The following is a 57,671-nucleotide window of genomic DNA, read 5'->3' as shown; positions in this document are numbered from 1 at the left end:
GACTCCAGGTTTACGGGTATGAAGAAACGCCCCGCGCAGGATAGTCTGCCGACGGAAGTGTTTCCATGCCGTTCAACCTTGGATGTCTCTCTGTACTTCCTTAAAGGATGATCAAGCTGCCTTATTTTTTGATGTAGATGTACTGACGGATTCAAACATTGACCGGTTGCCGTAGGAATCTTCTTTGCCCGGAAGCACGGAATGCAGCACCATGCCGATTACTGTAGCAAGCGCCATGCTCGAAATTTCAAAGTACTCCCCAACTTCAATAAACGCTCCTCCAATACCGGTTACCAGGATCACGGAGCTGATGATCAGGTTTCGCTTAATGCCAAGGTCGATGTTATTATCAATCAGCATCCGGAGTCCGTTCGAGGCGATGATGCCAAACAGCAGAATCGAAACCCCGCCCATTACAGCTCCCGGGATGCTTGCAATAAAGGCTTCCACCTTTCCGATAAACCCAAAGCTGATAGCAAGCACTGCCGCTCCGCCAATCACATACACGCTGAACACGCGAGTGATAGCCAGCACGCCGATGTTTTCCCCGTACGTCGTGTTCGGCGGCCCCCCGAGGACCGCAGCAAACATTGTTGCCACCCCGTCTCCCATGATGGAACGGTGCAGCCCCGGGGACTTCAGAAAGTTTTTTTCCGCTACTTTGCTTAATACGAGCTGGTCACCGATATGTTCGGCAATCGTCACAAGCGCAATCGGTGCCATGATCGCGATAACGCTCCAGCTCCAATCCGGGCTGTACGTAGCAAACGGGACGGAGAAGTCCGGCACCTGAATCCAGGCAGCCTCTCCGATGGCACCTGTATTTACCATACCGGCAGCAAGCGCCGTCAGGTAGCCGCCGATGATGCCAAACAGGACGGGAATGATGCGGAAAAAGCCGCGGAAAAACACAGACGCGACAATGACTATGGCAAGTGTAACGGCGGCTACGCTCATATGGCGCATTGGTTCATTATAGTTCCCGGTGTCTGCGTTGTAGTTCATCGACATTTCGATTGCCGTTGTCGCAAGGCCGAGGCCGATAACCATAATAACCGGACCGACTACGACCGGCGGGAGAATATTCATCAGCCAGCCTACACCGGCTTTACGGATAATCAGTGCCGTAATGCCGTAAACAAGCCCCGCTGCGAGCGAACCGAGCATGACGCCTCCCGGCCCCCCGATGGATAAAGCGGCAATGATTGGGAAAATAAAAGCGAATGACGAGCCGAGATAAGCCGGTATCTGTCCTTTGGTGATTGCCAGATAGGCAAGTGTTCCAAGGCCGCTGGAAACAAGGGCTACGGCCGGGCTGAGTCCTGTAAGCGCCGGCACGAGTATTGTCGATCCGAACATGGCGAACAAATGCTGCAGGCTCAGAATCAGCCACGTAGCCGGGGCTGGTCGGGTCTGGATATGGATATCTTCATTATTTTTCATGATAAACCTCCACTAATATTGGCATGGAGGGAAGAAACGCTTTCGTCTCATCCCTTTTTGAACTCACTGGTTCAAATTAAAGAGAAATCCTGTTATGCAGAATGGATACTCACCTGGTCTTCGCCGTCTTCTTCTGCCATGTTGACAGCGATAATTTCTTCCCGGGAGGTCGGTACGTTTTTGCCGATGTAGTCCGGCCGAACGGGAAGCTCCCGGTGACCACGGTCCACGAGCACGGCCAGCTGGATCTGTGCCGGCCGGCCGCTGTCCATCATGGCGTCCATGGCTGCCCGCACGGTCCGTCCGGTATATAACACATCGTCCACCAGAATCACTGTCTTTCCGGTAATCTCTCCAGGAAGCACAGCCCCGCGCAGCTCCGGCTCCTGGCTGTTATTGTTGTGGGATAAATCATCACGGTACATCGTAATGTCCACTTCGCCAATCGGAATCGCGTTTCCTTCAATCCGTTCGATACTTTCCGCGAGCCGGTTGGCAATGTAAATGCCCCGCGTTTTGATTCCGACCAGGATACAGTCTTCCACGCCTTTGTTTCGTTCAATAATTTCGTGCGATACCCTCGTCAGAGCTCTCCGGATTGCCTGTTCATCCAAAAGCACCCGTTCCATCTGCACCATCCTCCTTTACTTCATAAAAAAAGCCCCCATCCCGTAAGGATGAGAGCTTGCGGATCCGGGCACATTCATCCGCAGGCCGGATATTACACATACGCCGCCCTGAGTACTTCTGCGCTCAGTCACCACCTCTTCTCAGCCTCACGGGACTGTGTTAAAAAGGCATTCGTTTTTTTCGTTATTACGTAGTATGACAGTCTTTTTTTGTGCGGTCAACTAGTTTTGTTAAGTTCATCAATAGCAGCCTGCATCTCTTCCGGCAGTTCGGCCTCCACTTCAACCCAATTTCTGCTTACAGGATGCTCAAAGCGGAGACGGTACGCATGCAGCGCCTGGCCCGGAAGAGAAAGAGTCTTCCGGCGCCCGTACTTCGGATCAGCGGCCACCGGATGGCCGATCTCGGCAAAATGCACACGGATCTGATGCATCCGGCCGGTTTCAAGCTCACACTCCACAAACGTATATTTGTGCCACCACTGCAGCACCTGAAAGTGAGTCACTGCCGGCTTCGAGTTTTCACGCACCGCCGCCATTTTCTGACGGTCATGGGGATCACGGCCGATCGGCATATCAATTTTCCCTGTCTCGTGCGGTACCTCTCCGTGCACAATTGCTTTATATTTCCGCTCAATTTTCCGCTCCTTCATCTGGGCGGATAACTGCTCGTAAGCCTCAGGATGCTTAGCCGTTATAAGGAGGCCGGATGTATCCTTATCCAGGCGGTGAATCAGCCCTGCCCGGGCTTCGGGATGGTCCTGCCATGCCGGATAGCGGTGCAGAAGCCCGTTCATCAATGTTCCGCGGGTGTGACCCGGTGCCGGATGCACAACCATGCCTCTTGGTTTGTAGATCACTACCACATCGTCATCCTCATAGCGTATGTCAAGATCCATTTCTTCCGGCGTCATTTCTTCATGATTGTCCTCAGGAACAGTAACGTCAATGCGGTCACCGGCCTGAAGCTTGTAATTATTTTTCACACGACCGCCGTTGACTGTGACCCAGCCCTCTTTCACCCATTGCTGAACGACCGAACGCGATTCTCCCAATTCTTCTGTCATCAGACGGTCAATTCTTGTGCCCTGCTCTTCGTCGTCAATAATTCGTGGATTCATGTGCTTCTTCCTTCTTTCGTGATCTTTCATCTAAAAACATACCGATAATCAACCAGATTACACCTACTGTCAGGGCAGCATCTGCGACATTGAAAATCGGATAATTATAGGCGAACAGGTAAACATCAACAAAGTCTACAACTTCGCCAAAAAGCATACGGTCAATGAAATTTCCAACAGCTCCTCCAAGAACGAGGGCCAATGGAATACCAAAAGTAAACGAGAGCGTACCGTACTGCTGCATGTAATACACTACTACCGCTATTACGACGATCGTAATAATTAAGAAAAACCAGCGCTGGCCCTGTAATATACCAAAGGCCGCTCCTGCATTCCGGTGAGAGGTCAGATATAAAAAAGACGGGACCACTTCAATGCTTTCTCCAATACGCATGGAGGCAGCTACTATGTATTTGGTTACCTGATCGAAAATAATAATCAGCGCAGCCAGCAGGTAATGCCACTTAATAATTTTCATACGGCCTCTTTCATCCTCTCTTGCGGTGTGCGTTCCATCCTTAGCATTTTAGCATATATTCGCCGGTGCGAACAGCGCCCGGGCGCGACCCTTCCGCCCCTTACTTTCCGTATAAAAAAGGAGCCCCCCCTGCTGGAAAGGGACTCCTCACATGCTATGATTGACTGACGTTTTCTTTTTGATGCATGACCGAGGCACAGCGGCTGCAGAGATCCGGATACGCCGGGTCTTCTCCCACTGTTTCGGTCACTTCCCAGCAGCGTTCGCAGCGTTCACCTTCCGCTGCTCCTACCACAACGCTTACTTCGTCAAGCTTCGCTGCTTCCGCCGGGGCCTCTGACGCTGAGCCGGCAATTTCTGCCTTCGACACAATAAATAGCGTTTTTAAACGGGTTACGCTCTGCAGCATATCCTTTACTTCCCCGTCTGCGTAAATATCTACCGAGGCTTCAAGCGACTTGCCAATCACTTTTTCTCCTCTCGCTGTTTCGAGAGCCTTTAATACATCGTCCCGCACATCCATGAGACGATCCCACTTCCGGCGGAGCTCTTCATCCTCCGTCGAACGGTCCGCCTGCGGCATATCCGTCAGCTGTACGCTGTCAGCTTCTGTCTGAGGGATGAATTCCCATACCTCTTCGGCCGTATGCGGAATGATCGGTGCGATCATCTGCACAAGAGCTGTTAACGTGTCATACAGTACCGTCTGCACAGCCCGGCGGCGGACATCGTCTTCATGCTCGACGTAGAGCGTGTCCTTGGCGATATCAAGATAAAACGAGCTCAGATCTACGGTGCAGAAGTTGTGGAACGTTTGATAAACATTAACAAACTGGTATTCTTCATAGCCGGCACGGATTTTTGCAATCAAATCCTGCAGGCGCAGATGCATATATTGATCAAGCTCGCTCCAGTCCGCCGGCTCAACCCGGTGCTTAACCGGATCAAAATCGCTCAGGTTTCCGAGCATAAACCGGAACGTGTTACGGATCTTGCGGTACGCTTCAGCGATCTGCTTTAAAATGTTGTCCGAGAGCCGGTGGTCCGCCTGATAGTCGACACTCGACACCCAGAGTCTTAGAATATCTGCGCCGAGCTGCTTTGTGATGTCGTTTGGAGAAATTGTATTACCGAGCGATTTGCTCATTTTTTTGCCTTCTCCGTCCATCGTAAAGCCGTGGCTCAGTACGGAACGGTACGGCGCTTTTCCGGTAACCGCAACACTTGTTGTAAGAGAGGAGTTAAACCAGCCGCGGTACTGATCGGAGCCTTCAAGATACATATCAGCCGGACGCTGCAGAAGCGGAGATGCCTCAAGCACTGACTGATGGGACGACCCGCTGTCGAACCACACGTCCATAATATCCATTTCTCTTGTAAAGATGCCGTTTGGACTGTGCTCCGACGTAAACCCTTCCGGCAGCAGATCGGCTGTTTCCCATTCAAACCATACGTTGGAGCCATGGCTGCGGAACAGCTCGGATACGTGCTGGATGGTTTCATCGTTAATAAGCGCTTCGCCGTCCTCTGCATAAAAGACCGGAATTGGCACACCCCAGGCACGCTGTCTCGAAATACACCAGTCGCCCCGGTCACGCACCATATTGTACAGCCTTGTTTCTCCCCATGCCGGGGTCCATGTCACCTGGCTAATTTCGTCTAAAAGCTCGCCCCGGATGTTTTCGATCGAAGCAAACCACTGGTCAGTCGCCCGGTAAATCACCGGCTTTTTCGTTCTCCAGTCATGCGGATACGAGTGGCTGAAGAAATTCAGCTGCAATAGCGCCCCGAGCTGATCGAGGTTGTCCGTGATCGCTTTATTCGCCTTATCGTAAAACAGTCCTTCAAAGCCCGGGGCTTCGTCAGTAAACACTCCTTTATCGTCGACGGGACAAAGTGTTTCCAGACCGTACTGCTGTCCTACCACAAAGTCTTCCTCCCCGTGGCCCGGCGCTGTGTGTACACAGCCGGTACCGGCATCGAGCGTTACGTGATCGCCGAGAATGACGAGGGAGTCCCGGCCGTAAATAGGGTGCTCAGCCATCACGTATTCCAGGTCGCTGCCCTTCATGCGCTTTGTAATCTCATAGCCGTCCCACTCAAGCTTTTGTTCAAGCTCCTCGAGCAGCCCCTCGGCTACGACATACTTTTCTCCATTCGCCTTCACGACGACGTAGTCAAGCTCTGGATGAACAGTGATCGCCAGGTTTGCCGGGATCGTCCACGGGGTCGTCGTCCAGATGATAAACTTTTCATCGCCCTCGAGAACGTCCTTGCCGTCTTTAACCGCAAACGATACGTAAATCGACGGAGAGCGCATATCGTGGTATTCGATCTCTGCTTCTGCCAGGGCCGACTCTGAGGATGGCGACCAGTAGACCGGTTTTTTGCCTTTATAAATATGACCGCGCTTGGCCATTTCGCCGAATACCTGGATCTGCTGGGCTTCGTACTCATGATGCATCGTCACATATGGGTTCTCCCAATCACCTCTTACTCCGAGACGTTTAAACTGCTCCCGCTGCCGGTCAATTTGTTTTTCCGCATATTCTTCACACGCAGCACGGAACTCAGCTGTCGTCATTTTTTTCCGGTCGACTTTCTTGTTTTTCGAAAGCGCCGTTTCAATCGGAAGCCCGTGAACGTCCCAGCCCGGCACGTACGGCGCATGGTAGCCTGTCATTGATTTATAGCGGACGATAAAGTCCTTGAGTACTTTATTCAGAGCGTGCCCCATGTGAATGTCGCCGTTGGCATAGGGTGGCCCGTCGTGCAGCACAAACAGCGGACGGCCTTCGGTGCGGGCCTGCACCTGCTCATAGATGTCCTGCTCATTCCAAGTTTTCTGGCGTTCCGGTTCTTTATTTGGCAGATTGCCGCGCATTGGAAATTTGGTTTTTGGCATTAACAGTGATTCTTTATAACTCATTTCCGCATCCTCCTTTTTTCTTACAACAAAAAGAGCCATTCGGAGCCCCTGTGCATAGGGGCGAGAATGACTCGCGGTACCACCCTGATGAGCGCAGGAAGCCATACGGCTCCCTGCTTGTCTCTTCATTGGCAATAACGGCTTTTTCAAAGCCGCCTTAACTTACTGCTTTGTTCAGTTAAGGAACTCCGGGGTGATAACAAAAATGCCCTGGTTCTGCGCTTACACCAACCGCAGATCGCTGAGACCGGTACATTACTGCCTGCTCCCCTTCAACGTTTATCGAATATGATAATGCAAAAGTATAATCTAGTTGCCGGTGTTAGTCAAGACGTTCGCCGTCGCCTGCATAAACGTCCGCCTCCGCCGGTTCTTCCTCGGAAAGATTCAGCCATTCATCCGAATGAAGCATTTCCATCTGGGCTTCGAGCAGCATTTTAAATTTGGTCTGGTAAACAGAAGCCTGCTTTTTCAACTCTTCAATTTCAAGCTCAATCCGGCGGGATTTGTTCAGGGCATCGTTGACAATCCGATCCGCATTTTTCTCCGCTTCCTTCACCGTCAGCTGCCCTTCCTTCTCGGCATTTTTCCGCACTTCTTCTGCCGATTCCTGGGCTACATAAATCGATTTGTTCAGCGTTTCTTCAATGCTCGAGAAATGATTAATCCGGTCTTCAAGCTCTTTTGTACGGTCATACAGCTCGTCACGTTCACGAATCACATCTTCAAAATCCTTAATGAGCTGCTTTAAAAAATCGTTTACTTCATCTTCGTCGTATCCCCGGAAACCTCTTGTGAATTCCTTATTATGAATATCCAGTGGTGTTAAAGGCAAAGTCTTTCACCCTTTCTACAATTCAAGTATGTATACCGGCCCGAAAGCCTGCTGCCTTTTACTGCATTCGCGGCGAAAAAGGCAGTTCCTTCTTGCAACAGAAAAAAGGTTATTTTTTTCTTTTCTGCTCTTTAATTCCGTACACAATCCGCTGCTTATCTTTTTTCGTGCGTCCGAGCACCTCCATCAATTTGGAGCGGCCAAGCCCGCGCACCGAAACATAATCCCCAGGACGCAGCATATAGGAGGGGTGGTCGACCTTTTTCCAGTTCACGCGCACCTTCGCTTTTTCTATGAACGGAAGTGTTTTGCTTCTTGAAAGCCGGTATGCTTCTGCCATAAATGTATCAAGCCGAAGCGAAGAAACCGTCGTTTCGCGTTCCACCCACTGCTCTTCTATCGGCAGCATAGCGGAAAACGGTTTTTCCACCGGCGTTACGGAAACGTTGGCGATTTTGGGAAGATTCAGCTCGATATAGCTGCGGACTTCGGCAGCCGCCACGAATTGAAAACGCCCCTCCCCTTCCAGAATATCACCGAACTTCTCCCGTTTTAACCCGATGCCCATCAGGGCACCGAGAACATCCTTATGTTCAAGAGAAGCAAATTTCTGCGGATAGGATATTTCAAACAATATCAGTTGAAAATCCTCCTGCTCCGGCTGTTCGTAAAATGGATAAATCAGCGCCCGCTTTCGCTCAGCATCGTCGTTTCCCCCGGCAAAAGCATAATGGACAGTTTCATCTTTTCCGATAACTGACGCTAAAATATCCCGCTCCCGCGGATCGAGAAAATCGGTCAGCCGTCTTTCGAAATTTGTTTCGACTGCTTCTTTCCAGTCTGACGCCTGTTCCACCCAGGCTCTTTCTTCCGGCCTGAAGTGTTCGAGCATATTCATGTTGTATTCACCTCAATTAAAACAACGCCCCGGCATTGAAAAACAGCGCCCGGATGCCGGATTCTGCAAAAAAGAGTACGATGATTGCCACAATCGGCGAAATATCAAGCGGGCCGAGCGGTGGAATGAAACGGCGGAACGGCTCCAAATATGGTTCACAGATCGAACCGATAAACTGGCCGATCGTAGATTCTCTCGCGTTTGGGAACCAGGACATGAAAATATATACTATTAACACAATCCGGTAAATACTGATTAAACTAATCAGCAAAGAACCTATAAGCTGCATAATCCCTCTCCTTTCCTTCTAATAATGTTCGTCCCGTTCGGACATGATATCTGTAATAGCTCCCGAAATATCCACATTATCGGGTGCGCAGAAAAAGATCTGGCTGCCAACCTTCTGAATATCCCCGCCGATGGCATACACAGTACCGCTTAAAAAATCAACGATACGCCGTCCCTGCTCTCTCGGCACCCGCTGCAGATTAATGATCACTGCTTTCCGGCTGCACAGGTGATCGGCGATATCCTGCACTTCTTCGTAGCTGCGCGGCTCCAAAAGCATCACCTTCGAGGACTTCTGTACACTCTGCAGGCTCACCACATTGTTCGGCGCTGCCCCCTGCCTGTGTTCATACTGGGCATATTGTTCTTCTTCAGAAAGAGGAACCTCCTGTTCGACCACATCGTCGTCCATCTCAAAAAAACGCCGGAACTTCGAACGCAAACTCATCTTCTCCTCTCCTTTTTACACAGAGATACCAGCCGTTTTGTTACTCAACGCCGGATTCTTTTATTCACCTACAAGAGAAGTACCGAGACGAATATGAGTAGCACCTTCTTCAACAGCTACCATATAATCGTTGGACATTCCCATGGACAAATAACCGCAGGGAGCATGCGCCCAGTCTTTTTCCTGTATACGTCTGCGCATCTCATTCATCTGACGAAAAACCGGCCTGGTGTTTTCAGCGTCTTCTTCAAATGGAGCGAGTGTCATTAATCCTACGATCCGAAGGCCGGGAAGTTTCACCAGCGATTCGATAAACGGCTCCACTTCCTCTGGCGGAAGCCCTGCTTTGCTTTCTTCCCCCGAGACATTCACCTGCACAAAGCATTCGGTGACTGTTTCCCCGGAGCGTTTATTGATCTCCTCTGCCAGGCTCCAGCGGTCCAGCGAATGAATATATGCACACTTACCGATAATCTTTTTCGCTTTTTTTGACTGCAGGGTGCCAATAAAATGAATGTCCGCGCGACCGGAAACAGCTTCGTATTTTTCAAGCGCTCCTTCCACACGGTTTTCCCCCAGGTTGGTTATTCCGGCTTCTACCGCCTCCATCGCCCGCTCCGAAGACACGTACTTTGTAACAGCAATGCATGTTACCCCCTCCGGGTCCCGGCCGGATGCTTCACAGGCGAGGCTGATGTTACGCTTTATCACTTTCCAGTTGGATTCCACCGTGTTCAAAGTGCAGCATCCTCCCTGTCTATATAATATAGATATAACTCATCATTCGTCCAGTTTTCCCATTCTCACGACGGTGGGAGAAAAACAGTTTTTCCTCGGCATAAGTACAGTAACCGCTGACAGCAATACGTTCAGGCCGCAGGCCCGCCTTTTCAAGCAGCAGTTTATTGGCTGTTTTTAAATCAAGCGCGTACCTCCCGTTTGCCTTTTGGGCCCAAGGCTCCCCGCCGGAAAAATTCTGTTGATTCTTAAGCGCTGAGAGAACTGCTTCATCCACTTCATAATTAGCTCCGGATATAGCCGGCCCGATGGCCGCATATATTTGTTCAGGCGGAATTCCCTTATCTGCAAAAGCCCGGATCATTCCAGCTCCGATACCAGCTGCAGTTCCTTTCCACCCTGCGTGGGCGAGTCCTGCCACCGCGGCGTTTTCTGCGTAAAAGAACAGAGGAACGCAGTCAGCATAAAAACTGACAAGCGTAACTTCCTTCGACTGGGTAATAATACCGTCAGCTTCTGCCACAGAGGTTCCTCTCTGCTCACTTCCTTTACCGGCGTCACTGCGGCTGACTTCTACGATACGGCTGCCGTGCACCTGTTCCTCGGCAGTCCAGGTAGAAAGAGGCCTCCCGATATGTTCGGCAGTGATCATACGGTTATTTATCGTTATATTCCTGTCCTCCCCTACATGAAAAGCTGTGTTACGGCTCTCGTAGGGAGGCTCTCCCGAACCGTTTATTCTTGTGGTAAAGCCGGCGGCAGCTGCTTTGCTGTTCATTTCCAGCTCGAGAATGCCGTTTGTCAAAAGGTGAAACGGCTCAGGCTTCATGCCATCACGACCTTTCTGCTTATTGATCAATAATGCGGCTTCATATAGATTACGCCAGCCTTAGCGAAGAAAAGCGGGCCGTATCCGGCCCGCTTTTTTTCTATCGCCTGCCCGCGCTTAACGACGGCGCCGGTTGCGCAGAAATGTTGGAATATCGAGTCCTTCATCTTCTTCCTGTCCATCTCTGGACGATTCGTTTTCAGATACAGGCTCTTCCTTCCAATCCTGCTGAGGCGCAGGCTGCTGTGGCTGCTGCGGCGCCTGCTGTCTTGACGGCTGCTGCCGGGAAACAGTCTGGCGTCCTCCGCCTCGCGATCCATGCGCGCTCCGCTGATCTTCACTATCCTGAAACCCTGTAGCAATTACTGTAACTACGATTTCATCTTTCAGGTTCTCGTTAATAACCGAGCCAAAGATCATATTAACATCCGTATCTGACGCTTCAGATACAATCTCAGCTGCTTCGTGCACTTCAAACAGGCTCAGGTTGGAGCCGCCGGTAATGTTCATCAGCACGCCCTGAGCACCCTCTACGGACGTTTCAAGAAGCGGACTTGATATGGCTTTTTTCGCCGCTTCCACAGCACGGTTTTCTCCGGTGGATATACCAATACCCATCAACGCAGATCCTTTTTCGCTCATGATCGTTTTTACGTCGGCAAAGTCGAGGTTGATAAGTCCCGGTACCGCGATCAGGTCACTAATGCCCTGGACGCCCTGGCGAAGAACATTATCCGCTTCACGGAACGCTTCAAGCATCGGTGTGCTTTTATCCACAATTTCAAGCAGACGGTCGTTTGGAATAACAATCAGCGTATCCACTTTTTCCTTTAAAGAGGAAATACCGTTGGAGGACTGCACCGCACGCTTTTTACCTTCAAATGTGAACGGACGTGTAACGACGCCCACGGTCAGTGCCCCAATTTCTTTGGCTACTTCAGCAATAACGGGAGCAGCACCCGTGCCCGTGCCGCCGCCCATACCGGCTGTAATAAATACCATATCGGCGCCGGTCAGCGCTTCTTCGAGCTGCTCTTTGCTTTCTTCTGCAGCTTTTTTACCAATTTCGGGGTTCGCTCCAGCCCCCAGGCCTCTTGTCAGCTTTCCGCCTAATTGAAGCTTTGTTTCTGCTTCTGATAATTTCAGCGCCTGGGCGTCTGTGTTTACCGCAATAAATTCTACTCCCTGTAAACCGTTCTCAATCATACGGTTCACAGCGTTCGAACCGCCACCGCCGACACCGATGACTTTAATCTGGGCTAGCTGGTCCATATCCATTTCAAATTCCAACATATGTGGTCCTCCTATATAGTCGTTTTATCCTTCGTTACTTATTCAAAGAAAGATTTAAATACGCTTCGCATCCGCTCTTTAAATCCAGGCTCCTCCGGATCTTTTTCTTTCGTCCGGTTTTGCTGGCGCGTGCTTGAACCATTGCGGTAATTAGCTTCTCCTGCTGAAGCCGGGCGGTCTGATTCTGCATATTTCTCAGAGCGTCCCGCTGCTACAACGGACTCTTCTCCACTATGAACCTTCATGCTTTTATATGCAAATTCAATCAAGCCGATACTGGCTGTATACGTAGGTTCACGTACGCCGATGTAGTCCGGCATTGCAAGGCGGACATGCTGCTTCCAAATGTCCTGGGCAAGCTCGAGCGTCCCCGGCATCATGACCGCACCTCCGGTTAATACATACCCGCCCGGAAGATCATGATAACCCATGCGGTTGATTTCCTGCTGCACTAATGTAAGAATCTCTTCCATTCTTGGTTCAATAATTTCTGCCAGCTCGAGCTGCGTGAATTTTTTCTGATCATTATTTCCGAGCGTCTGAATGGAAAATGACAAATCATCAGAAGCATCATCAATAAAGGCATGACCATGCTCAAGCTTCAGGCGCTCTGCCTCTTCGGCGGTCGTTCTGATCCCGACGGAAATATCGTTTGATATATGGCTGCCGCCAATTGGAAGAAAAGACATTGTCTGCAGCTGGCCTTCCTGGAATACAGAGACCGTCGTCGAACCGCCGCCAATATCAATTAAGGCTACTCCAAGAGAACGCTCGTCCTTTGAAACCGCTACACTCCCTGAAGCCAACGGCTGAAGTACAATATCTGCAATTTCCAGTCCTGCTCGCTCCACACAGCGTAGTAGGTTATGTAAAGCGGTTTTAGCCCCTGTAATAATAGTGCCTTCCATCTCCAGACGGGTACCGAGCATGCCGCGCGGATCTTTAATTCCATCCATTCCGTCTACAATAAACTGGGCTGGAATAATATCAATAATTTCTCTGTCGGGCGGAATACTCATCACATGTGCCGCATCGATTACTCTCTCTACATCCTCATCCTGAATTTCACGGTCGGTGCTCGATACAGCCACTATTCCGTTACACGCCCGCATTTCCACCTGATTACCATTAATTCCTACAATGACCTGCTTTACTTCTAAATCAACCATTCGTTCCGCCTGGTCCACGGCCTCTTTGATCGCTTTAACCGTTTCATCGATATCGACGATCGCACCTTTTCTCATGCCGATAGACGGCGCCCGGCCGACTCCGATAATTTTTAAGGCGCCACCGCTCATATCTCCGATAATCGCTCGGACAGACGATGTGCCGACATCAAGACTGACATACAAATTTTCACTGTTCAAGGTTGGGCACCCCCTTATAGATCTATTTTCGTTTCGATTTTCTAACTATTGTATCTTTTATATGTCCATACGCACCAGAATTTTTCCGGTTGCGCTTCCATTAATAATATACGGCAGTATTTTCGCTTGGGTTAAGAAAAATACGCCTTCTTTTCAGTCTACAACAACTATCTTCAATGGAAAAGGCAATTTTCAAACAATATTCATTCTTTTATTGTCCAGCTCCATTGGCGTTATCGTTTTCTTCTGTGTCAGAGGTTCCGTTTTCTGCCCCTTCAGGAGCGTTATTTCCTTCAATGAAGCTTTCCTCCGGCACTTCCTGCGTTCCTTCATTTTCTTCCCCGGAGCCTTCTTCCGGCTCTGCTGCTTCAAAATACGGCGCCCTCATCATATAAAGCACCCCGTTTTGGCTGGCATCAATATTTCTTGCAATGGATGGATACGAGCTCATATACTCCGAGAATCCGGAAACAGAACTGCGGACCTCAAGACCGTCGTTCATGTAAAGAGTGATATTATCCTCTTCATTTTCAGAAGGATCGAAATATACTTCTGAAATCCGGTTGGTCACCCCTTCACCTAATTTACCAAGTTCCTCTGAGAACGCTTCAAGTCTTTCTTCTTTTTCAAAATTCTGCAGAAGCGGCGCATCTGCCGGAAGTTCGCTGCTTACGTTATCTGTAAGCTCATAGCCGTTTTCAAGCACCGGGGCATAAGCACCTTCAACCTGCGTATAAGCAACTTTTTCATACTCAGTAACCTCAATGTTTACCGTCGCCGGCCAGGATCTCGTCACTTCTGCTTCCTGAATTTCCGGCAGCTTCTCTACATTATTCTTAATCACGTTTCTGTCCATTTCCCAGATATTTGTTCCGATCTGGGCCCCGCTTTCTTCTTTAACAACCTGTTTTTCTGTGAATTGGGCTCCGCTCGTTTCAATACTGCGGATATGACTTAACGGAGATTGAAAATAAATAACCAGTCCGATTAATACAAAAAATACAGCCAGATAGATAAACAGCCGGCGCCGCGATTTTTGTCGGCGCTGCTCCTTTAAACTGGGGTGATGCTCTTCGAGTGAGACCAGTTTGCCATCATTTGGCTTTCTCACACCGCAGTCCTCCTCTGTTTCCCCGCTTATCAGCTGTCGGCTGATCTTTTGTTTACAATTTCCACTTCGGTCTCAAGCTCAATGCCGTAAGCTTCTTTCACGGAGGAACGGGCTTTTTCAATTAATGCCAGTACATCAGATGCTTTGGCTTCCCCTGTGTTAACAATAAAGTTTGCATGAAGCTCTGAGATCTGCGCACCGCCAATCACGTGACCTTTTAACCCGAGGTTTTCTATAAGCTCACCGGCATGGTCAGGCAGAGGATTCCGGAAGACACTGCCTGCGCAGGGATGAGCCCACGGCTGCGTCTCCCTTCTGTACTCTTTGTATTCCTGCATTTCTTTAAAGATGACGTCTTTTTCCCCCTGCTCAAGCCTGAGCCTGGCAGCAACACATATGCCTTTATCCGACTGGAGTCTGGAGATGCGGTAGGCAAATCCCATTTCTTCGTTAGGAATCCACTCCATTGTTCCATCCGGAAATAAAATTAACGCTTCTATCAATACCTTTGACATGTCAGAGCCGTGGGCGCCTGCATTCATAAATACTGCTCCGCCGACACTCCCCGGAATGCCCCCGGCAAACTCCATGCCCCCGTATCCGTCCCGGCTTAAAATCGTAGCGAGCCGGACTAATGGATAGCCCGCTTCCACTGTGACTATACCGTTATCGTTTTCCATATTGGCAAGCTTCGTGCCAAATTTTATTACTACGCCTTCAATCCCCTCATCATCCACCAGCAGATTTGATCCACGGCCGACGGCACGCCATGGAAGATTTTCTTCCTGAATCCATTTCATGACGTTTTCCAGCTCTTCCACGCTTGTCGGCTCAACCAGCCAGTCCGCCGGCCCGCCGATTTTCCAAGTCGTATGCTTCGCCAGTGGTTCATCCTTCAGCACTTTGCCAAAGTCTTCGAAATTCCATGCTGATTCCGCCTCTTGTCCCATACGATCCCCTCCTGTTTATTCATTTGTTTATTTCAGGCTCCTGGATTTCATTACATTTTTTGTTTGTTTTTGGGTAATTTCTTTTTAAAGAATGCATCATTCGATCCATTCCTGAAACCACCTTTTAAAGGTAGCTTCAGGAGTGGAGCAAAACTGCACCCCATATCATTTATACTTTTCTACATATTCCATAAACGTCCGGCCCCGTTCTTCAAATGTCCGGAACTGATCCCAGCTTGCACAGGCAGGAGAGAGCAGCAGCACATCCCCGCTTTCAGAAAGCTGAAAGCCTTTGTCTACAGCATCCGCCAAAAATTCTGTGCGGTGGATTTCATTCACTCCTGCTTCCTGAGCAGATGCCGCCAGTTTGTCCCGCGTCTCGCCGTAAGCAACGATGGCTTTAATTTTCCGAAAAGACTCGATCAAATCATCGAAGGTGTTACCGCGGTCAAGCCCTCCGGCCAAAAGCACCACCGGCTCTTCAAAGGCTTCGATCGCCTTTTGGGTGGAAAGCATGTTTGTCGCTTTTGAATCATTATAAATTTTGCGCCCGTTCACAATCCCGCTGAATTGAAGCCGGTGCTCGATGCCGTGGAAGCCGGATAATGCCAAATCGATGGCTTTGTTGGATGCACCAAGTACTTTAGCTGCAGCAATCGCTGCCAGCATATTTTCCTTGTTATGTGCTCCGGGAAGAGAGGCACGCTCGACAGCCATCACCGGCTCTGTTTTATAATAAAACATACCTTCCTTAATGTAGGCGCCGTTTTCGCAGACAGACTCTGTGGAAAATGGCACAAGTGCGGCGCCTGAGCCTTCAGCAATTTTTTTCACCTCTTTTTGATCATAATTGTAGACTGCAGTATCTTCTGCGGTCATGTTTTGAAAGAGCTTTGCTTTTGAGTGCTCGTAGTCGTTTCGCGATCCATGGTAATCCAGATGGGCATCGAAAAGGTTTAACAGCACCCCAACCTTCGGGCGGAACTGGCGTGTCCCTTTCAGCTGAAAGCTCGAAACCTCTGTAACCATGATCTGGTCTTTTTTAATCTGGGGAGCTACTTCACATGCCACATTTCCAATATTACCAGCCACAGCGGCTTCTCTGTGGTCATTTTTGAAAATGGACTGGATCAATGAGGTAGTGGTGGTTTTACCGTTCGAGCCGGTAATGGCCATCATCGTCCCTTCACACAGTTTTGCGGCAAGCTCAATTTCCGTAATAATATTAAATTGTTCTTCCAGGGCTTTTTTGATAAAAGGATGGTGGTAGGGAATACCCGGATTTTTAACAATGAGCGAAAACGGTTCTTCGAGCAGGGAGACCGGATGGCTTCCTGTAATCAGCCGAATGCCAAGATTCTCAAGCTCCTGAATCTTTGTATCTCCTTCTTCCGCTTCCGTTCCGTCATTCACGGTCACCTCCGCTCCAGAACGGTGCATCAGCTTCGCTGCCGCTAATCCACTTTTAGCCAAACCTACGATAAGCACTTTTTTCCCTTTATACTCTTCTAAGCGATCCATTATAAAAACACCTCTAATGCGACCCCGGACAGCCCGGCGGCGGCTCCTACCACCCAAAAAGCAGTAACGACCTGCCACTCCGACCAGCCTGACAGTTCAAAATGGTGATGAACCGGGCTCATTTTAAATACTTTTTTCCCTCTTAATTTGTAAGAAATCACCTGAATAATGACGCTCAGCGTCTCCAAAACAAATACCAGGCCGATCACAATCAGCGTCAGTTCAGTTTTCGTTAAAATAGCTACAGCAGCAATTGCGCCCCCGAGCGCCAGGGAGCCGGTATCTCCCATGAAAATCTTCGCCGGGTATTTATTGAAGATTAAAAAGCCGAGCAGGCTGCCCACCACTGCAAAGGCAAACAGCCCAACATCCATATACCCGAGCGAAAAAGCGACCAGGGCATAAGCGGCAAACGCCATCGTTCCCGTCCCGGCCAGCAGTCCATCCAGGCCGTCCGTCAAATTCACCGCGTTGGAAGCGCCGACAAGCATAACAATGATAAGAAAGAAGTACGCCCATCCGAATTCGAGTGACCATTCGGTTCCCGGCACGGCTACACTCGTGTCAAACGTGCCATTATACAACACAATAAAAAAGATAAATGCAATAACGATCTGGCCAATCAGCTTTTGGATACTCGTAAGGCCAAGATTTCGTTTCATGACAATTTTAATGAAATCGTCCAAAAACCCAAGTATTCCGAAGCCTACTGTTACAAGCAGGAGCAGCCATATTTCCGTTGTATAGCCGACAAAAAGCGGCAGTACGATGAGAGCAGTAATCAAAAGGCCGGCAATAATCATTACGCCTCCCATTGTTGGCGTACCGCCTTTTTTCTGATGCGATTCCGGCCCCGTTTCCCGGATACTCTGACCGAATTTCAGCCTCTTCAAGGCTGGAATAAGAACCGGTGCTGAAACCGCACATATAATAAATGAAACTATCGTTACTATTAAAGCTGCAAAACCCATCAAGGGAGCTCCTTTCAGTATGAAACACTAAGCCTGTTTATTATTTTTTTTCCTGACCGCCTCTTTTGCCACTTCGCGGTCATCGAATTCCAACGTTTGATCCCCTATTACCTGGTACGTCTCGTGGCCTTTGCCTGCAACAAGCACTGTGTCCCCGGCCTCTGCAAGGAATACGGCACGCTCAATCGCCTTCCGGCGGTCCTCAATAATTTCGTATTTTTCACCAGTAAATCCTGCTTCCATCTGCTCCAATATTTTGGCCGGGTCTTCCGAGCGCGGGTTGTCGGAGGTGAGAATCACCAGATCGCTGAACTTTTCTGCTGCAGCTGCCATTTTTGGCCTTTTTTCTTTGTCTCTGTCTCCGCCGCATCCTACCACAGTGTAGAGACGTCCTTCGGTCATATCAAAGGCTGTTTGAGCTACATTTTCCAACCCGCCCGGAGTATGGGCGTAATCAACGACAATGGTGCTTTTCTGCCCTGCTTCTACAGCTTCAAATCTACCGCTTACGACCGGAGCATTTTTCAGGCCGTCAACGATGCTAGTGACAGAAACGTTTTCTGCAATGCAGGCAGTAATGGCTGCGAGCGCATTGTATACATTGAATCTTCCAAGCAGCGGATACTCCACCTCCGTGCTTCCCCAAGGGGTATTCAGCGTAAATGAAGTTTTGCCGCCGGTGGTTTTTATGTTTTCGGCGTAGATATCGTTATGGTCACTGATCCCATAAGTGAGTACCGGGGCTGTCGTTACGGCCTGAAAGTAATCGCAGGCTTCGTCGTCTCCGTTTAAAACCGCAGTGCCCAGCTCTCCTGCAAAGCTGTTGCCCAGCTGGGAAAACAGGAGGCTTTTAGCGTTCCTGTAGCTTTCCATCGATCCGTGATAGTCCAGATGATCCTGTGACAGGTTCGTAAAGACTGCTGTACGGAACTGGACGCCTCTTACGCGCCCCATCTGCAGCGCGTGAGACGAAACCTCCATCACACAGCTTTTCACTTCTTTATCCCGCATATCTGCAAACAGCTGCTGCAGCTCCAGGGATTCGGGCGTGGTGTTATTGGTCTTTACGGATTCATTTCCGATTTTTGCATACATAGTGCCGATTAAGCCTGTCTTTGTCTGCTCCTCGTTCAGGATAGATTCAACTAAATGGCTGGTGGTGGTTTTACCATTTGTACCGGTAATACCGATTATGCGGACATCCTTTGTGGGATGCTCGTAGAAATGATCCGCTGCGTAGGCCATTACCTTCTGCGTATCCTTCACGATCCACACAGGAACTTCAACGTCCACGTGCCGTTCGGCTATCACAGCCGCCGCTCCGTTCCTTACTGCGTCGGCGGCAAAATCATGACCGTCTACCTGGGTTCCTTCAATACAAAAAAACAGACCATTTGGGGTCACCCCCCTGGAATCCATATGTAAGCTTTCTATTTCTTTGTCTTCGCGCTCAAGCCGCACCATTATACTTGGGATGATGTCTGTAATATATTTCATTTCCGTGCCTCTTTTCTATCCGGAGCAAGTGTTTACCACTAATTATAGAAAAAATGTGTTTCGTCCTTCCCGGCTGTCTTTTAATGAACATGCACGCAGAGAACTATGTTCATTCTCTGCGTACACCTCACTCATTCTAATGTGAACGATAAAACATGTCATGGGCCAATCGTCATTAATTTTCTACCGGTGCTTCACTTTCTTCTGGCTGCTCTTCGCCAGAGCTTTCCTGCGTTTCATTTTCCTGGGTTTCATTTTCCTGAGGTTCAGATTCCTCTGTTTCAGCCTCTTCCGGACGTGCTTCCCCATTTTCATTTTCCGTGCTATTTTCTTCCGTTTCCTCCTGCTCTGCCTGAGCTTCCTGCAATTCGTCCGGAGCCACCAGTTCGACTTCCATATTGCCGGCAGCACTAACGGCTGTGCCGGGGTCTACCGACTGGGAGCTGACATAGCCGGAGCCGCTGGTGTCTATATCGATTTCAAGCAGCGCCTCGAGCCGCTGGATTTCCCGCAGGGACCATCCGCTGACATCAGGAATACTTTTTTGTCCATTGGTAAGGAAGATCACTTTTTCACCTACGATCAGCCGTTCCGTGTTTGTAGGAATCTGACTTTCCACCTGATTGCCGCTGCCAATTATCACTGGCTCCAGCCCCGCATTCTTAGCGGCGTTTTCAGCTTTATTTACTGACTTCCCGGTATAGTCTTCAAACTCGATACCTGACTCTTCATAGGCTTCTGTATCCTCAACATCTGATGGGGTAAGATTCATGTATGAAAGGCTCTGCTGCATCACCGGATTAAAAATAGCGCTCACGGCATCAGAGCCTGTTTCTGTCGGCTCAAGCTCCGGCCGGTCCACGACTACGTAGACAATAATTTCCGGCTCATCCACCGGCGCCATACCGATGAAAGAAAAGATATTCTGGTTTTCCCCGCTCAGATAGCCTCCCCCCTCGGGGTCAGAGATCTGAGCCGTTCCTGTTTTCCCTGCCACTTCCACGCCGTCAATCTGATAAGGAGCACCTGTGCCGTTTTCTCCTTCAATAACGGTTTGCAGCTTTTCTCTTGTCTGACGGGCGGCTTTCTTACTAATCGGCGTGCCGGCCGACTTTGGCTCGGACTGGTACGTCGTTTCATTGTTATTCGGATTTTCAATACGGTCGATGACGTAAGGCTGCATCATTTTCCCGTCATTGGCAATCGCTGTAGCCCCCTGAATCATTTGAATAGGGGTGACCGTGGAAGCCTGGCCAAACGCAGTTATGCCTACGTTTAAAGGCGTTTCTTCTGCTAACGCTCCGTCCGCTTCATTCGGGAGGTCAATACCGGTTTCCTGACCGAATCCGAATTTCTCCAGGTAATCAAATAAAGCTCCCTCCGGCAGGATTTCCAGAGCTATTCTCATAAATGCTACGTTTGAGGAACGACGGAGGCCTTCGTTATACGTGATTTCTCCCCAGCCTTCTCCGTTGTTGTGATCCCGGATGGTTTCCCCGGAGACTTCATAGGTACCGGATTCATAAGTATCCTTACCTTCATATACTCCTTCGTCGATTGCAGCAGCCAGAGTAAACATTTTAATCGTCGACCCGGGTTCAAACTGGTCGGAAACCGCATAGTTGGTATAGTTTTCAATTTCTTCATATTCATTCGGATTGAAGCTCGGCCGGTTGCTCATTCCTAGAATTTCCCCGCTGTCTGCGTCAGCCACAATACCCATCATTTTGTTCGGGCTGTAGCTTTCTTCCACCTCAGACATCGACTGCTCGAGCACGCTTTGAATATTTCCGTCCAGGGTCAGATAAACGTCTTCCCCGTCCTTGGCCGTGTTCGTTGTAGTTTCCTCTTCATCAAGTAGAGCGTTTTCCTCAGACTCTGTTCTTGTCCCGTCTTCGCCGGTTAATTCTTCATTCAAGCCGGCTTCAAGTCCCATCTGTGCCTCTGACATATCCCGGTTCGTGTAGCCAAGCACATGGCTTGCAAACGTCTGATTCGGGTAATAGCGGCTCGGCTCCTCTCGAAAATGGATGCCTGCCAGATCAAGCTGTTCGATTTCTTCTCTTTCAGACAGTGTTAAATATTTGCTGCCGGAGCCAAGCTCCACCTGGTACTGGTCACGTTCGAGCATGTCCTCGAGTTCTGCCGCTTCCATTCCGATCAGCGGTCCAAGCTCTTTAGCTACCCTGCCCGGGTTTTTCACATGGTCATCGTAGGATTCATCAAGGACGGCATACACAGAATAGGAAGGCACCTGTTCTGCCAGCGGCTCCCCCTGCTTGTCGTAAATAGTGCCCCGTTTTGCCTCCACGGTCTCGGTCGACGTATACCTTGAGTCTGCCATACTTGCAAGGTCATTGCCCTCTACTGATTTCCCCACCTGGATATACACCATGCGGCCGGTGAAAGCGAGGAAAAAAACAGCTACAGCAATAACCAATAAAAGCGCCCGTACTTTCGTACTTTTCAATTTCTTCATGCTGAGAACGTTCACCACCTGAATTTTTACATGTAACGGGGCGTAGGTTAACTTGCAAGAAGGGAGCAGTACTACCGCGTTTCCACGGATTCCCCTCCCTTCTGCATCAGTTCTGTTCTGTTCCGTTTACGACTTGAATATTTTCATCCTTCATTTCCATACCCAGTTCATTTTTAGCGTAGTCCATGATACGCTCCGGTGAACTAAGTTCAGCCACCTGCAGCTCAAGGTTTTGATTCACCTGCTGCTGCTCCTGAATCTGCGTTGCAGTCTGGTCCATCTGCTGTTCCTGGGCGTGTATCGTAGCAAAGTTCGATACGATAAAAAAGGATGCGATTAAAACCCCTATTATGACGGCCGTCATAATCAGTTTTTCACCCTTTGTAATACCACCACGAACATGGTACTGGACTTTTTTATGTACTATTTGTTTGTCTTCCTGCTGGCGTTTAATCTGCTGTGCCAAATTCTCCATTATTGTTTCCCCTCCTCGCGTTTTTCGATGATTCGAAGCTTCGCGGAAGCCGCCCTTGGATTTTGCGTCAGTTCATCTTCTGATGGCAGGATCGGTTTCTTTGTCACCAGGTTAAAATCTGGTTCTGCTTCATCGGGCACGACCGGGAGTCCCTTCGGAAGCGGGGGTGGAGAACTTTTCTGTTTAAACAACTTTTTACAAATTCTGTCTTCTAACGAATGAAATGTTATTACGCACAATCTTCCGCCCGGCGCTAACATTGTCAGCGCATCGTCGAGCGCTTCTTTGAACACATCAAGTTCATTATTTACAGCAATTCGCAAAGCCTGAAAAGTCCGCTTCGCCGGATGACCGCCTTTTCTCCTGGCCGGTGCAGGTATTGCACTTTTGATGATTTCCACTAGTTCTTCGGTCGTTTCAATACGGTGATCTTCACGCGCTTTTTCGATTTTTCTGGCAATCTGCTTTGAAAAACGTTCTTCTCCGTATTCCGAAAGGATCTGCCAGATTTCCTGAAACGGTGCTTCATTGACGATGTGCGCTGCTGTACGATCCTGCCTGTGCCTGTCCATTCTCATATCAAGAGGAGCATTGTAGCGGTAGCTGAATCCTCTCTCCGGACGATCAAACTGCGGCGATGATACTCCAAGATCGAATAATATCCCGTTTACCTGCCCGGCTTGAAGCTCAAGCAGTTCTTCCTTTAAAAACTGGAAATTGCTATGTACGATCCTGAAGTTTTCCCCATGAGCACGAAGCCGCTGCTGGGCATGCTCAATCGCTTCCTCATCCTGGTCAAAGGCGATTAAAAAACCTTCAGCAGACAGCTGTTTCATAATTTCTTCACTGTGTCCGCCGCCGCCGAGGGTACAATCAACATACACACCGTGCGGCTGAATGTTTAGTCCCTGGACTGCTGCTTCCTTCAATACGGTTTCATGCTCAAATTGTGGCGGCACTTCTATTCCTCCGGCAAAAACGTGTTTGATGCTGCTTTAAAAATCCAAATCGGCCATGTTCTCTGCAATATCTGGAAATACTTCTTCTGATTCTGCGTAATATTCGTCCCATTTGTGTTTATCCCATATTTCTACTCGGCTGCTTACCCCGATGATCATACATTCTTTTTTTAATTCTGCATATTGGCGGAGGGTGGTAGGAATCATCGAACGTCCCTGCTTATCAAGTTCACATTCAGATGCTCCTGAAAAGAAAAAACGGGTGAATGCCCTTGCGTCTTTTTTTGTGAAAGGCAAAGCTTTTAATTTGGTTTCAATTCGTTCCCATTCGTCATATGGATAAACAAACAAGCATCCATCCAGACCACGGGTAACGACGAAAGAATCTCCCAGCTTCTCCCGAAAACGGGAAGGTATAATAATTCTTCCTTTATCGTCCATATTATGTTGATATTCTCCCATAAACATATGGACCCAACCTTTCACCACTCCATACATTTAAGTTACCACATTCCCCCACTTTGTACCACTTTTTCCGGAAAATTTTTTTGACAAAAAAAACTTCCCGCTATTTCGGGAAGCTTTCAGCCGGATATCGTATAAATCAGCACGAAGATGCTACAGTAATATAATATTCTGCCGGCCGCTTTTCCACTCTGTTCCAGCTAAAACCTGTGATGGAAGACAGCCGCCGAATTCATTCAGCATAAACAAAATGTTCACCTGCCGTTCCGCCGGCTCCCGGCGCGGGTAGAGCTGACCGATAATCAATTCGAGCCGCCGCAAATGAACCTGAACGGTACGCTCCTGTTCCGCATCCAGCCGGTCGCCTAGATAACGGACTTCTTTTTCAATCCTCCGCCAGTTCTCTTCTGCAAAACTTTCCTGTGAAGGAAACTGCCGAATCCATTCGTCGGCAAGAGCGGCATGCGCTTCTTTCATTTCTTCCATTACCTGTGCCGCTTTGGCTTTCCCGTCCACTTCAAGGGCAGCATGCTTCACCTCCTGAAGCTTTTGTTCGAGTACCGGTAAATTCAGCAGCTCCCTGAAGGGAATGTGTTCTTTTTCAGCGGCCTGCTGTACCTGCCGGGTGGCGTAATGTATTTCCATACGCTTTTGCACCACTGGCACCCGCAGGCCCAGTGCTTCAAACAACGGCTTCAAAAGAGACCAGTACTGCATTTCCCCCGGGCCTGCCACGAAATGAAGAACCGGAAGCATCTGCTCCTGCATCAGCGGCCGGGTCACTACATCAGTACTGAAACGAAAGGGGGCGTGTACTGCTTCTTCCAGTAACTCCCCCGTTTCCATTGTTTCTCCTGATCTCCGGCTCCGCCAGGCCCCGCCTTTATATTCAAGCAGGTGCCGCACATGATTTATATGATAAAACAGGTGGCCGCTGTCAAAATTAATGCCTTTGACATCCCCATAGCCCGCTGCCGCTCTTTCAGCTGAGCCCTGGTAAACAGCTTCATTTATTTTTTCCGGCACAGAGAGCAGGCTTTGAAACAATGGCGCTCCCAGTTCTCTCCATTCCGGCTGCTGCGGATCCATCATGATGAGATCCGTATCTTTAAACAGCCAGCGCATCATTTCCGCGAAAAACTGGGACCAGGATGCTGAACCATGCACCAGCACATTCACTTCGTTTCTTAATTCATTTGTAAGCGGAGTCTCCCGAAGCTTTGAAAAGGCTTCCTCCACAAATGCTTCCGCTTCCTCTGGATCAAACGGCTGTTCTGAAACAGGTACGTTCGGCAGAAAATTACCCTCAAATCTCGTTTTACCGAGATGTCCTTCGACCGGAAAATTGACATGGTTTACTTCCTCCCAGTCATGGTCCTCGCCCGCGATCCAAAACAAAGGAAGCACTGGGCGCTCCAGCCTCTTTTGTTCTTGCTCTGCCAGCTTAATTACCGATACAGCCTTCGATATAACCATAGACGGGCCGGTAAGCATACCGGCCTGCTGGCCGCCGGCTACAATGACGGCTTCTTCTTTTTCAAGTTTTTCGAGGGCTGCAACCGCCCTTTCCCCGTAGTGCAGGCTGTCATTATACTTCTGCAGAAGCTGCTTTAAACGCTGGCGTTCAAAAGACCGGCCGTCTAAATAACGAAGCCGGTCCTGCACCCCCTGTGTATCCCCAGCGTAATGAAAGAGCTGCCTGGCACTGGGTTCTCCCCTTTGATAGTCATGCAAAAAATGATTGTTATCTATTGGTTGATCGTACAGCACTTTCATATCAAACTACCATCCTTTATACCTTGCTCCGTTCTATGCCGTGAACTGCAGATACACCCAGTATCCGGCCAACAGGAGATACCCTGCCGTAAATATAAAAAAGCTGCATCTCCATATGCCCTTCAGCACCCGGAAAAATTCCAGCTCCTCCCGGGAATGATAATGAATGATGGATATCACCACGGCACTGGCCAGAATCACTAAATAAATAACCCACAGGTAGGATTCGTTCCACAGCTCACTTGACCATCTGTGCACCGAAGCGATGAATAACAATGTAGTGGAATCACAGGCAGCCCGGAAGGCGTATGTTTTTCTTTTCGTTAATTTTGCCGTGACCAGATAGGCTATGTACCAAAAAGCCGGCGGAAAGGCCAGAGCTGCTTCCATTAACCATCCATATATCTGCTGTAGCATATTTGTCACTTTCCCTCATCCAGTTTGCTCGCATTTTCTTAACTCTATCACATTAAACACCAAGGTTATTGATGAATTTTAGATGTCTCAAGCATTTTAGCATATCTCTGCTCTCCGGACTAGTAGCATTGAACGATCAGGAACACCGACTTTTCACTTTTCGATTTAAAACGTTTTCGTGTATAATGAAGTTGGAAGTTATTAGTGAAGGAGGCCAATCGCATGAGTGGAATAGAAGTTGTACCATTACTCATAAACTACAAGACATTAGAAGAATTTCAAAACTTTAAAGAAGTTGGCGCTCAGGAGCTTTCCATGCAGGAAGAGCTCGAAGAAAACATTATGGAAAACGACAGCCGTTCTCCATTTTACGGCATTTATTTTGGAGACCGGCTCGTTGCACGTATGTGTTTATATACAATTACCGGCAAATACGACCGCTTCTTTGATCCTCCCCAGGACTATCTTGAGCTTTGGAAACTCGAAGTACTCGAGCCTTACCGGGGACGCGGTTTTGGAGAGGAGCTTGTCAACTATGCAAAAAGCTTTGAACTGCCGGTGAAAACCAATGCACGCCAGCGTTCGGATGATTTCTGGCTGAAAATGGGCTTTGAACCCGCAGAATACAACCCGGTCAGAGACCGTGGTGAAAATCCATACGTGTGGTATCCAAAAGGGGTACAGCCGCAAAAAGCAGAAGAATTAACTGCCGAACCACCTCTTTCCGATACCGACTCGTAATATCCCATTCTCCAGTGCTTATATAAAAAAAGCAGGAAGCCGCCTCCGGCTCCCTGCTTTTTTATTACTTTTCTACAACTGTTTCGCCTTTGTAAGAACCGCAATTTCTGCACACGCGGTGAGATAGTTTCTGCTCTCCGCATTGTTCACATTCTACCATACCTGGTACTGCTACTTTATGATGAGCTCTGCGCATACGTTTACGGGTCTTAGAAGTACGTCTAAAAGGTACTGCCATGATTCCCACCTCCTTATAAGATAAAGATTATTTCAACCAGTGAATGATTTTGGATCAGCTGGAGCCTTTATCGAAATACTTCGATAAATCAGCCATTCTCGGATCAACTTTAGGAGCTTCCTGCTCCCGTTCCTTTATTAATTCATCCTCCGAGATTACCCGCCAGTCGTCTCCGCTCTGAGGAGCAAGCGGCTCACCGTCCCCCTCTTTCGCGAAGACTCTGAACGGCATTTCCAGGAAAATGTTTTCTTTAATATATGGGAGAAGATCAACAAAACCATCTTCTGGCTCGTGTTCATTAACGTTTTCTTCGTCCGCCGGCATTCCATCCAGCCGAAATGCTTCAAACATTTCCACATCAAACGGATGATGGACGTCCGCGAGCGTGCGCGCACATGGAAGTATCATCGTCCCTGTTAACCGCAGATGTACATGAAAGGTTTCTTCAACGATTGTCCCTTCGCCCTGCACATGCACAGCACTGATATCCCTTAACTCTTTATCGCGTTCAATCATTTCTGAAACATCTGCTTCATCTTCGATGCTAAACGCCTGTTCATGCTTCTTTGAAAGTAACTGCTGGATACCCCATTTCATCGGATCCACCTCCAGACAACAAGAGTAATTATATCCATCGTAACGTTCTTTGTCAACATTTTTTCTTTACAGTAAACCCTTTTGAACTCTCGAAAAACATCGTATCATGAATAAAGAAACGTGAAAAGCGATATCTCCCGAAATACCCTACTTGAAAGGCGGACTTATAATGAATGTTCTAGGAGTGGTTGTCGAATACAATCCTTTTCATAATGGACACCTGTATCACCTCGAACAGGCTGCGGTCCAGAGTAAGGCCGAGGTGACCGTATGTATTATGAGCGGCCCTTTTCTACAAAGGGGTGAACCTGCTCTCGTTCCTAAAAGGGAACGGGCGGAAATGGCGATCTCAAGTGGAGCTGACCTTGTTATCGAGCTTCCTTATATATTTGCCTGCCAGCATGCTGACATATTTGCTGCCGGGGCTGTTTCCATCTGCAGAGAGCTCGGTATTACCGATTTAAACTTCGGCAGCGAGCACGGAGAAGCCGCTCCATTTATAAAGCTTGTCGATTTTCTTTACGCGCACCGGGACCATTTTGATGAACGCGTCCGCTTTCATATTCAGGGAGGATGCAGCTATGCTAAAGCTAACGAACTGGCCTACAGGGACTTAGAGGCTCCGGGCTCCCTGCCGGACTTAAGCCAGCCAAACAATATTCTCGGCTTCCATTATACAAAAGCCGCAGCACAGGCTTACCCGGAGCTCCGGATCGACACCGTCAAACGAAAGGGCGCTTCCTATCACGATATTTCTCCACAGGATTCGTCTATCGCAAGTGCTACCAGCCTCCGGCAGATGCTCCATCGCGGGGAGGATATCAGTTCATTTATTCCCGAAGCCTCCAGGCGCATTCTTACCCGGCTCCCGCGCCTGCGGTTTTGGGAGGATTATTTTGCTGTTCTGCAGGCCAAGGTGGTAGCTGCCTCCGACACAGAGCTTGCCTCCCACTATGATATGTCAGAAGGCCTTCATAACCGCATGAAGCGGCTGATGAAGGAAGCAGCCGCTTTCGAACAATGGCTGCACCTCGTAAAAACAAAGCGTTATACTTTGACACGCCTTCAGCGCACCGCTGTGCATGTATTAACCGGCCTCACAAAAGATGAAGCCTCTGCCGCCTCTGACGGCCAAAATGTTGATCACATCCGGGTGCTGGGCATGAACGAGCAGGGAAGATTCTATTTAAACCAGGCAAAAAAACATATATCCGTTCCTCTTTATACGAAAATGAGCAGTAAAAAAACACCGCAGCTGGCCATCGGCGAACGGGCTGATAATGCTTATGCGCTTTTACTTCCGCCTGCTGAAAGGCAGAAAGAATGGCGGAAGGATTACGACCTCCCGCCCCTGCTGCTTTTCTAAGGTTTGCTTTCAGCTACTTTCAAATCGTTTTTTAGGTAGTTTAAGGCTTCGTCAAGTGTCTCCACTGGTACGATTTCCATATCTGACCCGATACTTTCCGCCGTCTGTCTGGCAATTTCATAATTGGAGGGAGACGCCATGTCTGACGCAGGCGCAAAAAAGACATCTATATCTTCTTTATCCGCCGCAACAATTTTTTTATCTATTCCGCCAATCGGGCCGACACCCCCCTGCTCATCAATAGTGCCGGTACCGGCAATTTTTTCGCCGCCTGTAAGATCTTCTTCTGTGAGCTGATTGTATACTTCAAGCGCAAACATCAGACCCGCAGAAGGCCCTCCAATAGAACCTGCGTCGATCGTAACCCCGGGATCAAGCGAAACGGTCCTTTCCGTATAGGGGTACAATATTCCAAGACCGGAGTTTTCCTCCTCCCCGGTCGAAGCCGGAAACGATTCCACTGCAACCTCTGCCTCCATCTGCCTGTTATTACGCTGAAAAGTGATGGTTGCTTTATCACCTGTTTCCACATTTGCAATCTCACTGTTTAATTCCTCAAGCGTCTGGATATCCGTGCCATTGACCGCCTGGATCAGGTCGCCCTCCTCCAGCTTTTCTGCCGCGTCCATTCCTTCGATAAAGTCCGAAGCCCTTACTCCTCGGTATTCTACATTGACAGTCTTCCCGGCCGCTTCATACGCTGCTATTTCTGCAGACTCCTGGGAGCTCTCCATTACCTGACGCTGGCGTTCAAAAAATTCCTCATCACTTTCATCTTCGAATTGATAGGAATTCTTTGGAGAAAGCTCGCGGTAAGGAGAAAATACTGACCATAAAGCAAGTGCCGGTGTAGCACCCTGTTGAAAAACAGTCGTTAAATACATTTCACCGGATTCCTCTGCCCCCTGCTCCACTTCGACTACCGGGGAGAGGCTGGCTGCCGAACCTGGCTGTATATAATAGTACGGGAGAGGCACCTGGGTTAATATAAGCACCACAGCTGCTATGACAGCTGCAGTAATAATCCTCCGCATTTTCCTGCTTCCGGTGCGATACATGTTCTTCATCCTTTATAAACAATTATTATTCATCATACGAAGGATGGAAGGGAAATTGCAATGAATCGGGCTTCTACCCCCGGTTTTTCTTCTCAAACTGCTTTTTGAGCGCATCTTCCACGTGCGCAGGCACAAGCCCGGATACATCTGCACCGTATTCCGCCACTTCCTTTACAATACTCGAGCTGAGATAAGAGTACTGGTGATTTGTCATCATAAAAAATGTTTCCACGCCGGGCTCGAGCTTTCTGTTTATTGACGCTGCCTGCATTTCATATTCAAAATCAGACACTGCCCGGAGGCCTCTTACGATCGTATCGGCCTTTATTTCTTTTACATAATCCACTAAAAGCCCGTGAAAAGCATCCACTTCCACCCCTGGCATATGCTTGACTGATTCTTCTATCAGCTTCACCCGCTGGTCAATGGAAAAGAACGGCTCTTTTTTCCGGTTATGCAGTACTGCCACTACCACATGATCAAATACATTGTACGCCCGTTCGATAATATCCAGATGGCCGTTGGTAACCGGGTCAAAGCTTCCTGGATAAATTGCTTTATTCGCCATTGTTAGCGCCTCCTGTCAGCTGCAATATTGTAAGTGTGGTATCACCGTAATTTTTTTCTGCGAATACAGACAGACGTCCGTCAAACGCTGCCGATTTTGCGGTGGCATGCTCCCATATAAGCATGCCGTTTTCTTTTAGCATAGAGCAGTCCAGTACCTTTTTCACCAGCTGACCTGCTTTTTCTTCTGCGTAAGGAGGATCAAAAAAAATCAAATCGAACTGCCGCCCCCGGGCCTCGAGACGTTCCAGGGCTTTAGATGCTTCTGAACGGTAAACCTCTGTCCGGGCACCAAGCGCAAAAGCGTCAATATTGGCCCGGATGGTCCTGACCGCATTCTGGGCTTTGTCGACAAAAACAGCTGAACTGCAGCCTCTGCTGAGCGCCTCAATTCCGAGGTTCCCGGTTCCGGCGAACAGATCGAGGACCGTTTCCTCCTCAGAAAAAAAAGGGCCCAGCTTATGAAACAATGCCTCTTTTACTTTATCTGACGTCGGCCTTGTGCCGGTTCCCGGCACAGCTTTCAGCCTTCGTCCTTTAAGTTCCCCTGCTATCACTCTCATACGTTTCGCCTCACTCTACGATTCTGTGCGCTGCGCCAGCTTCGGAATCACTTTTGTATACATGACAAAGACAGCAGCCCCCAATATGGCGGCGCTGATTAAAAACAAACCGCGCATACCAAGAGCGGCGCTGATCAGCCCTCCAGCAGCCGGTCCAAGCATGTTTCCAAGAAACAAAAAGCTGTTGGAAAATCCGTATGCCCTGCTTTCCATCCCCTGTGGGGACAGCTGGCGTATTAGCGTGTTAGCGGCCGGCAAAAGGCCGCCGAGACACAAACCAACAAAAAAACGTGCAGCAATCAGCTGCCAAAGGTTTGTTACGAAGGCCTGCGGTATAGAAAGAAGCACTGCGCCGATTAATGAACCGAACAGCACATATTGCGCTCCTTTCGTATCGCTGAGTTTACCAAGCTTTGGCGAAGCAAGCATGTTCGCCACCCCCAGGGAGGCTACAGCCAGACCAGCGTAAAAAGCATTTTCCTCTCTGCCGCTCAGCTCGCCAACAAATACGGAAATGAGCGGGTTCACTCCGATCAGCGCGAACTGCACAAGAAAAATAACAGTATACAGAGGGATCATAGGCTGTACGCCTGCAATCCTTTTGAAATCATCACTCGTTTTCGTTTTCTCCGCCTGCTCCGGCTTCTCGAAATCTTCCTTCACTAAAAACAAAACGGCCACCGCTGCCACGGCGATGCCGAGTCCGGTAATATTAAATATAGCCCGGAAGCCAAACGCGTCTGCCAGCAGGCCGCCGATCAGCGGACCACAGATCGTCCCTGCCACCGTGCCCGACTGCAGCATACCGAGCGCACGTCCCGCATACTCCTTCGGTGTGTTCGTGGACACGAGCGCAATCGAAGCCGGAATAAAACCGCTGATGGTCCCGTTCAGCATCCTCAGAAAAAACAAACTCCACGGACCGGTGGCAAATCCCATCAGCACCATTACGATCGCCATACCGAAGCCGGAACGAAGCACCATCAGCTTCCGGCCCTGTCTGTCTGCAATTTTACCCCAGAGCGGGGCAAATAAAAAAGCCGTTAAAAAATTGACGCCAAAAATAACACCTGACCAGATACTTATCTGCCCAGGGTCTGTCACTCCAAGCTCCTGCAGATACAGCGGCAGGAATGGAACGATCATCGTCATGGCTGCCATTACGAAAAATTGGGCTGCCATTAATATATATAAATTTTTTCTCCATCTTACCATGAGGGAGGTCCCTTCTTTCTGCCTCCCTTATTATAAAACAGCGTTTCCCTTCGGACAATAAAAGGTGGCTTATTTATATCCCTATGCTGTCATCCTGCGGTTGGCTTTCTTTTTCGACCTTGTGGTATTCTAGCGGAATAAATGGTTTTTCCGAACGTTCCACCCTTTCCACAAAACCGAGATTTCCAATTTGACTCATAGCCGTATCCACATTTTCCTGATCCACATATATTACCGCGTATTTCATTTGTTTGGAAACGTAGTGCACTAATCCGTACTTTCTCAGCTGTCTCGCCTGTTTGACAGATTTAATCCAAACGGCTATGCCAATTCTCGGCTGATGCATGAAAGCACATCCTTTCGCGTGATTTTCGTTAAGTCTAGCATGTCAGAAGAAAAAAGGGCAATGCTGTCTAGGAGGAGTAACATGAACCGACCATCTGTAATAGTTATCGGCGGAGGTTTCGGCGGGCTTACAACGGCCGCCCTGCTCGCCCGCCACCACTGTGACGTCACTTTGTTTGAAGCCTCCAATGAATGGGGCGGCTGCGCCGGCAAGTTCACACACAAGCCGCACCTGTTTCCTGTCGGCGCCACTCTCGGCCTCGGTCTGCAGCAGCCGGACGGGCTTCACCACCGGGTTTTCAGCCACCTCGGCGAGCCAATTCCAAAACACGAGAGCCTGGAGACCATTATGCAGGTTCACGCTCCTTCTTTTACTCTGCCTCTTTACTCTTCCCGGGAAAAGCATATCGATACTCTTTGTGGGCTGTTTCCATCCTCGGCAGCCAGTATCCGCTCGTTATACCGCTATATTTTCCGGGTAGGGGAGGAGCTCCGGAAGCTGATCCACCACCTTCCGGTTCTTCCAATGCAAAAGCCCGCTGATTTCATTCATTCTGTGCGGGCGCTGCGGCCCGGTATCCTCGGTGCTGTTCGCTGGCTTGCTGCCTCCACCGAGGATGTGCTGCGGCACTACCGTCTGCAGGATACCGAGGTACACCAGTATATTGACGGGCAGCTTCTGGACAGCCTGCAGACAAGCAGCCGCCATGCCCCTGCCCTGCTTGGACTGTACGCCCTCGATTTATACCATCAGGGTGCTTCCTATGTATACGGCGGATTGTACCGTATGGCAGAAAAGTTAAAAGAAGCGGGTGAGCGTCACGGAGCTTCTATGCAAAAGCGCCGCCGCATTCAGGCTGTGGAAAGGAACGATGACGGTACCTGGACGGTTATTGATCACCGGGACCGGAAGAGCAGCGCCGATCACCTGGTGTTAAACATCCCTGTCCAGGCCGCCCTGCCTCTATTTCGGTCTGAAGAGCGAAGACAATTCACCCGGCGCTGGCAGACCAAATCCGAAACGCCGATCTGGAGTACTTTTTCTATGTACGGCGTCTGCAAGCCGTCAGAGCCGCACGCAGCGCTATTTCACCAGCTGCTCTGGGACCAGAAGCTTCCCGGCATTTCAAGCCATTTATTTTATTCATTATCAGCGCCGGATGATCGTCTCCGGGCTCCCGAAGGTGAGCGTACGTTTACCGTCTCCACTCACACACCGCCCGAATACTGGGAGGATTTGTCCTTGTATGAAGAAAAAAAGTCAGCAGCCACCAGGGCGCTTGTGGAAAAGATTCAGGAAGCCGGCCTGCCGGTCGAGCCGGAGCGGATCCTTCCCGGAGCCCCGCACGCCTGGGAACGCTACATTAAACGACCCCGCGGGATGGTTGGCGGATTCCCGCAGACGAGGAAAAACACGTTTTTTCAGCCACTATCCCACCGGAGCCCGCTTGAAAACGTATGGTTCTGCGGCGATTCCGTTTTCCCAGGTGCCAGTACGATGGCCGTGACCATGAGCGGCATTCATGTATTTGAATCGATCAGCGGCCTATCCTTTGCCGCTCTTGAACGGCAACAGTGATCATTTGCGGTGGAACTGCCTGCGTCCGATTTTTTCTACTGCTGAAGGCCACAGCTGGTACAGCGTACTGAGGACTTTCATCCACCGGGGCATAAACACCGTGCGCTTCGGCTTCTCCACCAGCTTCACCAGCTGTCCGGCTACTTTTTCGGGAGACAGGGCTATCTGTTCAACCGAACGCTTATACTTCCCGCTCGGATCCGCACGATCATGAAAATCAGTTTTCACCGGCCCGGTATTTAATACCGAAATCCGCACCCCCGTTCCGGCCGTTTCCAGGCGCAGCGCTTCGGCGAATCCAAGCACAGCACGCTTGCTTGCGGCGTAAACAGTCGCTTTGGGCGTGCCTATAATACCTGCAGTCGATCCGGTGAAAACGATATGCCCACCCATCTGTTTTAATTCAGGAAGCAGCGCCTGAGTGATGGCGATGTTTCCTTTTACATTTGTATCTATCATCTGCTCCCAGTCTTCTATGCTCAGCTGCTCCAGTTCCCCAAACTTCCCTGTACCGGCGTTATTAATGAGGACGTCCGGGCTTCCATATATACCAGTGATTTTTTTCATTTCTTCTGCCGCATTTTCTGTCACCCCTACATCCATCGTCCAGGCTGCAAATTTCCCGGGATACCCCTTCCACTCTTCTTCTGCTGCCTGCAGCTGCTTTGTGTTCCTTCCGATACCTATTACCTTCTCTCCGTTTCGTACGAGCTTTTCTGCTGTTTTTCTGCCAATACCGCTGCTTGCTCCTGTTAATATAATTGTTTTCAATTAATCTTCCTCCCAGACGTATTAAAACTTGACAAACTACCCGGCACTTCACATAATAGTAATCACAAATAAGCTGAATAGTGCAAAAGCTGTGAAACGGAAATAGTAGGACAAAGCACCGACAGAGAGCATAGCCGCGAGCTGAAAGCTATGCAGGAATTTGTTTTGCCTGAACCTGTCCGTGAGCTTCCTTTAGGACGCAGTCCTGCGTTAATGGACATGAGCGGAAAAGACGCAGTCTTTTCAACTAAAGGTGGTACCGCGGATAACTCTTTCGTCCTTTTACAGGCGAAGGAGTTTTTTATATGCAATCAGAACGAATAAGACAGGTGGTTCCAATGAAAAAAGAACGGGTCGTAGTTAAAATCGGGAGCAGCTCTTTAACGAATCAGCAGGGGAGCTTGAGCAGGGAAAAACTGAAGCAGTACGCAGATGAAATCATCCGGCTGCGCCAGGCAGGAAACGAAGTTATTTTGATCAGCTCCGGGGCAGTAGCTGCCGGCTTTTACGACCTTGGCTATCCGTCCCGGCCGGTTACGACTGCGGGTAAACAGGCTGCCGCTGCTGTCGGTCAGAGCCAGCTGATGCAGGCGTATAACGAAGAATTCAGCAGAGTAAATATCGCTTGCGGCCAGCTGCTTTTGACCCGGGAAAATTTCGCCAACCACAGCCAGTACCAGAACGCTCACTCTACTATTACCGAGCTCCTTCACCGCCAGGTGCTTCCCATTATTAATGAAAATGACTCTATCGCTGTCGATGAACTAACGTTTGGGGATAATGACATGCTGTCAGCACTTGTAGCGGGACTTGTGCATGCAGATACACTGCTGATATTAACAGATATCAACGGTATTTACGATAAGAACCCAAACGAAGATCCGCAAGCCAAAAAATATCATTTCATCCCGTCCATCACGAGCGATCTAATGGATCAGGCCGGTGAATCCAGCTCCTCTGTTGGTACCGGTGGTATGCGGTCTAAGCTAAAAGCAGCCGGCACAGCCATCCGCCTCGGCACACGGGTATTTGTTGGCAGACTCGGCAGCGGCCACCGACTCGCAGACGTCCTCAGCGGCAAAGGGGACGGCACCTATATAGGGGTGCCCGGCGGCGACGTTGTAAACAATAAAAAACAGTGGATCGGCCTCCACTCTGTTACTGCCGGTGCCTTAACAGTTGATGATGGAGCGGCAAAAGCGCTGCTTCGCTCGGGAAAAAGCCTGCTGCCTGCCGGGATCGTTGATGTCCAGGGCCACTTTTCCCCCGGAAATGTTGTCGATGTGTATGACCAGAAGGACCAGCTGCTCGGACGGGGACAGGTGAATATGAGTGCCAAGGAACTGCAGGCTGTTAAAGGGAAATCCTCGGCCGAAGCAGCCTCGTTTACATTAACGTCAAAATCAGAAGTCATCCACCGGGATAACTGGATTACTACTGTAAGGGAGAGATAAACATGGAACAAACACAAATCAGCACCCAGATGCGGGTGCAGGGAGAAGCAGCAAAAAAAGCAGCGAAACGTGTCGCTGTCGCTTCTACCGAAGAAAAAAACAAGGCACTTGCACTTATCGCCGACGAACTCGAAACGCGGGAATCTTTTATTCTGGAAGCGAACGCCCAGGACCTTGAAGCAGGCAGAAAAAACGGATTATCCCCAGCCCTCCTTGACCGCCTAACGCTTGATTCGGGACGCATCGCAGGCATGGCTGACGGCTGCCGGCAGATCGCCTCTCTTGAAGATCCTATCGGTGAAACTATTGAATCCTGGGCCCGGCCGAACGGCCTGAAAATGGAAAGCATCCGGGTGCCGCTCGGCGTGATCGGCATGATTTACGAAGCCCGTCCGAATGTGACGGCTGACGCAGCCGCTCTTGCTTTAAAAACCGGCAACGGCGTTCTTTTACGCGGAAGCTCTTCCGCTTTTCAGTCAAACCAGGCGGTCATGGACGCTATATGGGAGGCTCTGGCAAAAACCTCCCTTCCGAAGGAAGCGGTGCAGCTTGCCTCCGACACGTCAAGAGAGGCTGCCACGACAATGTTTCAGATGAATGATTATCTGGATGTGCTGATTCCGCGCGGAGGTGCTAATTTAATAAAAACTGTAGTGAATCAGTCCACCGTGCCGGTGCTTGAAACCGGCGTCGGCAACTGTCACATTTTTATTGATGAAACCGCCGAAGCCGACAAAGCGGTAAAGATTGCCGTTAACGCCAAAACGCAGCGCCCTTCTGTCTGCAATGCAGCTGAAACCATTCTTGTTCACCAGTCCTGGCTTAATGCCCACGGTGAATCACTGGTGCATGCACTGCTTGCACACGGAGTGACTATCCGCGGGGACGCCGCCGTGCAAAAGCTGCACGGCGACGTGGAGCCCGCCACGGATGAGGATTGGAACACCGAATACCTGGATATGATCGTTTCGATGAAAACCGTACAGGATACGGAAGAAGCCATCGAGCATATCAATACGTTCACGACGTATCACTCTGAGGCAATTGTTACAGAATCCGCGGAAAATAAACGGAAGTTTTTCCAGCAGATTGATGCGGCTGCTCTTTATCATAACGCGTCCACCCGCTTCACCGACGGATTTGAATTCGGCTTCGGGGCAGAGATTGGAGTGAGCACCCAGAAGCTGCATGCCCGCGGGCCAATGGGACTGAAGGCAATCACCTCCTATAAATATTTAATTCACGGAGATGGGCAGATCAAATGATGACAAAAACAAACCTACAGCAGAAAACCATTGCATTTATCGGCTCCGGCTCGATGGCAGAAGCTATATTTTCAGGACTTCTGCGCCATGAACTGGTCAAACCGGCGAACGTGCTTGGAACAGTCAAATCATCTGTGGATAAGCAGAAGCGATTGCAGGAGCAGTACGGCATCCAGGTCAAAACTGATAATAAAGAAGCTGTAAAAGCGGCGGACATCGTCGTTCTTGCCGTCAAACCAAAAGACGCCGAAGCGGTCGTCCAGTCATTTGCCGGTGAACTGACAAAGGATAAGCTCCTGATCAGCGTCCTGGCCGGCATTTCTTTAAGTGATCTTGAATCCTTCGTCGAACAGGAGGTGCCGGTAGTCCGTTCGATGCCAAACACTTCCGCTCACGTCGGCGCCTCAACAACGGCTATATGCGCAGGCACCTATGCCACTGACGAGGACCTTGATCTTGCAGAATCGATGTTCCAGGTAGTCGGGAGCGTGCACACGATTTCCGAGCAGGACATCGACGGTTTTACCGCGATTGCCGGAAGCGGTCCTGCCTATTTTTATTATTTTTTGGAAGCGATGGAGGCAATGGCGGCCGAATCCGGCTTTGAGCCGGAGGAAGCAAAAAATATTATTGCTCACACAATGGAAGGGGCGGCTTTTCGCTACATCGATGCTGACAAAAAACCGCATGAACTGTATCAGGAAGTACTGAGTCCAAATGGAGTGACGGAAGCGGCTTTCACCCATCTTGAAAAACACAGAGTCCAGAAGCGTTTTTTAGAAGCCATGAAAGAGGCTTCGAAGCGATCAGGCTCCATTGGCGATTAATGAAAAAAAGCAGGAACCGGGCCCCGGCTCCTGCTTTTTTATTGCAGCAGCGAAATAATTTTCCCCGCTGCATCCTTTCCGCTTAAAACAGCTCCTTCTACTTTCCCTTCTCCAAACGCGTCTCCTGCAAATGCTAGTGGATACGGCGAATCATAGCTCCTTGAACGGTCCGGATACATATGTACCGGCTTCGCGTAACGCCATCGCTTCGGGTGAATCTTCATTATTTTTTTGCGGTCCAAAAGCGGCCCGGCAATACGGGTCAATTCTTCGGCAAAAACTTCATCGGTATCGTCCCAGTGCTCCCTCGACCATTCACCTTCAGCGTGTACGGTTAGAACGCAGGAGTCAGAAATGCCTTTCTGAAGATTACAGCCGACAAACTGAATTCTCGGATCCCTGGTCTGGATGCCTCCCGGTGCCGTAAGAGGACTCTCGCCCTCATATTCGATCATTACGGATAGACACGGGTCATAGCTCACAGAAGAAAGATCCTCTTCCCACCTGCGCTCTCCAGGAACATTTTGCAGCATAACCAGGGACTGCGGCACCGGGGAAGTTAAAAGTACAGCCCGCGCTTCCATTTGATTAGTATCTGTACGAAGTACCCAGCCTTCTTCCCCGGGCACGATTGTCGTAATTTTTGTTTCCTTTTCTATCGTTTTTCCCTTCCATAAATTTTTCATCAGCGGAGCCATCCCGGCCCGCCCAACGTATCTCGGGTGACCGTCTCCTTGAAAATGCTGCTGTTGCTCAAGGTTTTCGAGCTGAATAAATCCGTTGCTCCAATTACGTATGTACCCCGCCGCTTCCCATTCTTTTACTGTCTCTTTCATCGACTGACTTCTAGCAGTGAAAAACTGAGCCCCGTGGTCCGCACGGCTGTTGTCCAGTCTTCGTGTCGCCATTCTCCCGCCAAGTCCTCTGCTTTTTTCTGCAACCACAGTGCGCAGGCCGTGCTTTTCGAGCTCGCGGTTCGCACTCCATCCGGCAAGGCCGGCACCGACAATAATGACATCCGGGTTCATATAATTCCTCCTCACACAGCTATTTCTTTTCTTTGTCTATTTTTTTCTGTACAATCAAAACGGTTCACATCTTTTTAAAGGAGTCCACCCATGCGCGAGATATCTACCTTTACCCGTTTTCGGCAGCGTTTAGCTGTCATTTTGGATCAGCCGGTTTTCACCGCTGTTGTAACGACACTTATTTTATTCAATGCCCTCCTCGTAGGGCTTGAAACCTCTGAAAACTTGTACAGGCGCTACGAAAATACGTTTTCTGTGTTAAATTACATACTCCTCTGGCTTTTTACCATCGAAGTTATCATCCGGTTTTTAGGTGTTTTCCCCTCCTATCGGTTTTTCCGGTCTCCCTGGAACTGGTTTGATTTCTTCATTGTAGCAGCCGGTCACATTTTCGCAGGCTCAGCTTTTATTACGGTACTCCGGATACTTCGTGTGCTCCGGGTCCTCCGGGCCATCACAGTTGTTCCTTCCCTGCGGCGACTTGTGGATGCTCTGCTCCGTACCATCCCTTCGTTAGGGAATATCATGATTCTGATGAGCATCATTTTTTACGTATATGCCGTAATTGGAACAATGCTTTACCGTGACGTAGCCCCTGAGTATTTCGGGGACATCTTTCAGTCCTTACTGACACTGTTTCAGGTTGTAACCCTCGAGTCGTGGGCAAGTGCAGTCATGCGCCCAATCGCTGAAACGAATCCATTAAGCTGGATTTATTTTGTCTCCTTTGTGCTCGTCGGAACGTTTGTTGTGTTTAACCTGTTTGTCGGCGTCATTGTAAGCAACGTTGAAAAAGCGGAAGCCGAAGAAAGCGAAGACAGGCTGCAGAAGCAGCTCGATCACATGGAGAGCGAGCTGAGCGATATTAAACAGCTTCTAAAAGAAAAACAAAAGGATTAGCTTTTTATGTACAAAAGAGGGCAGCCCCGGGGCCGCCCTCTTTATTTTTACTGCAGTATTTCTTTCGTGCTGAAAAATTCTTCATATAAACCGCGGATGGCTTCATCAACATGCCCTTCAGCAATCCCGAAACTAAGTGACACTTCGGATGAGCCCTGGTTGATCATTTCAATGTTAATGCCTTTTTCAGAGAAGGCACGGGTCGCACGGGCAGCTACACCCACCGTCTCGTGCATGCCTTCGCCTACGAGCATAATCATCGCATATCCTTTTTCAATGTAGGCGTCGTCTGCATCGAGTTCATTCATGATCCGCTCAATGATACGCTCTTCTTTTTCTTTGGACATCTGGCCTTCTTCGATAATGATGGACGTGTCGTCAATCCCTGACGGCATGTGCTCATACGAAACTCCTTCGTCTTCAATAATCGCAAGCAGCCGGCGGCCAAAACCTACTTCTCTGTTCATTAAGTATTTGCGCACATAGATAGTTTCAAATCCTTTATCTGCCGCAATGCCGATAATCGGATTCAAGGAATATTCCCGTTCCGAAATGATCATCGTCCCGCTTCCCTGCGGATTATTTGTATTTTTCACGCAGACCGGAATTTTTTTGCGAAAAGCCGGAATGAGTGCTTCATCATGAAAAACAGCAAATCCTGCATAGGAAAGCTCCCGCATTTCACGATAAGTCATCCGCTTAATCGCGCACGGACTGTCCACCACTGTCGGATTGGCCGCAAATACCGAGTCCACATCTGTGAAGTTTTCGTAAAGATCAGCCTGTGCCCCCGCAGCCAGAATGGAGCCGGTAATATCTGATCCTCCCCGGGAAAAGGTAACGAGGTCCCCTTCTTTCGAATAGCCGAAGAATCCTGGGAATACTACCACTCCTTCGCGCTCTCGCAGCTTATAAATGTGGTCGTAGGATTCGTTCAGCACCTGGGCATTTCCGGGAGTGTCACTCACAAACAGGCCGGCATCATTTGGATTAACATACTCGGCCACGGTGCCGATGCTTTGAAGATACCTTGCCACTACCTTAGCGTTATTATCTTCGCCTCCGGCTTTCATCTGGTCAACGAAACGCCCTTCGTTACTTTTGCTGAACTGAATCCGCGCTTCAATATCACTCTCAATAGTTGCAATAATGTCGTCTGATAAGTTCAATTCGGCTGTAATACTACGGAAGCGTTCCAGTACTCTGTTTTTGGCCTCTTCCACCCCGGAATTCTCCAGGCAGGCTTCGGCGAGGGCGATTAATAAATCTGTTACTTTCGTATCCTCACTGCTTCGTTTGCCAGGGGCGGATACTACTACCACTTTACGGTCTTCGTCTGTCGCTACAATATCTGCGACCTTTTTTATCTGCTCCGCACTTGCCAGAGAACTTCCGCCAAATTTAGCTACTTTCATTTTCCTGTCACTCCTGTCATTATTTCCAGTCTTTGTATAAATATCGTTCGTGTATATTTCCTGGTTTGTTATTATGATGTGAATTGTTCAAAAATTTCACAATTAATAGATTATCACATGTTTTATCCGTCAACAATCAGTAATATACATAGTTAAAGCCCGTTTGACCCGATTCTTATGTGAAAGAACCCGTGGTCCGTTGTATCCTCGTAATCCATAGCAATTACTTTCAATTGGTAAGCTATAGTCGTTTATCTATTATTTCCCCCCTTTTCGCAGGTTCAAGCATTGATTTTGCATTCTCATTCCTCTGTTATGTAAGGTAATCTAACAAATGACCATACACCAAAAAGTTATTATGGTATATTAGCTTACAAAAGAGATGAAAAGGGGAGCAGACTATGTCGTCATACAAAGATAAAAAGGTAATTACGATTGGAGTTATGAGCGAATTAACCGGACTTTCCGAAAGAAAAATCCGCTACTATGAAGAACGTAAACTGATTTACCCTGACCGCACCTCCGGCGGGACCAGGAAATATTCTTTTTTGGATGTAGAGCGGCTCCTCGATATTGCAGAAAAAATGGAAGACGGTATGCAGACATTTGAAATCCGCCGCATGGAACAAAAGAAAATGAAAAACAAAGAATTGCGGGAAAGAATGCTGCGCGGCCAGCTGAACGCAGCCTTCAATATGCGAAAAGGCTGACCCCATTTTCTTCCAAAAGACAGCTGTTGAGTCAATTTGAACCAACAGCTGTCTTTGGTCTGCCTAAAAGCGCTCAGATTACCGTTAATTGCGTTTTTTGGAACTTGACGAAAATTTGAAATCCTTTTATTATTCAACATGTCTTTATATCTCTCTGTTGTAGTTATCGTTCTTTTGCTTTAATGAGAAATCAATGAAAGTATGTGATGACAGTGCTTCATGAGTTAAAAAACACAAATATTATGGATCAGGAAATAGCTGAACTGATCATCGGTCACGAAAAAGTAGCCCATGTACAGGCAGCCAATCCCCTCGACCATGCGCTTTTAATACTAATTAAATCCGGTTACACTGCGGTCCCGGTGCTAGATACTCATTACCGTGTACAGGGCCAGATCAGCAAGGCCCAGGTACTTGATACGATCCTCGGCACAGAACGGATCGAAATGGATAAGCTCCATGAGCATACTGTGGAAACGGTCATGTCGGAAAAGGTTCCGAAAATGAACGTGGACGATAACTTTGGGAAGGCATTGACGCTTTCTATCAACCATCCATTTGTATGTATTGAAGATGATGAAGGTGCCTTTGTCGGCCTCATTACACGGCGGGCTATTCTCGTTATGGTCCACCGCGAATTTCAATCTGATTAAAGGAAGTTCCGCTTTTGATTAAAAAGCGGAGCTTCCTTTATTTTCCGGACTGAACTGTTTTACTACAAAGGCTTTGCGGCTTTTAAACATTCCGCCTAAAAAGCACTTCACCACCCATGCCGGCACCACTGACTCAAATTCGATGTAATCATGAACTCCCGTGAGCGGCCCGAGCTCCTGGAAAGTATGAGTGTGCTTCCATGCCGTAAACGGAAAAGGCAGTTTTTTTCCTTCATCCTGAAACGAGCTCGGTTCATCCACGTAAGTAATAACCGAATCCCATACCGTTTTCCATAGACCAAAATAAAGGTACAGCCGGATCTCCGCCCCCGCTTCAGTTTTGCCGGAGGCCTCCACCTCGACTTCGGGAAACTGCGTCATCTCTTCAAGCTGCACCGGGTCCTGAAAGTAATTCCAGACTTCTTGTCTGGACGCAGACACTACCGTCTGGGCTTCAAACACACCTTTAAACATAGTAAAAACCTCCTCTTTAAAGGAGGTATACCCTAAAAGAGGAGGTTTTATGTTTATCAGGAGCAGCCGCAGCCTCCGCCGGTCGAACAGCCGCCTGACTGGTTATCATAAAACGGATTGCCTGTCGGCACTTTGATGGAAGATGATACGGATTCCGCCACCAGAGTGGATATTTCTGTCAGTAAATTGTCAAGCGCTTTTTCTGCCTGACGGTACCGGATGACGGTTTCATGCATATCCATTTCCCGCTTTACGACTCTCACCTGCTTGGCGGTTGTCTTATAGTCCGGATGGTATGCCCCGAAGCGCTGTACTTCTTCGTACTGATCCTTCCAGCTTAAAAAATTATTAATTTTTTCCTGGGCCTCCGGATCTTCCTTCATCGCTTTTTTGGCTTCCTTGTATTCGATATATATATCAGACTCTACAACCATGTGTCCTAACTGTTCCGATTGCTCGAGTATATCTACAGACGTCGATGCTTCTATTACAGACATACATTCACCTCCGCTTTTATTTTATCACGGATCCCCTCATTCTATGAAGAACGAATCATCATATTTGTTCGCTTTTTATCTTATTGCTACAATATAAAAAGAAGTGCACTACGGAGAGGATGACAAACATGACGGAAAAACATTCACCCCAGCTGACAGAACAGGAGATGCTTGAAAGCATTCTGGCAGATGGCTCGCCGGAGGCCAAAGAGCTGACCAGGCATTATCTTAAACTGCTGCACGACTGGGACACTTCAGACGCTAGAAGCGGCGTGGAGCATTTAATGCATACGTCTACCTACTGGGAGGATGAAGAAACGCTCTGCGCCCAGGTTCCCGTTCATTCCGGCCTGCACAACACTCACGGTATCGTTCACGGCGGCGTACTGACGACGATCATGGATAATTCCATGGGGGTGCTTCTTTCGGAGCTCTCTCCTGTCCCAGGCGATATTTTAACGATCGATATTCACGTACAATTTATTTCCGCCGGCACCGGCAGGCAGCTCACCTGTAAAGCGTCTCCAGTCACTGTCGGCCGCCGGATCTCCTATGCCGAAGCCGCAGTTTATGATGAAGAAAACCGGCTTATTGCAAAAGCAGACGGCACCTTTTATTTAAAACAGGCTGCCCGCTCCTGACCAGTGTCCATTAATTTAGTACTACTATCCGTTTAAATACATTATAATGAATAAAGTACGTACATACTGCTTCATTTTGACGAAAGGAGTTTCCCTGTGACCGCCCTCCTCACAAAAAAAAATATCTTCCGGTTTATCGGCATCGTTCTTGCCCTCGTCGCTCTTTACTTTATTCTGCCAGTCTCAGGTCCTATTATTCTTGCGTGGCTGACAGCCCTGGCCCTTTCCCCGGCTGTGCGACTCGCTATGCGTTCTCTTAAGATTAAGCGGCCGTTTTCAGTTATGCTCGTTTTCTCGGCTTTTCTTTTACTATTGATTCTACTCGGTTATTTGTTGATTACGCAGGTGATCACCCAGCTGGTGGCTTTCTCCAAAAACCTCCCTACATATATCAGCAACCTTGTGGACACCGTGGAAAACATTCAAACCGGGCTGAATAACCGCTATGAGCAGTGGAATCTGCCACAGGACACCATCGACCAGATCAACAGCCGGATCGCCGAAATGCTTACCGGGCTTCAGGAAAATATCGCAAGCGACGATCTGCTGAATCAGGCGACGGCGGTTGTGGCTTCTATCCCCGGCTATTTAATCATGTTTTTAGTGTACTTGATCGCTCTCTATTTATTCATGATCGATCTTCCCAGACTAACGGATAAATTCTATTCCTTTTTAAAGCCTGAAACTGGTGAAAAGTTTCAATTCATGACCAGCCGGCTTGCTGAAGTAATTCTAGGCTTCTTCAAAGCCCAATTTTTGGTCAGCTTAATTATACTGGCCGTCACGTTTATCGGATTGATGATTTTCACCCCGGAAGTGGCGATTGTGATGAGTCTGATTATTTGGGCTGTTGACTTCATTCCAATTATCGGCTCGATCGCCATTCTCGCCCCGTGGTCTATCTATATGTACATCAGCGGTGATCTTGTGCTTGGAACACAGCTGCTGGCGCTCGGTATTGTTCTGCTCATCATCCGCCGTACTGTCGAACCAAAAGTAATGGGACACCATATCGGTCTCTCCCCGCTTGCCACGTTAATCAGCCTGTATCTCGGACTTACCCTTCTCGGCGTAGTAGGCTTTATCGTTGGGCCACTTACGGTTATTGCTTTTACCTCTGCACGGGAAGCAGGACTCATCAAATTAAATTTCAGAGTATAAAAAAGGAAAGCCGCCGGGGCTTTCCTTTCTTTTAATAGTACGGAGCGATCATGAAATAAACCACTACGCCGGTAATGCTCACATACAGCCACAGCGGCATCGTCCACCGGGCAATTTTACGGTGCTTCTGCACCTGATACGTAAAGCCTTTTAAAAAAGTATAGATTGAAAGCGGCACGATCAATGCTGCCAAAATAATGTGAGAGATCAAAATAAAGTAATACACATATTGAATGATTCCTTCTCCGCCGTAGGACGTGCTCGAAGCAAGGCTGTGATACGCCAGATACGTGACGAGAAAAAGAGCGGTGGTCGAGAATGCCCCGTATATAAACCGGCGGTGCATCTTAATATTTTTTCTTAAAATAAAGTATAAAGCCCCGAGTAAAAATACAGTAGTAAAGCTATTAAATATTGCATTCATCATCGGCAGAATGGTTAAATCGAAGCCGTTAAATGTCTGCCCGCCGCCTTCTACAAAAATCAAAACCGTGACGAGCCCGTTAATAATTACGCTAAGCAGTATCACGATCCACGTATGCGTACGATTCGTGCGCTTCTGTTCTTCGGCTTTTAATTGCGACACGTATATTCCTCCTCTTCTCTGGTAGCGGTTATATTATACTAAATCATGCGGCTTTTTGCAGAACCCTGAATTAACAATCCAGTGAACGTTTTTTCTTTGCCATTGCTGCTTTCACATATTTTTCACATTTCATTATTTGTTCACGGGCGGGCCAGTATTAAAAATTGACTTTTTCAGACTGGAAATCTACGATTAATTATGTAAGAAAAACGCGAAATTTTTAATTGCATTTATATTGAAGGAGTGACTTATTTTGCACTGGGGACTACGCACATTTGGCGTCATTACTTCCATCGGCATGCTCATTGTACTGCTGCAGGGAGCTCTGGTGACTAACACAGGGTCCGGCGAAGGCTGCGGTGCCACCTGGCCGCTTTGCTTCGGGGAAGTAGTACCTTCCAACCCTGCCGTTGCCACTATCATTGAATACAGCCACCGGCTCTGGTCGGGACTGATGGGACTTTTTGTTATCATTCTTGCTATCTGGTCGTCCGTGAAGCTTTCCCACTTACGGGAGACAAAATTTATGGCGCTGATGGCTGTATTGTTTATTATCTTTCAGGGATTAATGGGGGCCGGTGCTGTTATCTGGGGTAACTCGAGTCTCGTGCTCGCGCTTCATTTCGGCATTAGTGCCATTTCGCTTGCCACAGTGATCATGCTCACAATACTGGCATTTGAGGATAACGAGAAGCCGTCGCTGCAGCCTAAAGTAACGAAAGGCTACCGCAGTTACCTGATCGCTACTATCGTCTATTCCTACGCCGTCATCTATACCGGGGCCTATGTAAAGCACTCCGGCGGAGCAGAGATGGCCGGATGGATCCATCGCGGTGCTGCTGTCGCCCTCATGATTGTCGTCGCAGTTCTGATGATTTGGACGCTGAAACGATTCAGGGCCTACACCTCCCTTACTGCTATGAGTGTGATGACATTCATTTTAATACTCGTTCAGGCAGGCGCAGGTATCGCTCTCCTTTTCGGAGCGCCTCATTTAACATCAGTGCTTATTCACGCGCTGACAATCAGCATTATTTTCACTATTATGACCTATATGCTCGTGATTATTACGAGACGTCCGGCCCTTTCATCATCAGAGCCTACCAGCACCTCCAATAATATCAAGCAGAAAGAAGCAGGCCTTCATCATTAAAAGGCCTGCTTTTTTGCATTAGAAAAAGTCATACATAAATGGAGTGAATCCCGGAAGAACTCGGTCAAGAAGCTCAAGCTGCTGTTTATTTCCTTTCACCAGCGACGTGCGCTCAGCTTCACGTACGGTAATATACCCCATAAAAAGAGCGGTTAAAGTATTAATGGAAAGTTCGATACCGGTACGGTTGGAGAGAACTTCTTTAATTTCTGTCCGGCCCTCCTTCGATTTATACAGCTGCCAGCTCGTATTGTTCCAATCACAGAAGTCATCCTCCACATGCAGAACCAGAGACTCCTCGACCGGCAGATTCAATGGATACTGATGCAAAAATGGATATACATCGACAATCCGGGCCATAAAGTAGCTTTTTCTCGTTTCTTCAATTTTCGGCTCCGGCAGCAGATAACGGCTGGGATCATCAATAACCGGTGAAATTTTAGCGGTTTCAATCATGGAATCGTGATTCGCCAAAAACCGCCACAATTCTCTGCGGGCATCTTCATGCCAGGCCACAAATTCATGCACGGTCAGCTGCTGCTCTTTTACCTCATACAGCACGTATCCGCTGTCAAAACCATTCGCATCAGTGTAAACAGCGGCATTCCCTTTTTTTCGCTGAAGCGTCCGGTTTTTCCACCACTGTTCAGAACGCGCAATCATGCCGGCATACTGCTTCGCCCACTTCTGATAGATATAGTCGAGAATCTGCCAGTCCTGCTGGTAAATTCGGCGAATGCTGCCTTTTTCAGGCTCCCCAGTATCCGGAAGCTCGTTTTTCGTCACTGTCCAGTGCTTTGTATCACAGAACACCTCCCAGCCGAATTTCCGGTAAAAGGAAGTCGAAAACGGATAAAGCATCGAGATCGGAACCCCGCGGTCCCTCAAATCCACCAGTGCTTCTTTCAGCAATGAACGCACCAGGCTGCCCCTGCGCTTTTCCGGCCATGTTGCCACACCGGAAATCCCTCCCATCGGCATTTTTACGTCCCCAAGGTAAACCACCGTGGGGAAAATAGCTACTTTAGAGAGGACCTTGCCCCGTTCGACCGCGACCCAGTTATCCTGAGGAACGATAGTCCGCCGCCTCTCCCGTCGCTGTTCCTCTGTTAAATGAATTTGAAAAGCATATTGTGCCAGATCCAGACTCTGATCAATTTCTGATTTTTTCATACGGCGAATGTCCATGGCTTACTCTCCTTTAAACATTTCAATTGCCTTTTTTCGCTGTACCGAGTGGTCCACCTCAGGCTCCGGGTAGTCCTCTCCGAGGATGCAGCCGTACTCCCGCTGCCGCTTTTCACTCATTTTCCACGGAGTATGAATATATTTTCGGGGAACTGACTGAAGCTCCGGCACATATTCACGAATATAATCGCCCTGCGGATCAAAACGTTCACTCTGCCTCACTGGAGAAAATACGCGGAAGTACGGTACCGCATCCGTACCAGTAGACGCAGCCCACTGCCATCCCCCGGCATTGGAAGAAGGATCATAATCAATCAGCCTTTCAGCAAAATACCTTTCCCCTTCTCTCCAGTCGATCAAATAATCCTTAGTTAAAAAGGAAGCAGCGATCATTCTTCCGCGGTTATGCATCCAGCCTATTTCATTTAACTGCCGCATACAGGCATCTACAATCGGATACCCGGTACGGCCTTCCTTCCACGTCTGCAGTCTCTTTTCATCATACTCCCACGGCAGATCCCGGTACGCCTCTTTCAGCTCCTTGTTTTTCAGCTCAGGCCGCGTGGCGTGAATCATATTGTAGTAATCCCTCCAGGCGAGTTCACTGACAAAAGCTTCAGCCCCCGGGTTCCCTTCTTCAAGCTGCTCTGAAAGGGCTTGATAAATCGTCCGCACTGAAAGCCGGCCGGTTTTTAAGCAGGCAGAAAGCCGGCTCGTTCCGTCGCTCGAAAGCGCATTGTTCGTTTCATGATACGCCGGGGCAATTTCCTCCACAAACGTTTCCAGCCGTTCCCGCCCGTCTTTCTCCGCAGTGCACTCCCACGTCTTTTCGTTATTGTTCAAATAAGAAGACAGCTTATTATAAGCGGCCTTCTGCGGCAGTTCCAGACGGGCCTGTTGGCTGATAATACGGTCGAGTCTGCATTCATACGGCTGTTCTTTTTCAAGCTGGCGCCAGGCACGATAATATGGAGTGTAGACAGAATAAAATCCTCCGTCCTTTTTCTTCACTTCATCGGAGCGATGAAAATGAGCATCTTTATAAGCATGTGCTGCTACGCTTTTCTGCTCCATTTCTTTTAATACCTGGTTATCCCGCCGGGCCGCTTGCGGTGCTTCGTCTTCATTAAAAAATAAATGCGTAAGCGCCGGAACTTTTTCTTTTAAGTACGTGAAAGCCTCATTCGCTGGACCGTGCAGAAAATATAATTGTATATGTTGATCATCGCATTCTTTACGAAATTTTTCTAGATTTTGAAAAAAATAATCATGATGAGGGCACGAATATTCATAAAAGTCTGGATCAAGATGAAAAACTAAAAACCACTGCCTGCCCCCTTCGGCTTCCACCCATCGCTGCATTTCATGCATTGCCCGGTTATCTGTTAACCTTAAATCCCTTCGCATCCATAAAGCACTTACTTCAGTCATACACTCCGCTCCTTTTACACCCTAATGCTTCCTCTTCAATTCTATACCTTTTTTCCGTTTATTTTACGCTTTTTCCTGAAGAAAACATCCTTTTCAACAGATTTTTTCCTTTCAGAAATATCCTCTCAGCGCTGAGAAGAAATCACTTTCACTTTTTTTATTCATCATAAAAAAAGACCGGCCCGCCGGCCGATCTTTTTTAACTGTTATTCAAATTCGATAAGAAGATCTCCCGATTCGATCGGTTCATTATTTCCTACATACACGCCTTTAATTTTTCCATCAAATGGAGCCTGTACGGTCGTTTCCATCTTCATTGCTTCCGTAATCATGAGCTGGTCGCCTTTAGTCACTTCATCTCCCTCTTTTACAGAGGTTTTCAGCACAGTTCCAGGCATAGTCGCTCCAATTTGATTAGGATTTGATTTGTCTACTTTCGGACGCACACCGGCATCCACTTTAGCGTTTTTATCCTTCACAACTACTTCACGGGATTGTCCGTTCAATTCAAAATACACGTTTCTATGACCCGTTTCATCCGGCTCTGATACAGAGATGAGCTTCACGATCAGCGTCTTTCCTTTTTCAATTTCCACTTCCACTGTCTCTCCGAGCTCCAGCCCGTAGAAAAATGTCGGTGTATCCAGCACAGACACATCACTGAAGCTTTGACGGAACTGTTCAAACTCCATGTATACTTTTGGATACATCGCGTAGGAAATCATATCATGGCTCGTCACTGGCCGGTCGAGTGTATTAAAGAGCTCTTCTTCAATAGCTTTAAAGTCGACCGGTTCGAGGTTTTCACCCGGACGGTTCGTAATAGGAGTACGGTCCTTCAAAATAATTTTTTGAAGTTTTTCCGGGAAGCCCTGGTGCGGCTGTCCTAAATACCCCTGGAAGAATTCCACTACGGAGTCCGGGAAATCGAGGTTCTGGCCGTTATCGTACACGTCTTCTTCTGTCAGATCGTTTTGGACCATATACAGTGCCATATCCCCGACAATTTTCGACGATGGTGTTACTTTTACAACATCTCCAAACATGTCATTCACGCGGCGGTACATTTTTTTCACTTCACGCCAGCGGTCGCCAAGGCCTACCGCTTTAGCCTGCTGCTGCAGATTGCTGTACTGACCGCCTGGCATTTCGTGTTCATATACCTCAGGTGCAGGCGAACGCATACCGCTTTCAAATCCCTGGTAGTATTCACGGGTCGTATCCCAGAAGTCACTGAGCTCCTGCAGGGCGCCAACATCAATCTTCGGCTGGCGCTTATTTCCGGATAGGGCATAGTACAGACCGTCTGCGCTTGGCTGGGAAGTAAGACCTGCCATGGAGCTTTCAGCCACATCCACAATATCCACTCCTGCTTCAACGGCGCGGGCATATGTGAAAATACCATTGCCGCTCGTGTCATGCGTATGCAGGTGAACTGGGATGGAAATCGAATCTTTTAGCTCAGAGACAAGCTGGTACGCGGCTTCCGGCTTTAACAGGCCTGCCATATCCTTGATGCCCAGAATGTGGGCGCCAGCGTTTTCAAGCTCTTTTGCAAGATTCTTATAGTATTTCAGGTCATATTTTTCTCGTTTCGGATCGAGAATATCCCCTGTATAACACATAGCTGCCTCAGCAATTTTGTTTGTCTGGCGCACTTCATCAATCGTAAGCGTCATGCCTTTCAGCCAGTTAAGGGAATCAAAGATACGGAACACATCGATACCGGCATGTGCTGATTTATGAACAAATTCTTTAATCAGGTTATCCGGATAGTTTTTGTATCCGACAGCGTTTGACGAGCGGAAAAGCATCTGCAGAAGCGTGTTCGGCATACGCTCACGAAGTTCAATCAGCCGGGTCCACGGATCTTCATGCAGAAAACGCATGGCCACATCAAAGGTGGCTCCGCCCCACATCTCCGAGGAGAATAAGTTAGGGAGCATCCGGGAGGTCGGCTCTGCGATACGCTTCAGATCGTCGCTTCGGACCCTGGTAGCAAGCAACGACTGGTGGGCGTCGCGGAACGTGGTATCGGTCAAAAGCACTTCGTTCTGCTCCTTCACCCAGTTCGCAAGCCCCTCCGGTCCCTGTTCATCGAGAATCTGCTTCGTTCCTCTCGGTATCGGTTTTTTCTTATCGATCTTTGGCACTACCGGCTTGTTGAGCGTCGGCTTTGGTGTATTTTCAAGCCCTGGGTACCCGTTTACAATTGTCTCACCGATAAATGTGAGCATTTTCGTGCCCCGGTCCTGACGCACCGGGAATACAAACAGCTCTGGACTCGAATCAATAAAGGAGGTGTCATAGGTCCCGTTAATGAACTTATCGTGCTGGACGACATTTTCCAGAAACGGAATGTTTGTACGAATACCCCGGATCCGGAATTCCCGCAGGTTTCGGAGCATTTTTTCAGAAGCTCCTTCAAACGTACGTGCCCATGTGGATACCTTCACGAGCAGCGAATCGTAATACGGGGAAATGATCGCGCCCTGGAAACCGTTACCAGCGTCCAGTCTCACCCCAAAGCCGCCGCTTGAACGGTAAGCCATGATGCGTCCGGTATCCGGCATGAAATCATTCGCAGGATCCTCCGTGGTCACCCTGGACTGAATAGCATACCCGAACGTTTTAATATCCTTTTGCTCCGGAATATCTATGGAGTCGTCGTGCAGCGTGCCCCCATCAGCAATTTTCAGCTGGGACTGAACGATGTCCACGCCGGTAATCATTTCTGTGATTGTGTGCTCCACCTGAACACGCGGGTTCACTTCAATGAAGAAGAACTCACCCTTATCGTTTACGAGAAACTCTACCGTACCCGCGTTCACATATTCAATATTTCTGGCGAGCTGAACAGCTGCATCGCAAATACGTTCCCGCAGCGACTCATCGAGCGCAATACTCGGCGCTACCTCCACTACCTTCTGGTGACGGCGCTGAATGGAGCAGTCCCGCTCGTATAAATGTATAACGTTTCCTGCTTTATCACCGAGCACCTGTACTTCGATGTGCTTTGGATTTTCCACGAATTTTTCAACGTAAACAATGTCGTTGCCAAAAGCAGATTTTGCTTCGGATTTCGCACGATCGTAAGCATCCTCCAGGGATTCCGCGTCTCGGACGATACGCATGCCGCGCCCGCCGCCGCCAAGGGAAGCTTTAATCATGATCGGGAAGCCGTGCTTGTCAGTAAAATCTTTTACTTCCTCTACACTGTCTACCGGCCCGTCACTTCCCGGAATAACAGGTAGATCGGCAGCGATAGCTGTTTCTCTTGCTTTAACTTTATCACCGAACATTTCCAGGTGACGGGTCTCAGGCCCAATAAAGGTGATGCCCTCTTCGTCACACCTTCTGGCAAAATCAATATTTTCAGAAAGAAAACCGTAGCCTGGATGTATAGCATCGACACCATTCTCTTTTGCCGTACGGATAATATCTTCAATATCCAGGTATGCATCGATCGGCTTCTGCCCTTCGCCAACTAAGTATGCTTCATCTGCTTTATAACGGTGAAAGGCACCTACATCTTCATTGGAATAAATAGCCACGGTGCGTATATGTAATTCGGTGCACGCCCGAAATATGCGTATAGCAATTTCACCGCGGTTTGCTACTAATACCTTTTTAATATTCTCTAGACCGTTCATCCTTCTCCTCCTCTTATCTAATGCATCTCCTGCAGGATGTATCTATCTTATCCCGATAGGTTCAATCAGAATTATCTTCAATAACTGATAATTCTAAATATAAATTATCATACGCAAGAACCAGGCCATCTGTCAAAGTAATATTCTCATTTTTTAAAAATTTATGCCTATTTTGATTACGGGAGGCTCCTGCGTAACGTTTCTTTACCCTGTTTTTCATCCGAATAAAACTTTTAATTAAAAATATAGCTATTTGTAAAAAAACCAAGCTATTCAATTAGAATAGCTTGGCTCATCCACCGACTGTTGCTTCATGAAAAGCAGCAAGTTTCCGTTCGAGTTCAGAAAGAATTTGTTTACCGGTATGTTCGTCGATGAGATTCAAACGAATGGCAAAATCAATTTCTCTTGAAAGGCCAAACATTTGTGTATCAAGCACCTCTTCGTAAAGCGGGCATTGAGGCATTGTCAGGTTGTCCATCTGTACTTCAATAAGTTTTCTAATTTTCTCAGCATCTGCTTTTAATAAAGCATACGCTTTCTCACTATGTTCTGTTGCTGCCCTCATGCTCAAGGCAATCCCTCCTACAAGCTGACTCCTTCTATTCATCTTATCTGTTCATTTAAAAAAAAGCAAGATGGTTTGCGTATAAAATCTTGATTCTTCAGACTATATGCCATAACCTCCGGGGGCAGCAATAGCTTCTGCTTTTTCTCTATTACCCGGTTGTGGTAGCATAAAAACCAGTTCCTATCAGCAGTTATTAAATTGGAGGAGTTCCTCATGAATTTCATTGTAATGATTCAGGGAAATGTTCATTTCCCAATCACTCTCGATCCTACTACCTGGATCTTTGACGACCGTAAAATTGATCTCGATACGTATTTTGATACCGATCCTTCCGCTGAAGAACAGCCTTCCACAGAAGCTGATCATACAGCCAGAAGATTTGCAAGAGACCGCGAGGAAGGATCCAACGCTCCGGATCCTGGCCGGGGACGCACCAATAAGGTACGCAATAAAAAAGAAGCTATCATTAATGGCTCATTTGGCATCAGATTTGAGCCGTTTTTGGAGAACGCCGAACCGAAAGAAGATGCCAGCCACGTCGTTGTGGAAACTGAAGCACAAACTCATCTCGTGTCTCTCGAGGAAGCGAAAAATTTTATCGTAGCCTTTTCCCATAAAGGAAGCCCGTTGAAAGAAGACGGACCGGTCCATATTTATTACGGCGACGGATCCAATAAAGCCGATCCTATTCGTCACGTGACAGGGTTCCGGGTAAAATAATCAGAAACGACAGCTGGAGCAACCCCAGCTGTCGTTTCTCTATAATATATCTGCTGCAAGCTGGGCAAGGCCGGAGCGCTCCCCTTTTTCCAGTTTTACATGCCCACTGATCCCCTGGTTTTTAAACATTTCAACCACATATGCGAGTCCATTGTTCAGTTCATCAAGGTACGGATGGTCGATCTGAGCCGGGTCGCCGAGAAAAACAATTTTACTGCCTTCCCCAACCCTTGTCAGTATCGTTTTCACTTCATGCTTTGTCAGGTTTTGGGCTTCATCAATAATAATATACTGATCCGGAATGCTTCGCCCCCGGATGTAAGTTAAAGCTTCCACTTGTATTGACCCCATCCCGGCGAGAATGGAATCGAGCTCTCCTGGCTTTTTGGCATTAAATAAATACTCCAGATTATCGTAGATAGGCTGCATCCAGGGACGCAGTTTTTCATCCTTTTCTCCCGGAAGATAACCTATATCCTTCCCAAGCGGAACGACAGGTCTTGCCACCAAAAGCTTATGGTAACGCTCCATGTCTTCGATCTGCAGTAAACCGGCCGCCAGAGTTAACAGAGTCTTTCCAGTTCCTGCTCTTCCGGTTAACGTCACAAGCGGGATGTCTTCTCTGAGCAGCAGCTCAAGTGCCATCTTCTGTTCGACATTTTTCGGGCGGATGCCCCACACATGGTCGATGTCGGAAGTAAATTTGCGAATTCTTTTTCCGGATTCATCAACCTTTGCAAGGGCCGAAGAGCTGCTCAGGGCGTCTCTTAAAATGAGGAATTCATGAGGACAGAACCCTTCCTCCGAAACTTCCTCAGAGGCCAGGGAACCTTCCTCGAAAAAAGCGTCAAGCAGTGGCCGGTCCACCGTGAGCGTCTGATGCCCCTTGTAAATATTGTCGTACTGAGTGACGCGGTCATTCAGAAAGTCTTCGGCCGTTATGCCAAGTGCGTCTGCCTTCACGCGTACAAGAGCATCTTTGCTGATAATGACGACATGGTAATCTCCCATCAGCTCGTATTCGTCCTTTAAATTTTGAGCCACTGCGAGAATACGGTTGTCATTGGTTACCTCGATAAAGGTATCTTTCATGCTCTCATACGAACGGTGATTCAGTTCCACACGCAGTGTGCCTCCTGAACCAAGAGGAACTCCTTCATGCAGTCTGCCTTTTCCACGGAAGCGGTCCAGAATTCTTGCTGTTTCTCTCGCATTCCTTCCAAGTTCATCCATTAATCGCTTTTTGGAATCAATTTCTTCCAATACTACAGCTGGAATTACGACATGATGTTCATCAAACTGATAAATTGCCTGGGGATCCTGGAGCAGTACGTTTGTATCTAAAACGTAAATTTTTTTCATATTAGATGCTTCCCCCTATCTTATCTCTATCGGGATATTATATTCCGTTTATGTTCCTCATAGCTTCAAGTACTTTATTGTCTAACTCTTCCGCCGCTTCCGGGTCATATGTCTTTTCAAACACCGGTCCGCGGAGCATTTTTGACCCATAGAACATTACGTCCTTCACTTCCACAACATCCACTTCTATAAGCGCAAGCGGAAAAGAAATTCCACTTACTTCAGTTGTTAAAATTTTTCCTTTACCTGCAATGGAATACGTAGTGCCTCCGCCGATGACAGTCATTGCCATGCCAGGTGTCTCCCGCAGATTTTTCACAGCAGACGCCCGGGCATCAACAGCAAACCGGAGAATCCTCGGAGAAGCTGCATAAACCCATGAAACAGCGTGAACATCCGGGGTGGAACTTTTTGGTTCGATAGTAGAAACCGTCACATATTGTTCCTGCTTTAATAAATGGACGATCTCTTCGGGTAGTTCGTCAAATACTCGACTAGCCATATGTATCCCCCCTTATATGTATAATAGTACCATTTTGATCAGAAAATTTGTCCATTCTTTTTCGGATTTCTCCGTTTATTTTTTTCTGTTTCATTCATCTAAGGCTCGTTCTGTTCTCAAAGCAGCGCCCGTGTTATACTTGATGCATATCTTTTGGCTGAGCAAAGCAGAGGTGAAACGAAATGATGCGCGTAAAGTGCGTAATCTGCGATGAAATTCATAAATTGGACGATGAAAATCCGGAAGCAAAAAAAATTCGGAACCGGCCGATTCACACGTATATGTGCCCCGAATGCCATGAACGCATTACTAACCGGACGAATGAGCGAAAGGCTACCGGCCATTTCCATCTGTACCGGGATCCGGTAAAAAATAACAACTGGTAACAAAAGCTTTCGGATTTCCATTAAAATGTTTATTAATAAAAGCACCGGCCGCAGTAAAAATGGAGTGACCTAAATAAATGAGACAGATAAAAGCACCTCTCACGTCGTATTCGTAGTAGGATCGATAGATGGAGGTG

57 protein-coding genes and 2 other annotated features are annotated in these 57,671 nt (G+C 48.4%); of the genes, 14 read left to right on the top strand and 43 right to left on the bottom strand.

The annotated features are described in order from the left end of the window. Positions 1-111 precede the first annotated feature (111 nt). The 24 genes from ACTTK7_RS01490 to ACTTK7_RS01375 form a co-directional block, all read right to left on the bottom strand. Positions 112-1,443 carry a solute carrier family 23 protein gene (locus tag ACTTK7_RS01490; RefSeq protein WP_462865241.1) on the bottom strand — a complete coding sequence of 444 codons (1,332 nt, stop codon included), beginning with the start codon at positions 1,441-1,443 and terminating at the stop codon, positions 112-114. 92 nt (positions 1,444-1,535) lie between these two features. Next, on the bottom strand, positions 1,536-2,072 hold the full coding sequence (gene pyrR, locus ACTTK7_RS01485) for a bifunctional pyr operon transcriptional regulator/uracil phosphoribosyltransferase PyrR (protein WP_462865239.1): 537 nt from the start codon (positions 2,070-2,072) through the stop codon (positions 1,536-1,538). A 218-nt stretch (positions 2,073-2,290) separates the two neighbouring features. Further along, positions 2,291-3,193 (bottom strand): RluA family pseudouridine synthase, encoded by a 903-nt coding sequence (locus tag ACTTK7_RS01480; RefSeq protein WP_462865237.1) that lies wholly within the window; start codon positions 3,191-3,193, stop codon positions 2,291-2,293. Beyond that, positions 3,174-3,671, bottom strand: coding sequence for a signal peptidase II (gene lspA, locus ACTTK7_RS01475; protein ID WP_462865235.1), 498 nt, complete (start codon positions 3,669-3,671; stop codon positions 3,174-3,176). Before lspA ends, ACTTK7_RS01480 begins: the two co-directional genes overlap by 20 nt. 154 nt (positions 3,672-3,825) lie before the next feature. Then, positions 3,826-6,600: an isoleucine--tRNA ligase gene (ileS, locus tag ACTTK7_RS01470; RefSeq protein ID WP_462865234.1), complete on the bottom strand. Its 2,775-nt coding sequence runs from the start codon at positions 6,598-6,600 to the stop codon at positions 3,826-3,828. 53 nt (positions 6,601-6,653) lie between these two features. After that, positions 6,654-6,885 (bottom strand) — a binding site (T-box leader). A gap of 37 nt (positions 6,886-6,922) precedes the next feature. Further along, positions 6,923-7,435 carry a DivIVA domain-containing protein gene (locus ACTTK7_RS01465; RefSeq protein WP_462865232.1) on the bottom strand — a complete coding sequence of 171 codons (513 nt, stop codon included), beginning with the start codon at positions 7,433-7,435 and terminating at the stop codon, positions 6,923-6,925. A gap of 109 nt (positions 7,436-7,544) precedes the next feature. Next, on the bottom strand, positions 7,545-8,333 hold the full coding sequence (locus ACTTK7_RS01460; protein ID WP_462865230.1) for a YlmH family RNA-binding protein: 789 nt from the start codon (positions 8,331-8,333) through the stop codon (positions 7,545-7,547). A gap of 16 nt (positions 8,334-8,349) precedes the next feature. After that, on the bottom strand, positions 8,350-8,622 hold the full coding sequence (locus ACTTK7_RS01455) for a YggT family protein (RefSeq protein ID WP_022792702.1): 273 nt from the start codon (positions 8,620-8,622) through the stop codon (positions 8,350-8,352). Between the two features lie 18 nt (positions 8,623-8,640). Then, entirely contained in the window at positions 8,641-9,069 is a 429-nt protein-coding gene (locus ACTTK7_RS01450) for a cell division protein SepF (protein ID WP_462865228.1), read from the bottom strand. Positions 9,070-9,129: 60 nt separating this feature from the next. Then, complete coding sequence (locus tag ACTTK7_RS01445) at positions 9,130-9,807, bottom strand: YggS family pyridoxal phosphate-dependent enzyme (RefSeq protein ID WP_462865226.1); 678 nt, start codon at positions 9,805-9,807, stop codon at positions 9,130-9,132. A 19-nt stretch (positions 9,808-9,826) separates the two neighbouring features. Next, complete coding sequence (gene pgeF / locus ACTTK7_RS01440) at positions 9,827-10,666, bottom strand: peptidoglycan editing factor PgeF (RefSeq protein ID WP_462865224.1); 840 nt, start codon at positions 10,664-10,666, stop codon at positions 9,827-9,829. 87 nt (positions 10,667-10,753) lie between these two features. Then, positions 10,754-11,929: a cell division protein FtsZ gene (gene ftsZ, locus ACTTK7_RS01435; RefSeq protein ID WP_462865222.1), complete on the bottom strand. Its 1,176-nt coding sequence runs from the start codon at positions 11,927-11,929 to the stop codon at positions 10,754-10,756. A 38-nt stretch (positions 11,930-11,967) separates the two neighbouring features. Beyond that, the gene (ftsA, locus tag ACTTK7_RS01430) at positions 11,968-13,296 is read right to left on the bottom strand and encodes a cell division protein FtsA (protein WP_091610215.1); all 1,329 of its coding nucleotides are present in this window, start codon (positions 13,294-13,296) and stop codon (positions 11,968-11,970) included. 211 nt (positions 13,297-13,507) lie between these two features. Beyond that, positions 13,508-14,407: a cell division protein FtsQ/DivIB gene (locus ACTTK7_RS01425; RefSeq protein WP_462865220.1), complete on the bottom strand. Its 900-nt coding sequence runs from the start codon at positions 14,405-14,407 to the stop codon at positions 13,508-13,510. A 29-nt stretch (positions 14,408-14,436) separates the two neighbouring features. Continuing rightward, complete coding sequence (gene murB, locus ACTTK7_RS01420; RefSeq protein ID WP_462865218.1) at positions 14,437-15,357, bottom strand: UDP-N-acetylmuramate dehydrogenase; 921 nt, start codon at positions 15,355-15,357, stop codon at positions 14,437-14,439. A gap of 165 nt (positions 15,358-15,522) precedes the next feature. Continuing rightward, positions 15,523-16,878, bottom strand: a complete 1,356-nt coding sequence (gene murD / locus ACTTK7_RS01415; RefSeq protein ID WP_462865216.1) for a UDP-N-acetylmuramoyl-L-alanine--D-glutamate ligase — start codon at positions 16,876-16,878, stop codon at positions 15,523-15,525. Continuing rightward, on the bottom strand, positions 16,878-17,852 hold the full coding sequence (gene mraY, locus ACTTK7_RS01410) for a phospho-N-acetylmuramoyl-pentapeptide-transferase (protein ID WP_462865214.1): 975 nt from the start codon (positions 17,850-17,852) through the stop codon (positions 16,878-16,880). The genes murD and mraY overlap by 1 nt, the downstream gene beginning before the upstream one ends. A gap of 24 nt (positions 17,853-17,876) precedes the next feature. Next, positions 17,877-19,346 carry a UDP-N-acetylmuramoyl-L-alanyl-D-glutamate--2,6-diaminopimelate ligase gene (locus tag ACTTK7_RS01405; protein ID WP_462865212.1) on the bottom strand — a complete coding sequence of 490 codons (1,470 nt, stop codon included), beginning with the start codon at positions 19,344-19,346 and terminating at the stop codon, positions 17,877-17,879. A gap of 175 nt (positions 19,347-19,521) precedes the next feature. Beyond that, positions 19,522-21,825: a penicillin-binding protein gene (locus ACTTK7_RS01400; RefSeq protein WP_462865210.1), complete on the bottom strand. Its 2,304-nt coding sequence runs from the start codon at positions 21,823-21,825 to the stop codon at positions 19,522-19,524. Positions 21,826-21,931: 106 nt separating this feature from the next. Then, positions 21,932-22,300 carry a cell division protein FtsL gene (ftsL, locus tag ACTTK7_RS01395; RefSeq protein ID WP_462865209.1) on the bottom strand — a complete coding sequence of 123 codons (369 nt, stop codon included), beginning with the start codon at positions 22,298-22,300 and terminating at the stop codon, positions 21,932-21,934. Next, positions 22,300-23,259 carry a 16S rRNA (cytosine(1402)-N(4))-methyltransferase RsmH gene (rsmH, locus tag ACTTK7_RS01390; RefSeq protein WP_462865208.1) on the bottom strand — a complete coding sequence of 320 codons (960 nt, stop codon included), beginning with the start codon at positions 23,257-23,259 and terminating at the stop codon, positions 22,300-22,302. The genes ftsL and rsmH overlap by 1 nt, the downstream gene beginning before the upstream one ends. Positions 23,260-23,295: 36 nt before the next feature. Then, on the bottom strand, positions 23,296-23,727 hold the full coding sequence (gene mraZ / locus ACTTK7_RS01385; protein WP_022792688.1) for a division/cell wall cluster transcriptional repressor MraZ: 432 nt from the start codon (positions 23,725-23,727) through the stop codon (positions 23,296-23,298). 150 nt (positions 23,728-23,877) lie between these two features. Beyond that, positions 23,878-25,500, bottom strand: a complete 1,623-nt coding sequence (bshC, locus tag ACTTK7_RS01380) for a bacillithiol biosynthesis cysteine-adding enzyme BshC (RefSeq protein WP_462865206.1) — start codon at positions 25,498-25,500, stop codon at positions 23,878-23,880. A gap of 33 nt (positions 25,501-25,533) precedes the next feature. Then, positions 25,534-25,917: a DUF3397 domain-containing protein gene (locus ACTTK7_RS01375; RefSeq protein WP_462865407.1), complete on the bottom strand. Its 384-nt coding sequence runs from the start codon at positions 25,915-25,917 to the stop codon at positions 25,534-25,536. Positions 25,918-26,139: 222 nt separating this feature from the next. Here ACTTK7_RS01375 and ACTTK7_RS01370 point away from each other — a divergent pair, with 222 nt between their 5' ends. Continuing rightward, on the top strand, positions 26,140-26,658 hold the full coding sequence (locus ACTTK7_RS01370; protein ID WP_462865205.1) for an N-acetyltransferase: 519 nt from the start codon (positions 26,140-26,142) through the stop codon (positions 26,656-26,658). 64 nt (positions 26,659-26,722) lie between these two features. Here the strand turns inward: ACTTK7_RS01370 and rpmF are convergent, their stop codons facing one another. Both rpmF and ACTTK7_RS01360 read right to left on the bottom strand, forming a co-directional pair. Then, on the bottom strand, positions 26,723-26,896 hold the full coding sequence (gene rpmF, locus ACTTK7_RS01365; protein WP_322524592.1) for a 50S ribosomal protein L32: 174 nt from the start codon (positions 26,894-26,896) through the stop codon (positions 26,723-26,725). Positions 26,897-26,950: 54 nt separating this feature from the next. After that, entirely contained in the window at positions 26,951-27,493 is a 543-nt protein-coding gene (locus ACTTK7_RS01360; protein ID WP_462865203.1) for a YceD family protein, read from the bottom strand. 169 nt (positions 27,494-27,662) lie between these two features. Here ACTTK7_RS01360 and ACTTK7_RS01355 point away from each other — a divergent pair, with 169 nt between their 5' ends. Then, the gene (locus ACTTK7_RS01355; RefSeq protein ID WP_462865201.1) at positions 27,663-28,859 is read left to right on the top strand and encodes a nucleotidyltransferase; all 1,197 of its coding nucleotides are present in this window, start codon (positions 27,663-27,665) and stop codon (positions 28,857-28,859) included. On the opposite strand, the gene ACTTK7_RS01350 is transcribed toward ACTTK7_RS01355, so the two are convergent. The 5 genes from ACTTK7_RS01350 to ACTTK7_RS01330 form a co-directional block, all read right to left on the bottom strand. Continuing rightward, positions 28,856-29,917, bottom strand: a complete 1,062-nt coding sequence (locus ACTTK7_RS01350; RefSeq protein ID WP_462865199.1) for a SepM family pheromone-processing serine protease — start codon at positions 29,915-29,917, stop codon at positions 28,856-28,858. The genes ACTTK7_RS01355 and ACTTK7_RS01350 overlap by 4 nt on opposite strands. A gap of 73 nt (positions 29,918-29,990) precedes the next feature. Continuing rightward, positions 29,991-30,485 carry a pantetheine-phosphate adenylyltransferase gene (gene coaD / locus ACTTK7_RS01345; RefSeq protein WP_462865198.1) on the bottom strand — a complete coding sequence of 165 codons (495 nt, stop codon included), beginning with the start codon at positions 30,483-30,485 and terminating at the stop codon, positions 29,991-29,993. Continuing rightward, positions 30,475-31,047: a 16S rRNA (guanine(966)-N(2))-methyltransferase RsmD gene (gene rsmD, locus ACTTK7_RS01340; RefSeq protein ID WP_462865197.1), complete on the bottom strand. Its 573-nt coding sequence runs from the start codon at positions 31,045-31,047 to the stop codon at positions 30,475-30,477. The genes coaD and rsmD overlap by 11 nt, the downstream gene beginning before the upstream one ends. 15 nt (positions 31,048-31,062) lie before the next feature. Further along, positions 31,063-32,262 (bottom strand): MFS transporter, encoded by a 1,200-nt coding sequence (locus ACTTK7_RS01335; protein ID WP_091610183.1) that lies wholly within the window; start codon positions 32,260-32,262, stop codon positions 31,063-31,065. A 73-nt stretch (positions 32,263-32,335) separates the two neighbouring features. Further along, positions 32,336-32,608 carry a YlbG family protein gene (locus tag ACTTK7_RS01330; RefSeq protein WP_462865195.1) on the bottom strand — a complete coding sequence of 91 codons (273 nt, stop codon included), beginning with the start codon at positions 32,606-32,608 and terminating at the stop codon, positions 32,336-32,338. A gap of 81 nt (positions 32,609-32,689) precedes the next feature. Between ACTTK7_RS01330 and ACTTK7_RS01325 the strand changes: the two genes are divergently transcribed. Beyond that, positions 32,690-34,186 (top strand): phytoene desaturase family protein, encoded by a 1,497-nt coding sequence (locus tag ACTTK7_RS01325; RefSeq protein WP_462865194.1) that lies wholly within the window; start codon positions 32,690-32,692, stop codon positions 34,184-34,186. On the opposite strand, the gene ACTTK7_RS01320 is transcribed toward ACTTK7_RS01325, so the two are convergent. Next, positions 34,187-34,957, bottom strand: a complete 771-nt coding sequence (locus ACTTK7_RS01320; RefSeq protein WP_462865192.1) for an SDR family NAD(P)-dependent oxidoreductase — start codon at positions 34,955-34,957, stop codon at positions 34,187-34,189. A gap of 82 nt (positions 34,958-35,039) precedes the next feature. Continuing rightward, positions 35,040-35,242: a binding site (T-box leader), on the top strand. Positions 35,243-35,295: 53 nt separating this feature from the next. On the opposite strand from ACTTK7_RS01320, the gene proB reads away from it, so the two are divergent. The 3 genes from proB to proC are packed head-to-tail and all read left to right on the top strand — an operon-like array spanning position 35,296 to position 38,503. Next, positions 35,296-36,411, top strand: coding sequence for a glutamate 5-kinase (proB, locus tag ACTTK7_RS01315; RefSeq protein ID WP_462865406.1), 1,116 nt, complete (start codon positions 35,296-35,298; stop codon positions 36,409-36,411). A gap of 2 nt (positions 36,412-36,413) precedes the next feature. Beyond that, positions 36,414-37,676 carry a glutamate-5-semialdehyde dehydrogenase gene (locus tag ACTTK7_RS01310; protein WP_462865190.1) on the top strand — a complete coding sequence of 421 codons (1,263 nt, stop codon included), beginning with the start codon at positions 36,414-36,416 and terminating at the stop codon, positions 37,674-37,676. Continuing rightward, positions 37,673-38,503, top strand: coding sequence for a pyrroline-5-carboxylate reductase (gene proC / locus ACTTK7_RS01305; protein ID WP_462865188.1), 831 nt, complete (start codon positions 37,673-37,675; stop codon positions 38,501-38,503). Before ACTTK7_RS01310 ends, proC begins: the two co-directional genes overlap by 4 nt. A 38-nt stretch (positions 38,504-38,541) precedes the next feature. Here proC and ACTTK7_RS01300 read toward each other — a convergent pair whose 3' ends face one another. After that, entirely contained in the window at positions 38,542-39,531 is a 990-nt protein-coding gene (locus ACTTK7_RS01300; RefSeq protein ID WP_462865186.1) for an NAD(P)/FAD-dependent oxidoreductase, read from the bottom strand. A gap of 90 nt (positions 39,532-39,621) precedes the next feature. Between ACTTK7_RS01300 and ACTTK7_RS01295 the strand changes: the two genes are divergently transcribed. After that, positions 39,622-40,431: an ion transporter gene (locus ACTTK7_RS01295; RefSeq protein WP_462865185.1), complete on the top strand. Its 810-nt coding sequence runs from the start codon at positions 39,622-39,624 to the stop codon at positions 40,429-40,431. Positions 40,432-40,478: 47 nt separating this feature from the next. Here ACTTK7_RS01295 and ACTTK7_RS01290 read toward each other — a convergent pair whose 3' ends face one another. After that, entirely contained in the window at positions 40,479-41,846 is a 1,368-nt protein-coding gene (locus tag ACTTK7_RS01290; RefSeq protein WP_462865183.1) for an aspartate kinase, read from the bottom strand. A 401-nt stretch (positions 41,847-42,247) separates the two neighbouring features. Here ACTTK7_RS01290 and ACTTK7_RS01285 point away from each other — a divergent pair, with 401 nt between their 5' ends. After that, entirely contained in the window at positions 42,248-42,556 is a 309-nt protein-coding gene (locus tag ACTTK7_RS01285; RefSeq protein WP_022792668.1) for a MerR family transcriptional regulator, read from the top strand. 206 nt (positions 42,557-42,762) lie between these two features. Beyond that, positions 42,763-43,209: a cyclic-di-AMP-binding protein CbpB gene (cbpB, locus tag ACTTK7_RS01280; protein WP_462865181.1), complete on the top strand. Its 447-nt coding sequence runs from the start codon at positions 42,763-42,765 to the stop codon at positions 43,207-43,209. A gap of 18 nt (positions 43,210-43,227) precedes the next feature. Here the strand turns inward: cbpB and ACTTK7_RS01275 are convergent, their stop codons facing one another. Then, entirely contained in the window at positions 43,228-43,683 is a 456-nt protein-coding gene (locus ACTTK7_RS01275) for an SRPBCC family protein (protein ID WP_462865179.1), read from the bottom strand. Positions 43,684-43,739: 56 nt separating this feature from the next. Further along, a complete protein-coding gene (locus tag ACTTK7_RS01270) occupies positions 43,740-44,180 on the bottom strand; it encodes a YlbF/YmcA family competence regulator (RefSeq protein WP_462865178.1) in 441 nt (146 codons plus the stop codon). Between the two features lie 128 nt (positions 44,181-44,308). On the opposite strand from ACTTK7_RS01270, the gene ACTTK7_RS01265 reads away from it, so the two are divergent. Next, complete coding sequence (locus ACTTK7_RS01265) at positions 44,309-44,821, top strand: PaaI family thioesterase (protein WP_462865177.1); 513 nt, start codon at positions 44,309-44,311, stop codon at positions 44,819-44,821. Positions 44,822-44,917: 96 nt separating this feature from the next. Further along, on the top strand, positions 44,918-45,982 hold the full coding sequence (ytvI, locus tag ACTTK7_RS01260; protein ID WP_462865175.1) for a sporulation integral membrane protein YtvI: 1,065 nt from the start codon (positions 44,918-44,920) through the stop codon (positions 45,980-45,982). Between the two features lie 31 nt (positions 45,983-46,013). Here the strand turns inward: ytvI and ACTTK7_RS01255 are convergent, their stop codons facing one another. After that, on the bottom strand, positions 46,014-46,568 hold the full coding sequence (locus ACTTK7_RS01255) for a DUF420 domain-containing protein (RefSeq protein ID WP_462865173.1): 555 nt from the start codon (positions 46,566-46,568) through the stop codon (positions 46,014-46,016). A gap of 253 nt (positions 46,569-46,821) precedes the next feature. Here ACTTK7_RS01255 and ACTTK7_RS01250 point away from each other — a divergent pair, with 253 nt between their 5' ends. Next, positions 46,822-47,721 (top strand): COX15/CtaA family protein, encoded by a 900-nt coding sequence (locus tag ACTTK7_RS01250; RefSeq protein WP_462865172.1) that lies wholly within the window; start codon positions 46,822-46,824, stop codon positions 47,719-47,721. 18 nt (positions 47,722-47,739) lie between these two features. Here ACTTK7_RS01250 and ACTTK7_RS01245 read toward each other — a convergent pair whose 3' ends face one another. From ACTTK7_RS01245 to ACTTK7_RS01230, 4 genes are all read right to left on the bottom strand, one after another. Continuing rightward, positions 47,740-48,909 carry a GNAT family N-acetyltransferase gene (locus ACTTK7_RS01245; RefSeq protein ID WP_462865171.1) on the bottom strand — a complete coding sequence of 390 codons (1,170 nt, stop codon included), beginning with the start codon at positions 48,907-48,909 and terminating at the stop codon, positions 47,740-47,742. A gap of 3 nt (positions 48,910-48,912) precedes the next feature. Continuing rightward, the gene (locus ACTTK7_RS01240; protein WP_462865169.1) at positions 48,913-50,340 is read right to left on the bottom strand and encodes a cryptochrome/photolyase family protein; all 1,428 of its coding nucleotides are present in this window, start codon (positions 50,338-50,340) and stop codon (positions 48,913-48,915) included. Positions 50,341-50,546: 206 nt separating this feature from the next. Then, positions 50,547-53,993 (bottom strand): pyruvate carboxylase, encoded by a 3,447-nt coding sequence (gene pyc / locus ACTTK7_RS01235; RefSeq protein WP_462865167.1) that lies wholly within the window; start codon positions 53,991-53,993, stop codon positions 50,547-50,549. A 292-nt stretch (positions 53,994-54,285) separates the two neighbouring features. Then, positions 54,286-54,561 carry an Fpa/YlaN family protein gene (locus ACTTK7_RS01230; protein WP_094907905.1) on the bottom strand — a complete coding sequence of 92 codons (276 nt, stop codon included), beginning with the start codon at positions 54,559-54,561 and terminating at the stop codon, positions 54,286-54,288. A gap of 216 nt (positions 54,562-54,777) precedes the next feature. Here ACTTK7_RS01230 and ACTTK7_RS01225 point away from each other — a divergent pair, with 216 nt between their 5' ends. Then, entirely contained in the window at positions 54,778-55,284 is a 507-nt protein-coding gene (locus ACTTK7_RS01225) for a peptidyl-prolyl cis-trans isomerase (RefSeq protein WP_462865166.1), read from the top strand. A gap of 39 nt (positions 55,285-55,323) precedes the next feature. Here ACTTK7_RS01225 and ACTTK7_RS01220 read toward each other — a convergent pair whose 3' ends face one another. Next, positions 55,324-56,646, bottom strand: a complete 1,323-nt coding sequence (locus tag ACTTK7_RS01220) for a PhoH family protein (protein ID WP_022792655.1) — start codon at positions 56,644-56,646, stop codon at positions 55,324-55,326. A 37-nt stretch (positions 56,647-56,683) separates the two neighbouring features. Next, positions 56,684-57,148, bottom strand: coding sequence for a pyridoxamine 5'-phosphate oxidase family protein (locus ACTTK7_RS01215; RefSeq protein ID WP_462865164.1), 465 nt, complete (start codon positions 57,146-57,148; stop codon positions 56,684-56,686). 185 nt (positions 57,149-57,333) lie between these two features. Here ACTTK7_RS01215 and ACTTK7_RS01210 point away from each other — a divergent pair, with 185 nt between their 5' ends. After that, complete coding sequence (locus tag ACTTK7_RS01210; protein WP_462865405.1) at positions 57,334-57,534, top strand: YlaI family protein; 201 nt, start codon at positions 57,334-57,336, stop codon at positions 57,532-57,534. Positions 57,535-57,671: the final 137 nt, after the last annotated feature.

Source organism: Marinococcus tarijensis (assembly GCF_054971385.1).
Note: the sequence above shows the minus strand (reverse complement) of the source record. Positions and strands in the feature narration are given on the sequence as shown.

Coding starts and splice junctions, on each gene's coding strand:
- ACTTK7_RS01490 (WP_462865241.1), bottom strand. CDS start 1,443: ATGAAAAATAATGAAGATATCCATATCCAGACCCGACCAGCCCCGGCT.
- pyrR (WP_462865239.1), bottom strand. CDS start 2,072: ATGGAACGGGTGCTTTTGGATGAACAGGCAATCCGGAGAGCTCTGACG.
- ACTTK7_RS01480 (WP_462865237.1), bottom strand. CDS start 3,193: ATGAATCCACGAATTATTGACGACGAAGAGCAGGGCACAAGAATTGAC.
- lspA (WP_462865235.1), bottom strand. CDS start 3,671: ATGAAAATTATTAAGTGGCATTACCTGCTGGCTGCGCTGATTATTATT.
- ileS (WP_462865234.1), bottom strand. CDS start 6,600: ATGAGTTATAAAGAATCACTGTTAATGCCAAAAACCAAATTTCCAATG.
- ACTTK7_RS01460 (WP_462865230.1), bottom strand. CDS start 8,333: ATGAATATGCTCGAACACTTCAGGCCGGAAGAAAGAGCCTGGGTGGAA.
- ACTTK7_RS01455 (WP_022792702.1), bottom strand. CDS start 8,622: ATGCAGCTTATAGGTTCTTTGCTGATTAGTTTAATCAGTATTTACCGG.
- ACTTK7_RS01450 (WP_462865228.1), bottom strand. CDS start 9,069: ATGAGTTTGCGTTCGAAGTTCCGGCGTTTTTTTGAGATGGACGACGAT.
- ftsZ (WP_462865222.1), bottom strand. CDS start 11,929: ATGTTGGAATTTGAAATGGATATGGACCAGCTAGCCCAGATTAAAGTC.
- murB (WP_462865218.1), bottom strand. CDS start 15,357: ATGGGACAAGAGGCGGAATCAGCATGGAATTTCGAAGACTTTGGCAAA.
- murD (WP_462865216.1), bottom strand. CDS start 16,878: ATGGATCGCTTAGAAGAGTATAAAGGGAAAAAAGTGCTTATCGTAGGT.
- ACTTK7_RS01405 (WP_462865212.1), bottom strand. CDS start 19,346: ATGAAATATATTACAGACATCATCCCAAGTATAATGGTGCGGCTTGAG.
- ACTTK7_RS01400 (WP_462865210.1), bottom strand. CDS start 21,825: ATGAAGAAATTGAAAAGTACGAAAGTACGGGCGCTTTTATTGGTTATT.
- ftsL (WP_462865209.1), bottom strand. CDS start 22,300: ATGGAGAATTTGGCACAGCAGATTAAACGCCAGCAGGAAGACAAACAA.
- mraZ (WP_022792688.1), bottom strand. CDS start 23,727: ATGTTTATGGGAGAATATCAACATAATATGGACGATAAAGGAAGAATT.
- bshC (WP_462865206.1), bottom strand. CDS start 25,500: ATGAAAGTGCTGTACGATCAACCAATAGATAACAATCATTTTTTGCAT.
- ACTTK7_RS01375 (WP_462865407.1), bottom strand. CDS start 25,917: ATGCTACAGCAGATATATGGATGGTTAATGGAAGCAGCTCTGGCCTTT.
- ACTTK7_RS01370 (WP_462865205.1), top strand. CDS start 26,140: ATGAGTGGAATAGAAGTTGTACCATTACTCATAAACTACAAGACATTA.
- rpmF (WP_322524592.1), bottom strand. CDS start 26,896: ATGGCAGTACCTTTTAGACGTACTTCTAAGACCCGTAAACGTATGCGC.
- ACTTK7_RS01360 (WP_462865203.1), bottom strand. CDS start 27,493: ATGAAATGGGGTATCCAGCAGTTACTTTCAAAGAAGCATGAACAGGCG.
- ACTTK7_RS01355 (WP_462865201.1), top strand. CDS start 27,663: ATGAATGTTCTAGGAGTGGTTGTCGAATACAATCCTTTTCATAATGGA.
- ACTTK7_RS01350 (WP_462865199.1), bottom strand. CDS start 29,917: ATGTATCGCACCGGAAGCAGGAAAATGCGGAGGATTATTACTGCAGCT.
- coaD (WP_462865198.1), bottom strand. CDS start 30,485: ATGGCGAATAAAGCAATTTATCCAGGAAGCTTTGACCCGGTTACCAAC.
- rsmD (WP_462865197.1), bottom strand. CDS start 31,047: ATGAGAGTGATAGCAGGGGAACTTAAAGGACGAAGGCTGAAAGCTGTG.
- ACTTK7_RS01335 (WP_091610183.1), bottom strand. CDS start 32,262: ATGGTAAGATGGAGAAAAAATTTATATATATTAATGGCAGCCCAATTT.
- ACTTK7_RS01330 (WP_462865195.1), bottom strand. CDS start 32,608: ATGCATCAGCCGAGAATTGGCATAGCCGTTTGGATTAAATCTGTCAAA.
- ACTTK7_RS01325 (WP_462865194.1), top strand. CDS start 32,690: ATGAACCGACCATCTGTAATAGTTATCGGCGGAGGTTTCGGCGGGCTT.
- proB (WP_462865406.1), top strand. CDS start 35,296: ATGAAAAAAGAACGGGTCGTAGTTAAAATCGGGAGCAGCTCTTTAACG.
- ACTTK7_RS01310 (WP_462865190.1), top strand. CDS start 36,414: ATGGAACAAACACAAATCAGCACCCAGATGCGGGTGCAGGGAGAAGCA.
- proC (WP_462865188.1), top strand. CDS start 37,673: ATGATGACAAAAACAAACCTACAGCAGAAAACCATTGCATTTATCGGC.
- ACTTK7_RS01300 (WP_462865186.1), bottom strand. CDS start 39,531: ATGAACCCGGATGTCATTATTGTCGGTGCCGGCCTTGCCGGATGGAGT.
- ACTTK7_RS01295 (WP_462865185.1), top strand. CDS start 39,622: ATGCGCGAGATATCTACCTTTACCCGTTTTCGGCAGCGTTTAGCTGTC.
- ACTTK7_RS01290 (WP_462865183.1), bottom strand. CDS start 41,846: ATGAAAGTAGCTAAATTTGGCGGAAGTTCTCTGGCAAGTGCGGAGCAG.
- ACTTK7_RS01285 (WP_022792668.1), top strand. CDS start 42,248: ATGTCGTCATACAAAGATAAAAAGGTAATTACGATTGGAGTTATGAGC.
- cbpB (WP_462865181.1), top strand. CDS start 42,763: ATGACAGTGCTTCATGAGTTAAAAAACACAAATATTATGGATCAGGAA.
- ACTTK7_RS01275 (WP_462865179.1), bottom strand. CDS start 43,683: ATGTTTAAAGGTGTGTTTGAAGCCCAGACGGTAGTGTCTGCGTCCAGA.
- ACTTK7_RS01270 (WP_462865178.1), bottom strand. CDS start 44,180: ATGTCTGTAATAGAAGCATCGACGTCTGTAGATATACTCGAGCAATCG.
- ACTTK7_RS01265 (WP_462865177.1), top strand. CDS start 44,309: ATGACGGAAAAACATTCACCCCAGCTGACAGAACAGGAGATGCTTGAA.
- ACTTK7_RS01245 (WP_462865171.1), bottom strand. CDS start 48,909: ATGGACATTCGCCGTATGAAAAAATCAGAAATTGATCAGAGTCTGGAT.
- ACTTK7_RS01240 (WP_462865169.1), bottom strand. CDS start 50,340: ATGACTGAAGTAAGTGCTTTATGGATGCGAAGGGATTTAAGGTTAACA.
- pyc (WP_462865167.1), bottom strand. CDS start 53,993: ATGAACGGTCTAGAGAATATTAAAAAGGTATTAGTAGCAAACCGCGGT.
- ACTTK7_RS01230 (WP_094907905.1), bottom strand. CDS start 54,561: ATGAGGGCAGCAACAGAACATAGTGAGAAAGCGTATGCTTTATTAAAA.
- ACTTK7_RS01225 (WP_462865166.1), top strand. CDS start 54,778: ATGAATTTCATTGTAATGATTCAGGGAAATGTTCATTTCCCAATCACT.
- ACTTK7_RS01220 (WP_022792655.1), bottom strand. CDS start 56,646: ATGAAAAAAATTTACGTTTTAGATACAAACGTACTGCTCCAGGATCCC.
- ACTTK7_RS01215 (WP_462865164.1), bottom strand. CDS start 57,148: ATGGCTAGTCGAGTATTTGACGAACTACCCGAAGAGATCGTCCATTTA.
- ACTTK7_RS01210 (WP_462865405.1), top strand. CDS start 57,334: ATGCGCGTAAAGTGCGTAATCTGCGATGAAATTCATAAATTGGACGAT.